This is a genomic window from Pseudarthrobacter sp. CCNWLW217, from assembly GCF_037203985.1.
Lineage (GTDB): Bacteria > Actinomycetota > Actinomycetes > Actinomycetales > Micrococcaceae > Arthrobacter.
This window is the reverse complement of the sequence record NZ_JBBCBT010000009.1, coordinates 111,628-166,846: the sequence shown is the minus strand read 5'-3', so window position 1 is coordinate 166,846 and position 55,219 is coordinate 111,628. Positions and strand designations below refer to the sequence as shown.

The window sequence follows — 55,219 nt, the reverse complement described above, 5'->3', positions numbered from 1 at the left end:
GGTCCTGCGCGAGGGCTGGGACGACTCCGCAAAGTCCTACACTGTGGCCTACGACAGCCCTGACCTCGATGCTGCCGTCCTGCACATCGGGCTCTCCGGCATGCTGGACGTCAGGGACCAGCGCTTCCTGGACACCGTCACGGCGGTGGAACGCGAACTCCGCGTCGGGCCCACCGTCTTCCGGTACAGGTACGACGACGGCCTGCCGGGTTTGGAGGGCGGGTTCCACATCTGCACTACCTGGCTCATCGAGGCTTACGTTGCTGTGGGCAGGATCGAGGAGGCCTGGGACCTTTTCGACCAGCTGGTGAACCTGTTTGGGCCCACCGGATTGCTGCCGGAAGAGTACGATCCCGGTACGGAGACCCACCTCGGAAACCACCCGCAGGCTTACTCGCACCTGGGCTTCATCCGCTGCGCCCGGCTGCTGGACCAGCATCAGGCAGGCGCCCGGGTTCCGTAGCACCTCCGTTCCGTGGGGCCGGCGCGGGGCTAGGAGGCGCGCAGCTAGCGGGCTGCGGAAAAGATCTTTGGCGCAGGCCGCGTGCCCGTAGCCAGGTCCGCGAGGATCCGCCCCACTACGGGCGTGAACTTGAAGCCGTGCCCGGAGAAGCCGGCGCCGATGACTACGGGCCCGATCCGGTCAAGGACGAAGTCCTCATCCGGGGTGGTGGTGTACGTGCAGCTGATGGCTTCGAGGGAATCGGCGTCCACGCCGGGCAGCCAGGTCCGGGCGTAGTCCTGCAGGGCCGCGAGCTGGACGGGTTCGGGCAGGAAATTCCGCCGGTCCGGATCCACCTCCGGGCCAACACCGTGCCAGCCCGCCTTGATGCCCTCGCCTGGCGTCTGCATTCCGTAGACGGGCGAATACCACTGTTTGTAGGCCGGGCCGCTTCCGGGCACGTGGTTGAACCCGGGCCACACCGCGCCCTCATCGGCTACGCGGAAATGCGCCGGCTGTTCCTGCGTGACCCTGAGCCGGGGCATCCGCAGCTTTCCGCTTCCGGCGGCTCCGGCCAGGAGCTTCTCCGTCCAGCCTCCCGCCGTCACCACGGCTTGGGCAGCGGTCACCACTTCGATGCCTCCTGACGAGCCGGGGCCGGACTCCAAGGTGAGCCGGACGCCGTCGTCCATGATTTCCAGCCCGACCACCTTGGTGTGGTGCCGGATGTCAGCTCCGCGGGCAGCGGCGAGCCGCTGGAAGGCGGGGAGCGCTGCCTCCGGGTTCAGCTGGCCGCCGTCGGGCATGTAGAGGACCTGCTGGTCGAACCGGATGCCGCGCCACCGTCCGGCCGCCTCCTCGGGACTGAGGAACTCGGCGTGGATACCCGCCTGGGTGAGTGCTGCCTGCACTTGGGGGAGCAGAGGATCAGGGCCGTGGTTGACGATGCCTGTGCGGGTGAGGAGTTTTTCGCCGGTTTCCTGCTCCAGCTCGTCCCAAAGCGCCAGGCCTTCAGCGAGCATGGCCACATAGTCCGGCCGGTAGTAGCCGGGGTTCAGGTTGCGCGTGGTGCCGTGCGAAGCGCCGATGCGGTGACCAGGCCCGAACTGTTCCAGCAGCGTGACCTGCCGGCCGCGGCGGGCCAACGCCCAGGCGGCGGCCGAGCCCATGGCTCCTCCGCCGATCACCACGGTATCCAGGATTCTTCCCATCTGTTCCTCCTCAGGTTCGGGTCAGGCCAGCAGCAGCGCTACGCCGATCATGGCAGGCACGGCCACCACCGTTGTCAGCCGCCACCAGCAGGCCCAGCCCCGGAAACCCACAATCGTCGGATTCCTCAGGATCATCACCACGAATCCCAGCGGCGTGAAGATGGCCAGCTGGAAGATCAGCAGGGGCGCCGCGAACACTTCCTGCCCGCGAGTACGCCTAACAAGGATTGACTCCTAAGGCGCAGCGCCAGTCCGGGCTAAATCTCACGCTCCTGGTTACAGGACAGCGTTATTGAGGGCGAAAGGGGGGCGCATCAGTCCCGGGGTGTGGCCCTCGGCGGGGTCGTTTCCGATTTGGACAATCTGGTTGTCCTGATCCACATGGACAACCTTCGGGTTGTAGGCTTTCGCTTCTTCCGTGGTCATCTGGGCGTAGGTGATGAGGATGACGATGTCGTTCTCATGCATCAGGTGCGCGGCCGCCCCGTTGATGCCAATGACCCCTGAGCCGCGTTCGCCGGCGATGGTATAGGTCTCCAGGCGTGCGCCGTTGGTGACGTCCACAATGGCAACAAGCTCGCCGGGCAGGATGTCGGCAGCGTCCAACAGGTCCAGGTCAACGGTGACCGAACCTACATAGTGCAGGTCAGCGTGCGTGACGGTGGCCCGATGGATTTTGGACTTGAACATTGTGCGATTCATAACCCGATCAGTCTAGCGTCGGGGTGCGGATCGCGCAGTGACGCAGGAAACACTGGCGACCGGGGCGTCATGGAGCCCCGCCCGTGGCGGGAATATGCCCGGAAACCCTTTAGTCGCCGTCGTGATTCCGCACCGACTCCGCGGTAATGGCCAGTGTCTCGCGGGCTGCGAGGATGGCGGGACGCTTGGCGCTGGAGCGGCGCACCGAGGTGAAGATGGTGCGGTGCGGGTTACCGGGCAGGTCCAGCAGCTGGGCTGTGGTGCCCCGGCCGGTCCAGACAAGGTCCGGCATGAGGGCAACGGCATTCCCGGACTCGATGAGCCGGATCTGGGCCTGAAGGTCGGCGGTCTCATAGCGAACATCGGGCTCGAAGCCGGCACTGCGGCACGCCTGCTCAGCCCAGTGCCGCGATGCCGCGCCGCGCGGCTCCATCACCCAGGCGAGTCCCGCCGTGTCCTCTATCGAGCTGATCCGGGGCCGGCCCGGGGCCTCGGGTGGGACGGCGAGCCGGATCGCATCGGTGGTTAGCTTGATGCGGTCCAGCTCCGTGTATCGTGGTGCGGCGTGGCCTGGATACTGCTCGGCGATCACCAGGTCGAAATCCCGGGCCCACGTCTCGTGCAATGCCGTTTCGGGCTCCCGCTGGATCATTTCGATCCGTACCTCCGGGTACGCGGTGGACATCCTTGAGAGGGTTTCCGGCATCAGCGCCAGAGCCGCGGACTGGAACACGGCGATGCGGACAGTGCCGGTGACGGTTGTGAGGGAGGCTGCCAGGTCCGCTTCGGCCTGCTCCAGCGTCTCGAGGAGCTGCGCCGTGTGGGCCACCAGGACTTCGGCCTGTGGTGTGAGCTGGACGCGGCGGCCGGTCTTGCGGAGCAGTTCGACCCCGGCTTCCTTTTCCAGCAAAGCCAGCTGCTGGGAGACCGACGACGGGCTGTACTGAAGCGCCTCGGCCACCTCGGCCAACGTGCCCCTGATCTTCAATTCGCGGAGCAGCCTGAGGCGGCGGACATCGAGCATGGGAGATTCCTTGTTGAATCTAATGAATACTGATTAGAAGTAGTCACTTTATCTAACGCAACCACGCTTGCATACTGTTGTAGCTGAGTTACCCCCGTCACAGCTGGCACTTTAGGCGCCGCGATGGGGCCGCACCCCCAACCCAGGAGTTCCTGATGAGCACCAGAGATATGACCCAGTCGGTCATGAGGCGCAAGCCCCTCGACGACATTGAAGAAGAAAACAAACACAGCGGCCTGTTCAAGTCCCTCGGGCTCTGGCAGCTCACGGCCATCGGCGTCGGCGGCATTATCGGCGTCGGTATTTTCTCGCTTGCCGGCTTGGTTGCGGCAGGCAGTGAAGAAAACCCGGGTGTGGGGCCTGCGGTTCTTATCTCGTTCCTTATCGCCGGTCTGGCGTCCGCGGCGGCAGCCCTGTCCTACGCGGAATTCGCCGGCATGATCCCGCGGGCCGGGTCGGCCTACACCTACGGCTATGTTGCGCTGGGCGAGGTGATCGGCTGGTTCATCGGCTGGGACCTGCTGCTCGAATACATCGCGATCGTCGCAGTCGTTGCCATCGGCATTTCCGGGTACCTGGAAGCCTTCCTGTCCGGCATTGGCATCCATCTGCCTGTCTGGATGACCTCGACGGCGGATGAGGGCAAGGGCGGCATCATCAACATCCCGGCCATCCTGGTCTGCCTCCTCGTCACCTGGATCCTGTCCCGCGGTACCAAGGCCTTTGGCCGGTTTGAACTCGTGGCGGTCGCCATCAAGGTCGTCCTGATTCTCTTCATCATTGGCTTGGGCATCTTCTACATCGACACCAACAACTACAACCCGTTTATGCCCAGCGGATTCGGCCCGGTCCTTGCCGGCTCAGCTACCGTGTTCTTCGCGGTCTTCGGATACGACGCCATGAGCACCGCGGCGGAAGAGGCCAAGGACGGCAAGAAGCACATGCCCAAGGCCATCGTCCTGTCCCTGATCATCGCCATGCTGCTCTACGTCGCGGCCACCCTGGTCCTGACTGGAATGCAGAACTACAAGGACATCGATCCCGCTGCTGGCTTTGCCTCTGCCTTCACCAGCGTGGGCCTGCCCGTCATCGCCACCATCATTTCTGTCTTCGCGGTCCTGTCCATCCTTACCGTGATGCTGACGTTCCTCCTGGGTGTCACCCGCGTTTGGTTCTCCATGAGCCGCGACGGCCTGCTCCCCGGCTGGTTCGCCGGGACGGACAAGCACGGAACCCCGCAGCGGGTCACCTGGATCGCTGGAATCTCCTCGGCCCTGCTGGCGGGCGTATTCCCGATCAAGGCGGTCGCCGACCTCACCAACATCGGCATCCTGGCCGCTTTCGTCGTGGTTTGCCTGGCAGTGATCGTCTTCCGTTACAAGAAGCCTGACGCACCCCGTACGTTCCGCCTGCCCCTGATGCCCTTCATCCCGGCATTCGGTGTCCTCGCCTCCACCCTGCTCATCTGGCAGCTGCCGGCTGACACCAAATGGCGGTTCCTCGTCTGGCTGGTCATCGGCCTGGCCATCTACTTCTTCTACGGGAAGAAGCACTCGCTGATGAACCCCAACAGCCCGCGCCACCAGGAACTCGAGGAGCTCCACCGCCCCGTCGGCTAACCACCGGGCCACCATCCCCCGTTGCTCTATCACCTAGGGTCCCCAAGCACATGTTTTGGGAGCCAATGGTGATAGAGCAACGTGTGTTTAAGGGCTAAAAAAGAGTTGGCTTTACTAATCGGTATTGCTTAGAAAACATCGCTTTATCTTATGTGACTGCGGGCTCATACTGATGAAGAAGACCAGTTCAGAACCCAAAGAAAGAACGAGTACCAGCCATGACCAACATTGCTATGGAGCCCGGCGTGAACCCCGGATCCGCGCCCCGCACAGCTGACGTTGACGTGCCCCAGGCGCGTGCCCTCGCGGCCGAAACCATCGGGCTGGTGCGCCGCTGGCTGACGGAAGCTTCGAAGGTTCCCGTGGATGCCTCGGCCCAGCAGCTCGCCGGTGTCCTCAAGGATCCCAACGGCCTGGAGTTCACCGTTGGTTTCGTCGATGGCGTGGTCCGGCCCGAAGACCTCGCCGTCGCCGCCCGCAATCTCGCAGCCCTCGCACCCAAGGTCCCGTCCTTCCTGCCCTGGTACATGCGCCGCGCTGTCCAGCTCGGCGGCGCCATGGCCCCGGTCCTGCCGCAGGTTGTCATCCCCATTGCCCGGCGCGTGCTCCGCGAAATGGTGGGCCACCTGATCGTTGACGCCACCGATGCCAAGCTGGGCCCGGCCATTGCCAAGATCCGCAGGGACGGGATCAAGCTCAACGTCAACCTCCTGGGCGAAGCCGTCCTGGGTGAGCACGAAGCCTCCCGCCGGCTCGAGGGAACCCACACTCTCCTGGCCCGCCCGGACGTGGACTACGTCTCCATCAAGGTCTCCTCCACCGTGGCACCGCACTCGCCGTGGGCATTCGATGAGGCTGTGGAGCACGTTGTCGAAAAACTCACCCCGCTCTTCAGCCGTGCCGCCTCCTTCCCCAAGGCCAAGTTCATCAACCTGGACATGGAGGAGTACAAGGACCTGGACATGACCATTGCGGTCTTCACCAGGATCCTGGACAAGCCGGAGTTCAAGAACCTCGAGGCCGGTATCGTGCTCCAGGCCTACCTCCCGGACGCGCTTTCGGCCATGATCCGCCTCCAGGACTGGGCCGCCGAGCGCCGCGCCAACGGCGGCGCCGCCATCAAGGTCCGCGTGGTCAAGGGCGCCAACCTGCCCATGGAACAGGTGGAATCCTCGCTGCATGACTGGCCGCTGGCCACCTGGAGCACCAAGCAGGATTCGGACACCAATTACAAGCGCGTCATCAACTACTCGCTGCACCCGGACCGGATCAACAACGTCCGGATCGGCGTGGCCGGCCACAACCTGTTCGACATCGCCTTTGCCTGGCTGCTCGCCAAGCAGCGCGGCGTGGAATCGGGGATTGAGTTCGAGATGCTGCTGGGCATGGCGCAGGGCCAGGCCGAAGCGGTCAAGCAGGACGTCGGTTCGCTCCTGCTCTACACCCCCGTGGTGCACCCGGCCGAGTTCGACGTTGCCATTGCTTACCTGATCCGCCGCCTCGAAGAGGGCGCCAGCCAGGACAACTTCATGTCCGCTGTCTTCGAGCTGAGTGAAAACGAAGTGCTCTTCGAGCGCGAGAAGCAGCGCTTCCTCGCCTCCCTGGACAAGCTCGACGACGCCATCCCGCCAGCCAGCCGGCAGCAGAACCGCAGCCTGCCGCCGCAGCCCCTGCCGCACGATTCATTCAAGGACACCCCGGACACGGACCCGTCACTGCCGGCCAACCGTGACTGGGGCCGGGCCATCCTGCAGCGCGTCCCGTCTTCCACCCTGGGCAATGCCGCTGTAGAGGCCGCCACCATTACGGACGCGGACACCCTCAACAAGGTCATCGGCACCGCCGTCGAAAAGGGCAAGGCCTGGGGCGCCCTCTCCGGCGACGAGCGGGCCGAGATCCTCCACCGCGCCGGCGACGTACTCGAGGCCCGCCGCGCCGACCTGCTTGAGGTCATGGCGTCCGAAACGGGCAAGACCATCGATCAGGGCGACCCCGAGGTCAGCGAAGCCGTGGACTTTGCCCACTACTACGCCGAGTCCGCGCGCAAGCTGGAAAAGGTCGACGGCGCCACGTTCGTTCCAGCCAAGCTCACCGTCGTCACTCCGCCGTGGAACTTCCCGGTGGCCATCCCGGCAGGCTCCACCCTTGCGGCACTCGCCGCCGGCTCCGCCGTCGTCATCAAGCCTGCCAAGCAGGCCCGCCGCAGCGGTGCCGTGATGATCGAAGCCCTGTGGGAAGCAGGCGTCCCCAAGGATGTGCTGACCATGGTCCAGCTCGGCGAGCGTGAGCTCGGCCAGCAGCTGATCTCGCACCCTGCCGTGGACCGGGTGATCCTCACCGGCGGCTATGAGACCGCCGAGCTGTTCCGTTCCTTCCGCAAGGACCTGCCGCTCCTGGCCGAGACGAGCGGCAAGAACGCCATCATCGTCACCCCCAGCGCGGACCTGGACCTGGCCGCCAAGGACGTTGCGTACTCAGCGTTCGGCCACGCAGGCCAGAAGTGCTCCGCAGCGTCACTGGTGATCCTGGTGGGCTCGGTGGCCAAGTCCAAGCGGTTCCACAACCAGCTGATCGACGCCGTCACCTCCCTGAAGGTTGGTTACCCGGAAGATCCCACCAGCCAGATGGGTCCGATCATCGAGCCCGCCAATGGCAAGCTCCTCAACGCCCTTACCACCCTGGGCGATGGCGAAACCTGGGCGGTGGAGCCGAAGAAGCTGGACGGCACGGGCCGGCTGTGGAGCCCGGGAGTTCGCCACGGTGTCCGGCGCGGATCCTACTTCCACCTCACCGAATTCTTCGGCCCGGTCCTCGGCGTAATGACAGCTGAGACGCTGGAGGAAGCCATCTCCATGCAGAACCAGATCGAGTACGGCCTCACCGCCGGGCTGCACTCTCTCAACCCCGACGAGCTCGGGATTTGGCTGGACTCCATCCAGGCCGGAAACCTGTACGTCAACCGCGGCATCACCGGTGCCATCGTGCAGCGCCAGCCGTTCGGCGGCTGGAAGAAGTCCGCTGTGGGAGCGGGCACGAAGGCTGGCGGACCGAACTACCTTGTCGGCCTCGGTGACTGGGTCAGCGCCGAAGCCTCCTCCACGGCAGCTGTCACCAACGCCGCTGTCCGCCGGATCAGGAACGCGGCAGCCGGTGCCCTGCAGCCTGCCGAGCTTGAGGCGCTTGAGCGTTCCCTGGCCTCCGACGCCCAGGCCTGGACCGATGAGTTCGGCACCGCCAAGGACGTTTCCGGCCTGAGCGCGGAGCGGAACATCTTCCGCTATCGTGCGCTGCCGGTCACCGTACGGCTCTCCGAAGGTGCGCCGCTGGCGGACCTGGCGCGGACTGTGGCGGCCGGCGTCCTGGCAAACTCGGCACTGACTGTGTCCACCGCCGTCGAACTTCCGGTTCAGCTCCGCTCGGTACTCACCGGCCTTGATATCACCGTCACAGTGGAGTCCGACGCCGGCTGGCTGGCAACAGCTAGCCGCCTCGCGGCTGCGGGCAAGCTGTCCGGTGCACGGATCCGCCTGATCGGCGGTGACGCCACCGCCCTGGCGGAAGCCACCAACGGACGTCCAGACCTGGCGATCTACCCCCACCCGGTCACGGAGGCCGGACGGGTTGAGCTGCTGCCGTTCCTGCACGAGCAGGCTATCAGCATCACGGCCCACCGTTTCGGCACGCCGAACCATCTCTCGGATGCCCTGATCTGACGCCGAAGACCCCTGCGCAAGCGAACGGCCCGGCGGCCACCTTCGGGTGGCCGCCGGGCCGTTTTGTTCTAGTAGTAGTGGTATCGGCCGCGCCCAGCGCGCCGTGGGAGCAAGTTAGCCCAGGTACCAGCCCGGGGGAGCCCACGATGCAGGAACGCTGTGAGCGGAGAAATCCTCGCAACGGGTGCAGGTGTAGGCGACTTCGCCCAGGGTCCTGACCACCCCGTCACGCCGGTAAACCGGAGGAATGTACGACTCAAGATAGATGAATTCGTCGGTTCCGCACTTATCACAGGTGGGCTTTCCGACGTATTCGGACTCCGTGGTGGCCATCCCGCCACCGAAATGGGAATGGTGGGTGACCAGTGGCCGGGTGGTATGCGGATGCGGATGCGCTGAGTGGAAATGGGAGTTACTGGCTGTCTTCATTGGCTGCCTATCCCGAGCGCGACCGGCCCATGGGTTGCAGGCGCGCGCTCGTTTTGTCAAAACCGGCCTCTGCTTGACCCATGGGAATCCAGCATAGGCGATGCGGGCTTCCGCATCAATGGTTTTGGCCAAGCCGGTGCCCCATGCAACGGGCCGCGGGGCGTGTCCGGAGACCCTTAGGCCGACTTCTTGAGGGTCCTGCCAACGATGGCTTGGGTCAGGGCGTCGATTACTTCGGCGTTGGCCAGCGGGTTGCGGATCAGGGTGAAATCGACGTCCCCGACCGGCGGGAGGTCGAAGCGCCGGGTGATGATTTTCAGGTCTTCCGGAACCAGCGACGACGGCATCACCGCGACGCCGATGCCGGCTCGGACCGCCGCCAGAACGCCGCTGATTTGCCGCGTGGTGCACGTGATACGCCAGGTCCGGCCATGGGATTCCAGGGCGTCGATGGCGAGTTTCCTGCTGAGGCTGGGGGAGGGGTAGGCGATCAGCGGTACCGGATTTCCGGGCTCCAGCGACGTCTGGTCCAACCCCACCCAGGAGAAGGAATCGTGCTGCACTACGGTGCCGTCCTTGGCTCCGGCCACCCACTTCACGAACACCAGGTCCAGCTGGCCGGCATTGAGCTTCCTGTAGAGCTGGTCGCTCTGCCCGACGGTGAGCTCGAGGTTGATCTGCGGATAGATCTGGCGAAATTCCCGCAGGATCCGGGGCAGCCCGGTAATGGCGAGGTCGTCCGCGGTGCCGAAGCGCAGCCGCCCGCGCATGGCGGAGCCGGAGAAGTAGCGCGAGGCGGCATCATGGGCGGACAGGATGGTGCGGGCGAACCCGGCCATGGCATCGCCGTTATCTGTCAGCCGGACATCGCGGGTGTCCCGCGTGACCAGGACCCGCTTGGCGGCCGCTTCAAGCTTGCGCACGTGCTGGCTGACGGTGGGCTGGGCTAACCCCAGCCGTTCAGCGGCCTTGGTGAAACTCAGTGTCTCCGCGACGGCGAGGAACGAGCGGAGCTGGGCGGGTTCGAACACGAAGGGCTCCTTGTGGGTCTCTGGTGCGTGGGCCGGGCGTGGCAGGTCCGAGCGGCTGTATTACGTTGCGCAATGCGAGTTATAGACGCAATAACCCTACATAATCATGGCCGGTCAGCCTAGCGTTAAGGGCATCCCAACCCGCCCGCTTACTTGAGGACACCCCTGTGGCACCCCCACCGCCATCGTCGGCAACCGTCAGCCAGCCCGTCATCGACTCCGCCAGTTCCGAAACCCAACCCATCGCCGTCGTCAGCGAACGGCTCCCCTGGAAACACACATTCATCTCCCTCAGGGTCCCCAACTTCCGCATCTTCGCCATCGGCCACTTTGTGGCGGTGATTGCGATCTGGATGCAGCGGATTGCCCAGGACTGGATGGTCCTGGAGCTGTCCGGTTCAGTGACCGCGGTGGGCATCACCGTGGCGTTGCAGTTTATGCCCTCGCTCATCCTGGGTCCATGGGGCGGCATGATGGCGGACCGGTTTGCCAAGCGGAAGATCCTCATTGTCTGTCAATGCCTGGCCGCGGTCCTGGCGACGGCTCTCGCTGTCCTCGCCCTCACTGGCGCAGTTCAGGTCTGGCACGTCTACGTCATTGCCCTGGTGCTGGGCCTGGTTACGGTGCTGGACCAGCCCGCGCGGCAGGTCTTCGTCAACGAACTGGTGGGGCCCAGGTACCTGCGCAATGCCATCAGCGTCAACTCCACCACGTTCCAGTTGGGCGGCCTGATCGGCCCGGCGCTCGCGGGCCTGATGCTGACCGCCGTCGGCGCCGGCTGGGCCTTCGCCGCAAATGCGCTGGCCTGCTGCTCCACGGTGGCCATGCTGCTGCTCCTACGGAAGGACCAGCTGTTCGTCAGCACCCCGGCGCCCAAGAAGAAGGGCATGCTGCGTGAAGGGCTGCGATACGCGCTGAGCAAACCCACCATTTACTGGCCGTGGCTGATGGCCGGGTTCATCGCCGTTTTCGCCATGAGCCTGCCGGTGCTGCTCGCAGCCTTTGCCGATCATGTGTTCGACGTCGGCGCCGGCGGCTACGGCCTGCTGAACGCCTTGGTCGCGCTGGGTGCCCTGTGCGGCGCCATCGCGTCAACCCGCCGCCGCCAGTTGCGGCTTCGCTCGGTGGTGTTTTGCGCCGGAATGTACGGCCTCATGCTGTGCCTGGCTGCGCTGGCGCCGTCGATGGTTTGGTTCAGCGTGGTGATGGTGTTGTCCGGCTTCTGGTGCCTGATGTTCCTGACCGGATCCAACCAGCTGGTCCAGGTCAGCTCGAACATGGGTATCCGCGGCCGCGTCATGAGCCTGTACATCATGGTGCTGATTGGCGGCCAGGCTATCGGCGGTCCCATGCTCGGCTGGATTGCCGAACACGCAGACCCGCACATAGCTCTGCTGGTGTCGGGCGGGGTACCGGCACTCGCCGCGTTGACCGTCGGGGTTGTCCTTGCCCGCAAGGGGGCGCTGAAACTTCGGGTAGACCTGAAGGACCGGCGCCACCCCGTGCGGATCGTCAGCCGTCCGGCGCCGGCCTAAGAAGCCAGCGGCGGCAGCCTGGTCCGCCTGCGGCTGCTAAAACCTGCCCGGGACCTAAGCAGGCAGGTGAGGGTACTCCGCCTGGCGCTGCTGGAACTCCAGGACGTCCTTGTTCAGGACCACGCCGTCGCGGATTTCGATGGCCCGGGAAATTGTTTCGTTCCCGTCCCACTCCTCCGGACCGCCGATGACCGTCTCCAGGAAAGGCAGCACGGCCTGGCTGATCTCCCAGCTGGACGAATTCCAGAGGTAGGAGGGGCTGTGGTCCACCGCGTAGTAGTTGATGTGGTTCCCGATGGTGAACATCGGTTCCGCGAACGTGGTGGACCGCGCCCAGCTGAAGCCCATGCCCTCGTCGCAGGACACGTCGACAATCAGGCTTCCAGGGCTGAACGCCTCCAGGTCCTCTGTTCGCAGGTAGGTGAGTGGATTATTGGGATCCTGCAGCGTGCAGTTAACTACGATGTCGCTCTCGGCCAGGAACGGAGCCAGCGGAACCCGGCCCCGCTCGGTGATGACCTGGCTCAGGAAGGGGGCCTCGTCGTCGTGATCAAACTGCACGATGTTGACCGAGTGGATCGGGGCGCCCACCGCGGCAACACCGCGGTTGGTCAGCACCTGGACGTCATGGATGCCGTGGGCATTCAGCGCGGTCACCGCGCCGCGGGCAGTGGCCCCAAAACCGATCACGACGGCGCTGAGGCGCCGTCCGTAATCGCCGGTTGAACCGGTCAGCGAAAGGGCGTGAAGGACTGAGCAGTATCCCGCGAGCTCATTGTTCTTATGGAACACGTGCAGGCCAAAGCCGCCGTCGCTGGCCCAGTGGTTCATTGCCTCAAAAGCGATCAGCGTGAGCTTCTTATCGATGGCCAGCTGGGTAATGGCGCGGTCCTGGACGCAGTGCGGCCAGCCCCAAAGGACCTGGCCATCGCGCAGCTCGGCCAGGTCCGCCGGCTGCGGCTTGGGCAGAAGTACGACGTCGGCCTCCGCCAGCAGCGCTTCCTTGGTGGCCATTTTCCCCACGAGGGTGGAGAGGTGGTCATCCGAGATGCCGAAGCGCTCGCCGTAGCCCTGCTCCAGGATCATGCGCTTGCGCACTTCGGGGTCAATCCGCTCGAAATGCAGGGGATGGATGGGGACGCGGCGCTCGTCGGGTTTCCGTGTGGATGCCAGGACGCCCAGGCTCAGCTGGGTTTTATGGCCACTCACTTCTTTTTGGCGGCCTTGCTGGACGTGATATCCAGGGAGCTGGCCGGCGCTGCGGCTGCCCGCTTGTCGGCACGCTTTTCCTTGATGGACTTGCCGGCTTTTTTGGATGCTGCTTGACGCGGGGACTTGTCAGCCATGTTTGCTCCTGTAGCGGAACCGAAGAGGTTCCTGACTTCTGACGATACACGGCAGCACCTAACGGGCCCCCGCGTGCGGACGGCAGGCAACACCCAGGCATCGGCCCGACAGGTTGCTCCGACAAGTGCTCCGACAGGTTGATCCGACAGGTTGATCCGACAGATTGCGCGGCGGTCATTGCGTCCGAGGGTTCCCAATGTGAAAATGACGCTCTGGGTACTGGGAAGGGCAGGCCCGCTTAGTCATCACGGGAACAGCACCATGGGAACCATCGAGATCCACAACACCGTCCTTATTCCCTGCAGCCGGCCGGAAGTTTACTCCTTCTGCGTCGACCCGCAGGCGCGCGCGGCAGTGCCTGGGCAGGAGGATCAAGTGCCGCGTTTCGAGGACCTGGTGACGGACCGGTCCTGGACCGAGACGCTGGAGAGCCGGACCGAAACGATTACGTGTTCCTATGTGGTGTATCCAGTGGCCGACAGCACGCGCATGACGGTCACCGCACACTACGATCCCAAGGGACTCGGGCGGGTATTTTCCGGAGCGAAGGAGGCCGCATACCGGAAACAGGAGGCCGCCCGGCTGGCTGCCCTCAAAAAGGCTTTGGAGCGCCAGGTGAGGCTGGGGACAAAAGGCTAGTCCCGGCGTCGTCCGCACCAAGTGTGCGGATCCCTGCAGAACTGTGCTGATCACGCTGTGGAGCGGCTGACGGGAATCGAACCCGCGTATCAAGCTTGGGAAGCTAGCGCTCTACCATTGAGCTACAGCCGCATGTGCCCCCGATTTGGGCGGGGCAGAACTTAGCTTAGCGCAGTTGGGCGGCCCCGCTGTCAACGACGCCCGCGATCCGGCCCGTGTCTGCAGGGGCACCCGGCGTCATCCAGTAACTCTTCAATAACGTACCCGTCCGTAGCTAGGTTCACGGCGAAACGTCTGACTACTCTGAACCGGATAGCTGCGGTGTCATGGGGGAGGCGGGCTATTGAAAGTCAGACGTCGAACAAAGGATTCCCATGGCCTTCGCAGAGCACGAGGTACTCATCCGTCGTGACGCGATGGCCGTTTACACTTTCTTGGTTGACGGGTTGAACCTTCCGCAGTGGCGGGACGGGATCCGCAGCATCGACCTCGCCACGGGGGCAGCCGGTACTAAGGGCGCCGTGTACCAGCAGACCCTGGCCGGCAGGTCCGGACGGCCCGTTGCCGGAGACTTCGAAATCACCCAGGCCCGGCCGGGTGCCGAAATACAATTCCAGGTCATCGCCGGACCAGCCAGGCCCTCCGGCGGCTATTACCTCAGCACTGAGCCGGACGGAACCAGGGTCAGGTTTGCCCTCGAGTTCCAGCCCAAGGGGATCAAAAGCCTCCTGAACACCATGGTCCAGCGGACCATGAAGGCCGAGGTGGCCCAGTTGGAGCGGCTCAAGCACGTCCTGGAACTCCAGCCGGCCACTTAGGCCGCGTTTCGGCGGCGGGTCCGTTCCGCCGTCGGGCATTCCAAGGCGTCACAGCCTGAAGCTTTCCCGCCCGCGGGCAGCAGTGGGCACCGCGCATGCGGTATTTTGGGAGGCGTGCTGATCTCTGACCGCGATATTCGTGCCGAAATAGACTCCCAACGGATTGTCCTTGAACCGTACGATGCGGTGATGGTCCAGCCGTCCTCGGTGGATGTACGCATTGACCGGTTTTTCCGGCTCTTCGACAACCACAAATACGCGCACATCGATCCCGCAGAAGAGCAGCCGGAGCTGACCCGCCTGGTGGAGGTCGAGGACGGTGAGCCGTTCATCCTGCACCCGGGGGAGTTCGTGCTCGGCTCCACGTACGAGACCGTGACCCTGCCGGATGACATTGCGGCACGCCTTGAAGGCAAGTCCTCACTGGGGCGCCTCGGCCTGCTCACCCACTCCACCGCCGGTTTCATCGACCCCGGATTCTCCGGGCATGTGACTCTGGAACTGTCCAACATGGCAACGCTGCCCATCAAGCTGTGGCCCGGCATGAAGATTGGCCAGCTGTGCTTCTTCCGGCTGACGTCCGCCGCGGAATTCCCGTATGGCTCCGGTGAGTACGGCAACCGGTACCAGGGCCAGCGTGGCCCGACCGCCAGCCGCAGCCACCTGAACTTCCACCGCACCCAGATTTAACCCCTCGGCGCGGAATTCGGGTCGGGCGGGACGGGCTGCGGGGAATTGGCGTCGGCGGCTAAGCCTGTGCGGGCACCCGGGCCGGGCGGCCAAAGGCCTTGACCGCCGGCTCCACGTAGCGGGCGGCCAGCGGCCCGATGATGGCCATGAGCAGGACGTAGGCGGTAGCCAGGGCGGCCAGTTCGTCAGGGACAACTCCGGAGGCAACGGCCAGGCCAGCGATAACAATGGAGAACTCGCCGCGGGCAATGAGGGCCGCACCCGCGCGGAAGCGTCCCGGGCGGGCGATTCCTGCCCGCTTGGCAGCCCAGATTCCGGTGACCATTTTCGTGACCGCGGTGATGATGGCCAGGACAAGGGCCCAGCCAAGGACCGGCGGAATGGATGTCGGATCAGTGTTCAGCCCGAAGGCCACAAAGAAAATCGCTGCAAACAGGTCGCGCAGCGGTTCAAGGATACGGGTGGCACTGTGGGCCGTGGCGCCCGATATAGCGATGCCGAGCATAAACGCCCCCACCGCCGCTGAGACCTGCATGGCGGATGCAACGCCGGCAACCAGCAACGCCGCCCCCAGCAGGTTCAGGAGGAATACCTCGGAGTTTTCGCTGTGGACGGCCTGGGACACCCGGTGGCCGTGCCGCAGGGCCACCATCAGGACTATGGTGACCACCGCCAGCGAAATCCCCACCGTGGTCAGCCCGCCGAGGAAACTGACCCCAGCCAGGGTGGCGGTGAGGATGGGCAGGTAGACGGCCATGGCGAGGTCTTCGAACACCAGGATCGACAGCACCACTGGGGTCTCGCGGTTACCGATCCGGCCGAGGTCCGTAATCACCTTGGCGGCGATCCCGGACGAGGAAATATACGTCACACCGCCCATCACCATCGCACCGACTGACCCCCAGCCCAGTAGCAGGGCCAGCGCGGCGCCTGGAACGAAATTCAGGACCAGGTCAAGGACACCGGCCTGCCAGGACCTGCGCAGACCGGTGAAAAGCTCGGCAGCCGTATATTCCAATCCGAGCATAAGCAGCAACAGGATGACGCCGATTTCACCCGAGAGGTGGGCGAATTCCTGGATGCCTTCGAGCTTCATCACCCCACCGGCGCCGAAGGCGAGACCGCCCACCAGGTACAGCGGGATGGGGGACATTCCGATCCGTCCGGCCAGCCTGGCCAACAGGCCAAGGCAGAACACAACGGCCCCCAGTTCAATGAGGGTCAGGGCCAGCGGGTCCATGTCGGCTATCCGTTGCGGAGGATCTCGGCGGCGTCGTCGAGGCCTTCTTGCGTACCGACGGCGACGAGCAGGTCACCCGAGTGAAGTACGACGTCGGGACCCGGCGACGGGAGCACCTCGCCTTCACGCATGATCGCCACGATGGAGACACCACAGCGCGTGCGGATGCACGCTTTGCCCATCGGCTGGTTCTGGAACGGGGAGTCCGGAGCGATGGAGAACTGCCTCGTGACGATGCCGGGGACATCCCTGTGCTCTTCCGTGAGCTTCATGGCCAGATGCTGTCCGCCCAGGAGGTTTCCCAGGGTGGCTGCTTCATCCCCGGTGAGGGGAATGGACGCCTGGCACGTGTCGGGATCATCCCAGGTGGAGACGATCAGCTCCGTCTGGCCTTCCCGCAGCTCCACGACGCCAATGCGGCGCCCTGAAGCAGTCATAAAATCCTTCCGCCGGCCAAGGCCGGGGAGGTCCGTCTCATCCACGTTCATAGCTCCAGCCTAATCCGCGGGCGGCTCTTTGGGGCGTGCGCCGCCCAAGTCGCGGCCGCGGGGGCCCAAGTTCGTCCGCGCGGGGTTAAAGGGCGCTGCCCTAGGCCGCGGGGACGACGGCGATGGGGGCCTTGTCCGGCGACTTGACCGGCAGCAGGACCAGCAGGCCGGCGAGCAGTACCACCATGATGCCCAGGATGCCCCAGCGCTGCGCCTCACCCGGTGCCACCAGGGGCGTGGCCAGCGCGATGCAGAGCGTGAACAGCGAAGGCGCCAGGAAACTGACGGCACGGCCGGTGGTGGCATACAGGCCAAAGAGCTCCCCGGACTCGCCGTGGGGTGCGAGCCTGGCAAGGTAGGCCCGCGAGGAGGACTGGGCCGGGCCGACGAAGAGGCAGAGGAACAGGCCAAAGATCCAGAAAGTGGTGCTGCCCGCCCACTGCATGCCAAAGAAGAAATAGTCTCCGTTGCCGAGCACCAGGATGGCGGTCCCGGCGATCAGCAGGCCCACCAGGGAACCGATGATGACGGCTTTTGGCCCCACCCGGTCATCCAGGAAGCCGCCAATGACGGCACCGACAGCCGCCACGACGTTGCCGAAGATGGCGAAGAAGATGACTTGGGAGAGTTCAAAGCCGAAGGTTCCGGCGGCGATGATCCCGCCGAAGGTAAACACCGCGGCCAGGCCGTCACGGAAGACCGCGCTGGCCAGCAGGAAATAGATGGTGTGCGGGCTGGTGGCGTAGATGGCCTTGATCCGGCGGACCAGCAGGTTGTAGGAGGCCAGGAAACCCAGGGACTTGGCCTGCCTGGGCCGCGGGAGTTCCGGAACGGCGAACAGGACCGGCAGCGCGAAGACGAAGAACCACAGGGCGGAGAACACGGCAACCAGGCGGATGTTGAGGCTGTCCTGGGTGGACGCCCCGAACCAGTCGAAGCTCGGCTGGACGAACAGTTGCAGGACAACAAGGAGGGCAACGATGCCGCCGAGGTAGCCGCTGGCCCAGCCGAAGCCGCTCACCTTTCCAATGTTCCTCGGGGTGGAGACCTGCGCGAGCATGGCGTTGTAGTTGACGCCGGCAAACTCGAAGAACACGTTTCCCAGTGCAATGAGGGACACGCCAAGCAACAGGAACTCCGGCCTCGGGAACACAAAGAAGCACAGTGCCGTCAGGATGGCGACGGCGGCCGTGTTGACTCCCAGCCACAGCTTCCGGCGTCCGCCTGCGTCCGAACGTTGCCCGGTCACCGGGGCGAGCACGGCGATGGCGAAGCCGGCTATGGCCAGCGCACCGCCCAGGACTGCCGAGGCCTGGTCCTCGCCGCCGAAGGCGTTGGAGGTCAGGTACACGGTGAAGACGAACGTGGTCATCACGGCATTGAAGGCGGCCGATCCCCAGTCCCAGGCGGCCCAGGCGAGGACGCGGCCCTTGCTGGTCGCCTTGTTTCCTGCTTCGAGTTCCGATGGCGGCTGCATGGCCTCAGGAGCGCTGGCGGTGTTCATAGGCTGAATCGTATCCGCCCGTGGCGAACAACCGGTGGACGATAACCCGGACAGCCGCCGAATCCTTCCACCCGGTCAACCCCGTGCGGCAGGAGTGCCTGTTGCACCTTGATAAACTGTGGGCACTGAAATCTTACGAATGACCGCCTGCTCTTACTTTTGACAATCGAATCCCTGACGTTGCGGAGATACCAGTGATCACAGTTCTTGCCGTGCACTTTGCGGTGGCTGCTGTGGCGCCATTTCTGTTCAGGGCCTGGGGGCGGAACGCGTTTTATGCGCTGGCTGCTGTCCCGGCGGCGTCATTCTTCTGGCTGTTGCTGCAGCACGGGGCCGTCTACTCGAACTCCGGCCCGGTTGACGAGGTATTCCCTTGGATTCCGGGCCTCAAGCTGGAGTTCGCCTTCCGGATGGACGCCCTTGCCTGGGTGATGTCGCTCCTGGTGCTGGGGGTCGGTGCCCTGGTGCTGGTCTACTGTGCGCGGTACTTCAAGAAAAAAGACCAGGACCTTGGTGGTTTCGGCGCCCAGCTCCTGGCCTTCGCCGGAGCCATGTTCGGCCTGGTGGTGGCGGACGACCTCCTCCTGCTGTTCATCTTCTGGGAACTCACCACCATCCTGTCCTACCTGCTGATTGGATTCGCCCGCACGCGGCTTGCCGCCCGCCGCTCCGCGCTGCAGGCACTGATGGTCACCACCGCCGGCGGTCTCGCCATGCTGGTGGGTCTGATCATGCTCGGCTACAGCGCGGGCACGTACCGGATCTCAGCAATCCTGGCGCAGTCTCCCGAGCTGGTAGCCGGGCCAACCGGCTCAGCGGTGGGTGCCGCCGTCGTCCTCATCCTGGTCGGTGCCATCACCAAATCCGCGCTGGTCCCCTTCCACTTCTGGCTTCCCGGTGCCATGGCTGCCCCCACGCCGGTCAGCGCCTACCTGCATGCCGCGGCGATGGTCAAAGCGGGCATCTACCTCGTGGCACGGCTGGCGCCCGGCTTCGCGGAAACCCCCTATTGGCAGCCGGTTGTCCTAGGGCTCGGGCTGGCCACCATGCTGGTGGGCGGGTACCGGGCGCTCCGCCAGACCGATATCAAGCTGATCCTTGCGTACGGCACCGTCAGCCAGCTGGGCTTCCTGACCATGGTGGTGGGCCTTGGCACCCCCGACGCCGCGCTGGCCGGACTTGCGATGCTGCTCGCTCACGGGCTGTTCAAGGCCACTCTGTTCCTGGTGGTAGGTATCATCGACCACCAGTCCGGGACCCGCGACGTCCGGAAGCTGTCCGGCGTCTTCACCTCGTCCCGGGCCCTCGGGATCGTGGCCGGCATCGGCGCCGCGTCCATGGCCGGCGTTCCGCTGCTCGCCGGGTTCGTGGCCAAGGAATCGGTCCTGGAAGCCTTCGTCCACCACGCGCAGAGCGGTCCGTGGGGCTTGGTGGTGCTCGCGGGCATCGTCCTGGGTTCCATCCTGACCTTCGCCTACAGCGCCCGTTTCATGTGGGGCGCCTTTGCCGCCAAGCCCGGAGTTGACCGGACCCCGTTCAAGGCCGTCCGGCCATCCTTCCTCGCCGCTCCTGCCCTTCTGAGCCTCCTGACCATCGTCTACGGCCTGTGGCCGGCACCGGTGGATGCGTGGATCCAGCCGTACGCCGCGCTGTTTGCCTCCACCGCGCCCGACGCCGGGACCCCAGCCGAGCAGGCAGGGCACCTTGCGCTGTGGCATGGCATGACCCCGGCCCTGGGTTTGACGGCTGTCACGTTCGCGCTGGGCCTGGCGATGTACTTTGGCCATACCCTGGTGGCGCGGGTGCAGGACCGCGTGCCGGGCTGGATCGACGCCGACCGCGCCTACCAGTACACCATCGGCGCGCTGGACGACACCGCTGTCTGGATCACCGGCCGCACCCAGCGTGGTTCGCTCTACTTCTACTTGGCGGTCATCCTTTCCGTGGCCTGCGTCCTGCCGCTCGTCGCCATGCTGGCCTCCAATAAGCCGCTCCCGGACAACCTCTATTTCATCGATCCCAATTCGCCGCTGCAGCTGGTGGCGGCCGCCGGCATCGTGATCGGCGCCCTCGCGGCCGTCAAGGCAAACAAGCGGTTCCTTGCGGTGTTGATGGTCTCGGTGACGGGCTACGGCATTGCCCTGATGTTCGCCCTGCAGGGTGCCCCGGACCTGGCACTCACCCAGATGCTGGTGGAAACCATCATTTTGGTGGCCTTTGTCCTTGCCATGCGCAGCCTGCCGGCAGAGCTCCGGGACCGCACCGGCGGCAAATACCGGGTGGTGCGCGTCATCATCGGGCTGGGCTTCGGCGTCACCATGATTTTTGCCGCCATCTACGCCATGGGCGCCCGGATTGCCACGCCCGTTTCGCTGGAATTCCCCCGCCTCGCCTACGAGGGCGGCGGTGGGCTGAACATCGTCAACGTGACCTTGGTGGACATCCGCGTCTGGGACACGTTTGGCGAAATTTCGGTCCTTGCCCTCGCCGCCACCGGTGTGGCCAGCCTGATCTTCGTCCGCGGCCGCGGAGACCGCATCCTGATGTCCGCCGATGTTGCCGAGGGCACCGTGGGCAGGCACCCCGGCGTCGATCCTGGCTCCCGTGACGCCGCCGCGCTGGCCATCAGCAGGAAGTTCGCCGCGTCCACCCGGGACGCCTGGATTGTGGCCGGCAGGACGCTGGCCCCGGAACGGCGTTCGATCATTTTCGAAGTGGTCACCAGGCTGATTTTCCACTCCATGATCATCTTCTCCCTGTACCTGCTGCTGGCGGGGCACAACCTGCCCGGCGGCGGTTTCGCCGGTGGACTCACCGCCGGCCTGGCGCTGACCATCCGCTACCTGGCCGGTGGCCGTTTTGAACTGCGGGAAGCCACCCCTATCAGCGCCGGGACCCTCCTGGGCATCGGACTTGCGACTGCTGCCGCCTCAGGCGTGGTGCCGCTCCTGCTAGGCGGCCAGGTCTTCCAGACGGCCATCATCGAACTGTGGCTGCCCGTTTTCGGCGACATCAAGTTCGTCACCTCCACTATCTTCGACATCGGCGTCTACATCGTGGTGGTGGGCCTGGTGCTGGACGTGCTGCGCAGCCTGGGGGCCGAGATCGATGAAAACGTCGAAACCCAAGCGACGGCCCCGGCCGAGGAACAGGAACCACTGGGCGTCCCTGCCGAAACCACAGCAAGGGGCCAGTCATGAGCGTCAACCTGACCCTCCTGGCCGTGATGGGGGCACTCTACGCCTGCGGGATCTACCTCCTCCTGGAACGCAGCCTGACCCGCGTCCTGCTGGGCCTGATGCTCCTCGCCAATGCCACGAATTTGCTGATCCTCGCCACTGGCGGGTATGCCGGCCTGGCGCCGTTCTACGCCAAGGACACGCCCGCGCAGGACTACAACGACCCCCTTCCGCAGGCGCTGATCCTTACGTCCATCGTCATCTCATTCGCGGTGACGGCTTTTATGTTGGGCATCATCTACCGCACCTGGGTCCTGGCCCGGCAGGATGAGATCCAGGACGACGTCGAGGACCTCCGCGTCGCCGAGACGCCCAGTTTCGACGCCGAGGACGACGCCGAGATCCCCATGGAGACCTCCGAGTTTCCCCTGACCATGGTCGGCGGCGACGGCCGTTCGGTGTCTGACCAGGCCTTGGCCCGGGCCGGCGGGGAATCGGCCGGGAGCACCATCGCGGCCGGTGCCAAGAGGATTGATGCCATCGACGCCGCGGCCGAAGAGCAGCCAGGCTCCCAAAACGTCACCCCAGGCCCCGAAGGAGGTGTGAAGTGAACATCGCAAGCTTTGCCCCGCTCGCCGTCGTACTTCCCATCCTTGGCGCCGCCCTGACCTTTGTGCTGATCCGGCACTCACGGGCGCAGCGGACCGTGAGCATCGCGCTGCTTTCCCTCACCCTCGCGCTCGAGTGCCTTCTCCTCGCCTCCGTCTGGGAAGGCGGTACCGCCGCGGTGAACATCGGCGGCTGGCTGCCGCCCTGGGGCATCGTGATGGTGGTGGACCAGTTCTCCTCCCTGATGCTGGTGGTTTCGTCGGCCGTGAGCCTCGCGGTGCTCGTGTACGCCACCGGGCAGGGCATGGCCGACGGCGACCACGACGCCCCCGTCTCGATCTTTCACCCGACCTACCTGATCCTGGTGGCCGGTGTGTCCAACGCCTTCCTGTCCGGTGACCTCTTCAACCTGTATGTGGGGTTCGAGATCCTGCTGACGGCAAGCTACGTCTTGATGACGCTGGGCGGCACCGGCCCCCGGATCCGTGCGGGCGTCACCTACGTGGTGGTGTCCGTGGTCTCCTCGGTGCTGTTCCTGATCTCCATCGCCATGGTTTACGGAGCCACCGGAACGGTGAACATGGCCGATCTCGCGATCAAGCTCGCAGACCTGGACCAAGGCACCAAAACCCTCCTGCACGTGATGCTGCTGGTGGCGTTCGGCATCAAGGCAGCCGTGTTCCCGCTGTCCTTCTGGCTGCCCGACTCATATCCCACCGCCCCGGCGCCGGTCACTGCAGTGTTCGCCGGCCTGCTCACCAAGGTGGGCGTCTACGCGATGGTCCGCACCGAGACGCTCCTGTTCCCCGGCGACTCGCTCAACACACCACTAATGGTGGCGGCGTTGCTCACCATGGTGGTGGGCATCCTTGGCGCCCTGGCGCAAAGCGACATCAAACGTCTGTTGTCCTTCACCCTGGTCAGCCACATCGGGTACATGGTGTTCGGCCTGGCAATGTCCTCAGTGGCCGGGCTGGGCGCGGCCGTGTTCTACGTGGCCCACCACATCACCATCCAGACCAGCCTCTTCCTGGTCACCGGCCTCATCGAACGCCGCGGCGGCAGCTCCTCCATTGACCGGCTGGCCGGGCTGGCCAAACTGTCGCCCCTGCTGGCACTGCTGTTCTTTATCCCGGCCATGAACCTGGCGGGGATACCGCCGTTCTCCGGATTCCTGGGGAAGGTGGGCCTCATGCAGGCCGGCATCGAGCTCGGCACGCCGTTGGCGTACACCCTGGTGATCGGAGGCGTGCTCACCAGCCTGCTGACCCTGCTGGCCGTCGCCAGGGTATGGAACCGCGCCTTCTGGCGCAAACCGTCCGACGCCGAGCACCCCGACCCCGTGCTTCTCGCCCCGCGCGAGACCTCCGATACCGGGCGCCGGGGAGGCCGCAACAACGTCACACTGCTGCCGCGCACCATGGTGGGCTCCACCTTCGGACTGGTGCTGCTGGGCGTCTCGCTCACGGTCTTTGCCGGTCCGCTGTTCAAGGTCTCGGACCAGGCCGCCGCTGACATGCTGGACAGGTCCTCCTACATCCAGGCTGTCCTGGGCGAAGAAACGGCGGTTCCCCTCATCCTGACCTCCGGAGGCGGCAAGTGAGCCGCCGGCGGATCTCCCTGCGCCAGGAGCTCCCGCTCCTGGTTTGGCTGGTCATCGTCTGGGGCGCGCTCTGGCAGGACTTCAGCCCGGGCAACCTCCTCTTCGGGGCCATCCTCGCTGTGGCCGTGGCCCGGATGTTCTACCTTCCCCCAGTGGAACTGAGCGGCCGCTTTAATGTCCTCCACGCAGTTCCCTTCGCGCTGATGTTCTTGGGGAAGGTGATGGCCGCGAGCTTCCAGGTGATGTACCTGGCGGCCGTCCGAGGCCCTTCGGTGCGGAACGCCGTCGTCGCCGTTCCGCTACGGAGCCATGAGGACCTGATGGTGACCGCCACCGGGCACGTCATCTCCCTGATTCCCGGATCCCTGGTGGTGGAGGTGGACCGCTCCACGTCCACGCTTTACCTCCACTGCCTGAACATCGGCACTCCGGAAGAGGTGGAGAGTCTCCGCCGGGAAGTCCGGGACATCGAAGCCGGGCTCATTCGGATCATGGGAAGCCAGGAAGAACTGGACGCAATCAGAGCGGAGGCTGCAGCATGATGGAGATCGTCCTGGCCGTCACGGCAGTCATCCTTTCGCTGGCGGCCGCCGGAGCCATCATCAGGATCGCGCGGGGGCCTTCGCTGCTGGACCGGGTGTTGGCCTCGGACGTGCTGCTGGCCATCCTCGGTGCGGCCTTATGCATCGACATGGCCGTGAACCGGCACCTGAACAACCTCATGCTGCTGGTGGCGTTGTCCATCATTGGGTTTATCGGCTCGGTGACCGTGGCCCGCTTCGTGGCAGACCGGCGGGAGCAGCCCCATGAGTCCTGAGCCCGCCGTGCTGGACATCGTCATTGACTCCGTGTCCGCCGTTTTCATGATCGTGGGCGCGCTGATGTCCTTGGCCGCCGCAGTGGGCCTGCTGCGGTTCCCTGATCTCCTGAGCCGGATGCACGCCGCCACCAAACCCCAGGTCCTGGGCCTGTTCCTGCTGCTGGCGTCCATCGGCCTGCAGTTGCGCACCGGGTGGGTGTGGCCGGTGCTGCTGGTGGCCTGGATCTTCCAGCTGCTGACCGTGCCCGTGTCTGCGCACATGGTGGGCCGGGCCGGTTACCGGACCAAGCACCTGCACCGCGAACTCCTCAGCTCCGACGAGCTCGAGGCCGTGGTGCAGAAAGCCGCCGCCAAAGCTTCCCGGGAGGATGCTTCCGACGGCGGCCGGCCGGACTGATCACAGCCCGGTTTTTCCTGCGCCTAGACGATGTCCTGGCTCTTGGCGAAGCGCGTGATGGCCCGCTGCGTGCCACGGTTGGCGAGGACCTGGATGATGGCGCTCACAGAGGCGGACACCAGCGCGAAGGTCAACGCGGTCCGCAGCGTGGTGGGGACATCGTCCTTGCCGCCCTTTGGTGGCTTCTTGCCGGTGGTCTTTTCCCAGATCGCGTCAACGGCCTTGGTGCCGGCGAACCCGGCAAGCAGGCTGATGCCCGTGCCCAGCAGCTTGATGAAGAAGTTCATTCCCGTGCTCCTTGCGTCGTGAATTCAGGACTTCTCCTAGCCTAGCGTCATCGTCCACCGTGACAGCCCCCTGCCGGGCCGCCTGAAGCCCCTCCGGCGGTTCGCTACGGACCCGGAACCAAGCCTTCCCACACCACGCTCCAGCTTGCCGGGAAGCCCGGGGCGTGCCGGTCCGGGCCGCCGTCCCACCCCGCCGCCATCAGGGCGACGGCGGCCAGGAGTCCGCCGTTTCCTGGCAGGTAGAGGGGAAGGGAATCTGTCTGCAGGTTGTGTCCGTTCGGCAGGACCGTGTTTTTCCCGGCCCCTTGCAGGAGGGCGTCGACGGCGGTTTCCGGGTCCTCCAGCCGTGCGGCGGTCATGGCCATCACGGGGTAGTCCCAGCCCCAGGTGCTGTCCCAGTCCCAGGTGGCCAGCACGTCGGCGAGCGTGGCGCGCATGATCTCCGGGTCGATCAGGCCTGTCTGCGGCAGCACGCCCAGTGCGCACAGCATGGACGGGTGGTCCGTGCGGATAGTGAAGGGTTCGACGTCGATCGCGGCGTAGACGCCGTTGACGGTCCGCGGGCGGACCATGCCGTCCGCAACGGCCTGCCAGTCCGGGCGGCCGGGAAGGCCGAGGCGTTCACGCCACGTGTTGGCGGTGCGGAGCGCCCATTGCCAGTACGCCAGCTCGAACGTGGGGTTGGTGACCGTCCCGCGGATGGCTTCATAACTTTCCTGGGCGGGGATCAGCGGAGGCCCAAGCTCAAAGCCACGTGCCGTGGGGTGCGCGAAGCTTGCCATGAACTCGGCGGTTTCGAACACGATCTCCGAAAATTCCTCCAGCAATTCCCGCGAGGGCACCGCCCGATACGCCAGCTCGGCCAGGTGGATGGGGTGCGGCTGCTGCCAGATCAGGAAGGTGCCGATCGGGCTGGGGCTTTCGCGCCCGTCCGGTCCCACCTGCTTGGGCCAGCGGACGCCGTCGTACCCTTGGGCCTTGGCCGTCTGCCGCGCGGACTCAAGGATGGTTCGGTACCAGCGGAGGCTGGGGAGCAGCAGTTCCGTGCGGTTCCAGTGGGCGAAATGCGCGGCGTGCCACCAGTGCATCTCCAGGTGGAAGCGTCCCCGCCAGGAGTTGCACACCAGCCCGGTCTCCTGTGGTGGCAGGGACCCGGCGCAGTTGATCGCCGTGAGGTACTGGGACAGGACGATCCTGCGCTCAAGTTCAGCCGCCCGCGGGTCGGGTGTGCCATGGAGTTCGACGGCGCCGCCGGACTGCCAGAACTTCGGCCAGTGGTCGCGGGAGGCCTGGGCGACGGCGGTTCCAGTCCCAGTCGAGGGTGCGCCGCCAGAGCTGCGCAGGATGCATTCGCCCTGCCCGGTGCTGGTGAACTGGACGGCCAGGTCAAGGACGTCCTGGCCGGCGTCGGCGCCAAGCAGCAGGTTATGGGCCCCCGACTGGTCCAGCCGGAGGTTCCTCCCGGACACCGTCACCTGGTACCCCGATCCGTCCAGGTCGCGGTCCACCGTCCAGTGCTGGAGGCCGTCCGCTCCGCCCGCTGGTTCCGCCAAGGTAGTGGTGTGGTCCGCGGGACGGTTCCAGTCCGCGGCGTCATGCCACGCCTCGGACCCATAGGGGAAGGCGAACGTGACCACCAGCCCGTGCTGGAGGGCCGCGGACTCCACGATCAGGCCGATCTGGTCCCGGTCCGGATGGCAGGCGGTGGTGACCTTGACGGGATGGCCCCGGAGGCTGAACGTGCTGGTGACCGTCCCGGTCCAGAGGTCCAGGGTCTGGACGGGGTCGACGACGTCTGCCGCGGTGAGCGGCCGTGGCGCCCCGGCCCGATCCGTCCACGCGAACCCGATCCGGCCCAGGTCCAGGCGGTGCGGGTTCGCCCGCAGCCAGGTCTCGGCGCGGGACGCCTTAGTCTCCCGGCCGTCCACGATATCGCCCACCATGTCCAGGTAAGGGACCGGGCCCCGCGCGGAATCGTACAGAACCGTGGAACTGGCCAGGCTGTACTCCTCGGCCGCGGGGACGGAGTGCCAGCCCCATTGGGACTGCGAGCCGAGCAGCGTGCCGGGCGGCCCTCCTACGGGGTACTCGGCCGGGAGGCTCTGGAGCCCGGTGAGGTCTACCGTGAAGCAGAACTCGCCGTTGCCCACGGAAACCGGACTCCGGGGATCAAGGCTCCGCTGCTCCACGTTATGCCTGCGGACCAGGGCTTGACGGTCGATGGTGTGCTGGCTGCTCAAATGCCCGCCCTCCTGAAGGCTGCCGGATCTGACGGCGGCTTCCACGGCTGCGCCAGTGAGAAAACGCTTTCCGGATCGACTTCATCCTCGTGTCGTCAGGGGGAGCGTGTCAACTTCGGGAGTGTCAGGAAGCCCGACCCTGGGCCGCGCTCATTCGGCCCGCATGGACCCCAGGATTTCGCGCAGGGCCTCCACCACGAGGTCGTGGTCCTGCTGCTGCGGCAGCCCGGAAACGGTGACAGTGGCTACCGCACCCACCCCGGCCACGTACACCGGGAAGGAGCCGCCGTGTGGTGCGTAGGTGGACTCGTCGAACCACCCGTGGTCCTCGATCCGCCCGCCGTGCAGCCTGCCGCGGAGTCCCACCAGCAATGACGGGATCTCATACCGGGCGGCGGTGCGCTGCTTGGCCCTGATCCAGTGCTCGTTGTCCGGCGTGGCACCATCCAAGGCCACGTGGAAGAGCACTTGCTCGCCCTTGGTGATGTCGATCGCGATGGGAAGCCGCCGCGTCTTCCCCAGCTCCACCAGGAGCAACCCCAGATTGAGGGAATCGTCCTTGGTGAAATGCGGAAACTGCAGCTCGGTGATCTCGGCCTCGATCCGGTCAATCAGGGCCTCGAGCAGGCCTGATGGCTGGGGCAGCCTTGAGTCGGGATTGAACGCAGTCACAGTCGGGTTGTTGGCAGTCATGGCCCACAATCTACCGCCCCAGCGGTGTAAACTGGACCACGCCCATCAGGGCAGAATATTCAAAGACCAGCTTTATTAACGACAGGGGAGCGCCGCCGTCGGGCATCACTGGCATTGCCAGGGAACCGCAGGTGGGCGCTGAGAGTGCGGGACAGCCGCAGACCCTCGAACCTGATCCGGTTAGTACCGGCGCAAGGGAGTCGAGTTCTCGAAGTGTGCGGTAACCGGTGGCAAGCCGACCGCCGGAACACTTTCCCCTCCTGTTCCTCAGGAGGATCACATGAGCACTGCAGCAATCAAAAAGACCGGCTACACCTGGCGCATCGTTGACATCGTGGTGGCCGCCCTCATCGCCATCGCCGGCGGCGTGATCTTCTGGGCGTGGTCCCAGGGCGCCGCCGCGGTTTCGCCGCCCATGAACGCCGTCTACCCGCCGCTGACCGGCCTCATCGCCGGCGGCTGGATGATCCCCGCCGTGCTGGGCATGCTGATCATCCGCAAGCCGGGCGCCGCGCTCTTCTGCGAAACGGTGGCCGCCATGGGTGAACTGATCATGGGCTCGCCGTACGGCGCCTCCGTGCTGTTTTCCGGCTTCGTCCAGGGCCTGGGTGCCGAGATCATCTTCGCCATCTTCGTCTACAAGAAGTTCAACCTGCCCGTCGCGCTGCTGGCCGGCGCTGCGGCCGGGCTGTTCTGCGGCCTGAACGACTCCTTCGCCCCCTGGGGCTGGAACATCGCCTACGCCGCCGGTGACAAGCTCGCGTACATCGTATTTACCGCCATCTCGGGCGCGATCATCGCCGGCGCGCTGTCCTGGATCGCCACGCGCGGCCTGGCCAGGACCGGTGTGCTGAGCTCCTTCGCGTCCCGCAAGGCTGCGTCGGAGCCCGTCTTCTCCTAATGCCCGCAGCCTACGACGACGGCACAGCCGCTGCGATGCGGCCCGCCGCCGTCACTGCCCGCGGTTGGGGGTGGCGGCACGCAGGCCGGTCCCGGCCTGCTGTCCACGCCCTGGACCTGGACATCAAGCCCGGGGAGCGTGTGCTCCTGCTGGGCCCGTCAGGGGCGGGCAAATCCACGCTGCTCCACGCTCTCGCGGGGGTGCTGGGGGATGTGAACGACGACGGCGAAGCAGGCGATTCCGACGAATCCGGTTCGCTGCGGATCGATGGCGCTTCCCCCCGTGAGCGGCGCGGCCGCGCCGGGCTGGTGCAGCAGGATCCCGAAACGCAGGTGGTCCTCTCCCGGCTCGGCGACGACGTCGCCTTCGGTGCCGAGAACCTCGCCGTGCCGCGCGATGCGATCTGGGCGCGCGTGCACGAGGCGCTTGACGACGTCGGGCTCTCCCACCTGCCGCTGGACCACCCGACGTCGGCCCTTTCCGGCGGGCAGAAGCAGCGCCTGGCGCTCGCCGGCATCCTGGCCATGCGGCCCGGGCTGATCCTCTTGGACGAGCCCACGGCCAACCTGGATCCCACCGGGGTCCTCGAGGTCCGCGACGCCGTGGGACGCTGCCTGGACAAGACCGGGGCCACGCTGGTTGTGGTGGAGCACCGCGTGTCCGTCTGGAAGGACCTCGTGGACCGGATCGTGGTGCTGCAGCCAGGCTCCGCAACCGATCCCGCAGTGCTGCTGGACGGGCCGCCGGACCAGGTCCTCGCCGAGGCGAGGGACATGCTGATTGCTGCCGGTGTGTGGGTCCCCGGCTTTGTTCCGGCCACGCGGAACCGGACTTCCGGCGGCTCCGGGGACCTGCTGCTGGCGGCCGAGGACCTTGCCGTTTCGCGGGAGCGGCCTCGCCGCCGCCGCTTCAAAGCGATCCCTCCGGTTCCGGTCCAGCAGGGCATCTCGGCGCAGGTGCGCGCCGGGCAGGCGCTCACCATCACAGGTCCGAACGGTGCGGGAAAATCCACGTTCGCGCTGACCCTGGCCGGCCTGCTGGCACCCGTAGGGGGAAACGTTTCGGCCACCGTGGACCTGAGTCAGGGCGCAGGCATCGACCCCTACAAATGGAAGGCCGACCAGCTGATCGCCCGCATCGGAACCGTCTTCCAGGAGCCAGAGCACCAGTTTGTCACCGGCAATGTCCTGGACGAGCTGATGTTCGGCCCCAGGCATCTTGGCCACGGCGAGGAACGGGTGGATGAGCTCCTCCAGCGGCTTCGGCTGACCGAACTCGTGGACGCCAACCCTTACACGCTCTCCGGCGGGGAGAAGCGCCGGCTGTCCGTGGCCACGGTGCTCGCCGCCCACCCGCAGGTGCTGGTCCTGGACGAGCCAACCTTCGGCCAGGACGCCAACACCTGGGCCGAGCTCGCGTCCTTCCTCTCCGAACTGCTCGACGCCGGCACCGCCGTGGTATCCGTAACACACGATGCCGAATTCAGCACGGCCCTGGGCGGCGCCGAGCTCCGGCTGGGCACCACCGAAGCGGTGGCCCCATGAGGCAGGAACTGACACTGCGGGGGAACCAAGCACTGCTGACCCGTGCCAATCCGCTGAGCAAGTTCGCCGCCGTCGTCTTCATGACCGTGGTGCTGGCGCTGTCCATCGACTGGGTCTCCGCCTCCGTGGCGCTCTTCTGCGAGCTGCTGCTCTTCCCGCTCGCAGGACTGACCCTGACGCTGCTGTGGCAGCGCGGCTGGCCGCTGATCCTGGCGGCCGCCGTGGGTGGCTGGAGCACCTCGATTTTGGCTCCGGACAGCGGAAGGATACTGCTCGACGTCGGCATCTGGTCCATGAGCGAAGGCTCCCTGGAGCTGGGGCTGGGCTTTATGCTCCGCGGCTTGGCGATCGCGTTGCCGGCCGTCCTCCTCATGAGCTGCACCGATCCCACCGACCTCGCCGATGCGCTGGCCCAGAAGGCCCGGCTGTCGCACCGGTTCGTGCTGGGGACGCTCGCGGCCATGCGGCTTGTTGGCCTGATGGCCGAGGAGTGGCAGACCATTGGGATGGCCCGGCGCGCCCGCGGCGTTGGCTCGCGCGGCAACCCGGCGCAACGGATGAAAGCCACCCTGGGCCAGAGTTTCGGCCTCCTGGTCCAGGCCATCCGCAGGGCGTCACGGCTCGCGGTCACCATGGAAGCGCGTGGCTTCGGCGGCGGGGACCGGACCTGGGCACGTGAATCCACCTACAGCAGGCTCGACGTGTGGGTCCTGGCAGGCGGGGCCCTGATGGCCACGGCGGCCGTGGCCGCCGCCGTGTTTGCCGGCACGTGGAGTTTTGTCGGCGGCTAGTCCTGGAGAGAACGTGTGGCGTTCATCGGGAAGTAGCCGCCGTCAGCGTGACGCTCAGATGCAGGAGTGGTTGTAGTCGAATTCCCCGGACACGAACTGGGTGAGTGCGACCTTGCCGCCGGCGGTGAGCGGGGCATCCGAGCAGATCGCCTTGGCCCCTGTTGCGGTGCGGGCACCTGCCAGCCAGCTGGGCAGGGTGTAAAGGCTGCTGGAGTTGCTGACAGTGCCTACGATCTGTCCCCACTGGTACCCGCTGGAGTAGATGCCGACGTCGGCGCCGATGCCGTGGAAGAAATCGGTCATGCCCTCGAGGACTGCGCGGTTCCAGTTCCTGTTGCCCGACCATGAGTTGCCGGTTTCGACGTCGAGCCACCATACATACTCCGAGGGCTTGCTGATGCCACGGAGGTACGCGTCGTCGTAGGCCTTGGCATAGCCGTACATGTAGGAGCAGGCTTCGGTAACCTCCGGATCGTCAGTGCTGTTCCTTGCGCAGTCACCGTACGGATTGTGGACCGGCTTTGCGGCGGGGTAGTCATTGTTGGTGGGCCACCACGAGCCTGTCAGTCCGGGATTGGCTGTATTGACGTAGAGCGCAACGGTTGGCTGGGCGGTGGGGTTTTCTGCGCGGTCCCCGTTGGCGTCGATGGCGTTCGCCCACTTCAACTGCTCCGCGAGGCAAGGGTTCGTTGCGTTGGCACGGCCGTTGTTGACCCCGACAATGGCGAAGGCCGCGCCCCTGGGGAGTTGTTTGTTGCACTGTGGCCAGGAGACGTCGTTGCCCAGCAGCGATGGGCTGCCTTCGCCGGGGGATTGCACTGCGGCAACCGGGGGCGCGAACAGCATGCCAAACACCAGGGCCAGGCCGATCGCCAGGGCGCAAGGCATCAGCCTCAGCGCACCCGTTGAGGTGGGTAACGTTCCCGGCACAGCTCTGTGCATGGGACCTCCGTCCTAGCCCGGCGGGCAGGTCTTTTCAGTCTCCTCTTTCCCAGCGACGCGGGTCAAGGGCGGCCGCGGGCAGCCAAGGCTATCGCATGAGGTGGGTACTTTACGATCCGGATCTCCCAACTCAGACTGCATGCGTGGCAAAATAGCTCATTTATGATATTTTTTTCATATGACTCAGGAAACTGCTGAACACGTTGCCGCAACGCTCCGGGAGGCCCGCAGCCAGAAAGGCTGGACCCAGGGACAGCTGGCCGCCGAGCTTGGAACCAGCCAAAGTGCCGTCGCACGGATGGAACAGGGGAAACAGAACCTGAGCCTGAAAATGATCCAGCGGCTGGAGGCCATTTTCGGTCTCAGCATTGTCAAAGTGGGCACATCCCAGATGACGCATCTGCGGGTCGAGGGTGCCCGCACGCTGTCCGGGTCGGTGGACGTGAACAGCAGCAAGAACGCCGGCGTCGCGCTGCTCTGTGCCAGCCTCATCAACCGCGGCACCACGGTCCTGCGCCGCCTGGCCCGGATTGAGGAAGTCAATCGAATCGTCGAGGTCCTGAGCAGCATAGGCGTCGAGTGCACCTGGCTCAACGACACCGACCTCCAGCTCCGCCGCCCCGCCGCACTGGACCTGGCGGCCATGGATGTGGAAGCGGCACGCCGCACGCGGAGCGTCATTATGCTGCTCGGTCCGCTCCTGGACGAGGCCGGGGAATACCGCCTTCCCTACGCTGGCGGCTGTGATCTGGGCACCCGCACAGTGGAGCCGCACATGCAGGCGCTGCGCCAGTTTGGGCTTTCGGTGGAGGCCACCGCTGGTTTCTACGCGGTCCAGGCGCCGGAAGAGGACACCCTCGACCGCTCCTTCGTGCTGACTGAGCGCGGTGACACGGTCACCGAGAACGCGATCATGGCAGCGGCCCACCGCCGCGGCACTACCGTGATCCGGAACGCAAGCCCCAACTACATGGTCCAGGATCTCTGTTTCTACCTGCAGATGCTGGGAGTGAGCATCGACGGCGTGGGCACCACCACCTTGAAGATCACCGGGCAGCCGCACATCGACGTCGACATTGAATATTTCCCATCCGAGGATCCCATCGAGGCGATGAGCCTGATCACGGCCGGCATCGTCACCAACTCGGAGGTGACCATCCGCCGCGTCCCCATCGAGTTCATGGAAATTGAGCTGGCAACGCTGGGGCAGATGGGCCAGAAGCTGGAGGTTTCCGGAGAGTACATGGCCCGCAATGGCCGAACCCGCCTGGTGGATGTCACCACCAAGCCGTCCGAGCTGCGGGCGCCCGAGGACAAAATCCACCCCATGCCGTTCCCCGGGCTGAACATCGATAACCTGCCGTTCTTTGCGGTGATCGCGGCCAACGCCGAGGGCCAAACCATGATCCACGACTGGGTTTACGAGAACCGGGCCATCTACCTCACGGAGCTGAACCGGTTGGGTGCCCAAGTGCAGCTCCTGGACCCGCACCGGATCTACGTCACGGGACCCACACGTTGGCGCGCGGCGGAGGTGGGCTGCCCGCCGGCACTCCGCCCGGCCGCTTGCCTGCTGCTGGCCATGCTGGCGGCCCGCGGCGTCTCCGAGCTGCGGAACATCTACGTGATCGAGCGCGGCTATGAGGACCTGGCCGAGCGGTTGAACACCATCGGGGCGAAAATCGAGTACTTCCAGGACTGATTGTGAACGATTCTGCTCCATCATTCGGGGCGCCTGTCCGTTAGCCTGCGGAATCCCGGGGTTGCGGGCCCGCGCAGACGAAATGATGGGGCAGGATCCGTCACCCGCGGGGACGCCCACGTTCCAGCACAGCGCGGATTTCCTTCAGGACCGTCTCCGGATTGTTCCAGATCTGCTCCGGAGCGTAGCTCAGGACAGAGTAGCCCTGGACCTGGGCGACGTTGGACCGGGACATATCCTTGCGCCAGGCCGCTCGTGAACTGTGGAACTGGAAGCCATTGATTTCGACAATCAGCCAACCGTCGATCAGGATGTCCACGCGCCCTACACCTGGTATCTGGACCTGCCTGCGGAACGCTAGCCCTGCCGATTCGAAAAGAAGTCTGGCACTGATCTCCGGTACCGACTCGGATAAGCCGTCTGCCTTCGCCAAACGCTTCCGCGCGGTTCCGAAATACTTGGCTGTCAGTTCGGATTCGAGGAGTGCGCGGTGAATCCCGTGCTGTTGCATGGCGGACTGCGCGATTGCCACAGCGTCGACTTCCGGGAGGCAGGTCAACGCGTGGATGACCGTGTCTTCAGGGCTGGCGATGGGCAGGCGCTGGTGTTGTTCGAAGCGGAGGCGGCCGTGCCTGGGGCGACACTTGCTGCGCCTGTGTCGGCTGGCCAGGTGCAGCCCGCCGGGCCTGTCTTTGAGCCATAGCCCGTAGTAGGACGCGCTCGAGGCGCAAGTCAGGAGCGAATCGTCGATGATTGCCTGCCTGAATTCGGGGTTCGCATCCGGTAGTGCCCAGACCCCTTTTCTGGGCTGGATGGCTCCGGCCGTTCCCAGGCTCCGCACGTCGCGGGCTGAGTACCCTTCCCGCCGCAGCGTGCCAACCCGCGCCACGCCGCCCAGGGATATCAAAAAGTCCAAAGGATCCATGGATCGAGCTAGCCACGGTTTTGCCCGCGCCTGGCCGGTAGAGCGTCGCTATGTGGACAACCCCAACTGTGGAGGAGCTGTCCCCCCGGGGATTTTGCACCATCATTCGCCGGGACCAGGACAACGCGCCTGGCCTTCAGGGCCCTCGTTGTCCCAAAGCAGGAATGATGGAGCAGAATGCGTCGAATAGTTCGCGCTTCGTCATGATCGGCCCCAACCCCGCCAAGCGTGCGGCGTTGAAGCAGAATAGAGGCATGCGAACATTCGGCGTCGAGGAAGAGCTCCTGATCGTTGATCCGGACACAGGGGCGCCCCTTGCTCTGGCGGATGCCCTGCTGTCCGGCCGGCGGCTTGCGGCCGACGACGCACCGGAGAATCCGCATGCGCTGGAGACCCAAGACAAGACCGTATACGACGACGACGAGCTGGGCCTGAGCGCCGAGCTCAAGCTTGAGCAGATCGAGACCCAGACGCGGCCGTGCCTCCAGTACTCCGAACTGCTGCCGCAGATCCGGGCGGGGCGGCTGCTGGCCGATCAGGCCGCGCTCAAGAATGGCGCCAGGGTTGCCGCGCTGGCCACGTCGCCGCTCGGCTCCACCACCCACACCACCCCGGACCCGCGGTATGCACGCATGCTGGAACGGTACGGCCTGACCGCGCAGGAGCAGCTGACGTGCGGCTTCCACGTCCATACGTTCATCGAATCACCCGATGAGGGCGTAGCCGTGCTGGACAGGATCCGGGACAAGCTGGCCGTCCTCACCGCCTTGAGTGCCAACTCGCCCTTCTGGAATGGGATGCCTACAGGATTTGAGAGCTACCGGACGCAGGCCTGGAACCGGTGGCCCACGTCCGGTCCCGCGGGCATTTACGGCACGTACTCCGCGTACCGGCGAGTGGTGACGCGCCTGTTGGACAGTGGCGTGATGCTGGACGAGGGCATGCTCTACTTTGATGCCCGCCTGTCCCGGAACCACCCCACTGTGGAGGTCCGCGTGGCCGACGTCTGCATGCGCGCGGAGGACGCCGCCCTGATCGCGGTATTGGTGCGGGCCATGGTTGAATCGGCCAGCAGGGAATGGCGCGACGGCGTCGAGCCGGCGCCGGTCCCCACCGTCCTTCTCCGGATGGCCGCGTGGCAGGCAAGCAGCAGCGGATTGGGTGGTGAACTGCTGGATTTCGGTACGTTCAGGCCTGCCCCCGCCGTCGATGTGGTGCGATCCCTGGTGGATTACCTCGCGCCGGTCCTCCAGGAACAAGGGGAGCTGTCCCTGGCCCGGCAGGGCGTTGAGGACATCATTGCCCGCGGTACCGGGTCGGCTGAACAGCGTAGGGTCTGGGACTCGGTGCTGGAAAAATCACCGCCCGACGACGGCGGGTTGGCTGCGGTAGTCTCCTACGCCGTGGGCATCACAATGCGCGGAACGTCCGGGCTGCCCGAGGTCGATGCTGCCCCCGAACTGCTAAGGGTGCGCCAGTCCTAGCCTCCCGGCGTCCGCTGTGTCCGCAACCGGGGCAGCGGGTTCTTCATAACGCATGAGCTGGGCGCCCACCGCGGCCTCCACCAGGTAGAAAACAAACGGCGGGATGTCCTTTGTCCCTGCCAGGATGGCGCCGAAGGCGGGAGCACTCGCCGCCGCCGTGATGCCGGTCCAGGGTTTCAACGGCGACAGCAGGAGGCCTGCACCCAAGGCGGCCAGCGCGCCGATGTGGAGGCCGGAGTAGGTCAGGAACGGCCAGCTGGGACCCCTCCGGTACGCGAACTTGTCCAAATCCGATGCCCGGTCCGCAAGGGCAACAACGAACAGGGGTGCGCCCGCGACGAGGGCGGCCGCTGCACCGGTGGCGAGGGTCTTCGCGGGGCCGGATCTGAGGGCCTGGGCGAATCGGACGAAGCCGATGGGCACCGCTGCGGTCCCTGCGGCGGCGAGGAACTGCCCGGCGATCCATGGCCCCCGGCTGCGCTGCAGCATGGCCAGCCGCGCTGCCGGGTCCTGGGTGGCGTGCACCATTCCCACGAAGGAAATGCCCACGCCCCAACAGCAGCTGGCCGCAACGATGACTGTTCCGGCCTTCTGATACGGCCTGTTGCCCCGCAGTGCCTGCTTCCCGTGCATGGCTGCCTCCCGGTCCGGCGGATGCGATGGCCCAGCTCAGCGCGTAGTGACCATGAAGCTACGCCGACGTGCCGCCGTGCGTAGTGACCATGAAGCTACGCCGACGTGCCGCCGTGGTCAACAGGGTTAAGGCCAGCGGGGCCCGCCATCATGCACCGATCGCCAGTCGCACGCCCAAGCCCAGCATCACGACGGCGATCAGGCCGTCGAGGACGCGCCAGGAGGACGGGCGAGCAAAGAACGGGCGCAGGACCCGGGCGCCGAACCCCAGCGCGCTGAACCACGCAATGCTGGCGACGATGGCACCGGCCCCAAACCACCAGCGCAGATCCTGGGCCTGCTGGTTGGCCACCGAACCGAGCAGCAGGACGGTATCCAGGTAGACGTGCGGGTTGAGCCAGGTCAGGGCCAGGACCGTGGAGATGGCCGCCCCGGCGCTGAGGGCCGGATGTTGTCCCGAAGCTGTGAGCGCGCCGGGGCGGATCGCCCTGCGGGCGGCCATGGCACCGTATCCCAGCAGGAAAATGGCGCCGGCGTAGCGCGCCACGTCCACTACTACCGGGTTAGCGTGAATGAGTGCCCCGATCCCGGCGATCCCAGCGGCGATGAGCAGCGCGTCGGAGACACTGCAGACCAGCACGACGGCGGCTACGTGCTCACCCCGGATGCCCTGCCGGAGGACAAACGCGTTTTGGCTGCCGATAGCCACGATGAGGGCAAGCCCGGTGCCGAAGCCGAGCACGATGGGGGCCAGAAGTGCAGTCAGATCCATGTCATCCAACGTACGGCGGACCATATGATTACTCCAGCTAAATATTTTTACGTCTCCTAAGGATTGCTAATGAGAACCTTTCAGCTGGAACAGCTCCGGACGTTTGCCGCGGTGGTGGAGGAAGGAACCCTGGAGGCCGCAGCCAGGACCCTGGTGGTCACGCCCTCGGCAGTTTCCCAGCGGCTCAAGGCAATGGAGGATACGGCCGGACAGATCCTATTCCAGCGGACCAATCCCGTGCGGCCCACCCAGGCAGGGGAAGCGGTCCTTCGGTTCGCCCGGCAGGTCCGTCAACTGGAGTGGGATGCGTCGCGGGAGCTCGGCGAGAGCAGCGACAGGCCGGGCACGCCCATTCCCCTGGTCGTGAACGCAGATTCGCTGTCCACGTGGTTCCTGCCCGCGCTCGCAGGCCTTCCACCGGAGCTCGGCGCATTCTTTGAAATCCACAGGGAAGACGAACAGCATTCCACGCAGCTACTGCGCGCCGGGACGGTGATGGCCGCTGTGACGGCCAGTCCGGACCCGGTGCAGGGCTGCAGCGTGGCACTGCTGGGAGCCTTGAGATACCGCGCGGTCGCCAGTCCCGGCTATGTCCGGCGATGGTGGCCGGACGGCCCTGACCTCAGGGCCGGCAGCCTTGCCCCGGTGATGGACTTTGACCGCAAGGACGACCTGCAGGACGGGTTCTTTCGCAACCTGACCGGAACGGAACTGAACGCACCGCGGCACTATGTGCCGACGTCGGCAGAGTTCGCGCAGGCAATCCGCCTGGGATTGGGGTGGGGGCTGTTGCCGGAGCAGCAGTGCCTGGCCGACATTCGGGGCGCCGCACTCATCGAACTGGCCCCGGCGCACCCTGTCGATGTGGCCTTGTATTGGCAGCGGTGGAAGATCGACTCCCCGGTGCTCAACCAGCTCTCCGACGCAGTCCGGGAGACGGCGTTCCGGCAACTCCGCCAACCCGGGGCCTGACCAGCCGCATCCGCCGTGCCCACAACAGCTGATGCATTGGGAAAGGTGCCATGCCATACTCAGGCCGTGACGTCGTCGTACTCGTTCCGTGCCGAATTGTGGCTCTACCCGGGAGAAGCCGGATGGCACTTCCTCACCCTCCCGGAGGTCATTGCCGACGACCTCCGCGAGGAAGCGGCTCCGCTCCGGAAGGGCTTCGGCTCGGTCAAAGTCACAGCCGAAATTTCCGGCCACACGTGGCAAACTTCGGTCTTCCCGGACGGCAAATCCGGCTCGTACCTGCTGCCGGTGAAGAAAGCGATCAGGACTGCGGCCCGCATCAGCGCAGGGGACACAGTAGCTGTTAACCTCGAAATCCAGCCCGGGTAGCAGGAACGTAGCGGGGGATCGACTGTTGGTGCCGGCCGAAGCAACCATCCAGACCTCCGACCCGGAAGTGGGACCCGGCCAGTACCTGAAGATCGAGACCACAGCGGTATACGCCGCCGGAGTCGCTTTGGGGGACCCCGGAGGAGGCGGTCGTTCGGTGGAGTGGCTGGACAAATCTTCGGACCAGCTTTATGTCCCAGCCGACCATGCCTCCGAATGGATCTGGAACCGCGAAGCCCGCATCCCAACGACGTTCTTCAGCGAGGAAGCTAAAGCAGAGGCCACCAAATACCAGCAATCCCAGTCTGAAAACCCCCACGGCGCGGGAGAACTGCTCCGGGCACCGGGAGGTAACTTCTACGGAGTACCGCGGCTGCTGTTCGCCGGCTTGCCCCTGGAGGAAGGCGTGAAGACTCTGCCCCGCGACCCCCAGGCACTCCTGGACACCATTCGACAGCGAGGCAAACAAGGCAGGCCGGAAGCCGAAACGCTGGAAAGCATCGCCGCCGCCCTGCAGACCGGAGTCGTCCCGGCGGACCTTCGCGCTGCACTGTACAAAGCGGCCGCGCTCATTCCCGGAGTCACCGTCGTAGACAAGGAGGCGAACCTTGATGGCAAGGTAGGCACAGCGATCGGGATCGAGCATCCGGACAGGGAAACGCGGACGGACATCATCATTGATCCCGACACAGGGCTGCTGATCGGAGAACGAGTGGTCACGCTGACACCTGGCGAGACCTTCCCAGCCGGAACAGCGACCGCTTGGACCTCGGTTGAGACCTCAGTGGTCAATTCCGCCCCGTAAGCAGGCGCCGATCAGATCTGCTTGAGCGCCTGTTCCAGGTCGCGGATGAGGTCGTCCGCGTCCTCAAGGCCCACGGACAGCCGCACCACGCCGTCGCTGAGCCCGATAGCGGCGCGGCCTTCGGGACCCATGGCACGGTGGGTGGTGGTGGCCGGGTGCGTGATGAGGGACTTGGCATCGCCCAGGTTGTTGGAGATGTCGATGATCCGCAGCGCGTCCAGCAGCGCAAAGGCGGCGTCCTTGCCGGAGCGGCCGTCCGTCGTCGCGAGCTCCAGGGTGAGCACGGTCCCGCCGGCCTTCATCTGCTTGGCCGCGAGCTCGTACTGCGGGTGCGATTTCAGCATGGGGTACTTGACCCAGCTGACGGCAGGCTGCTGTTCGAGCCATTCGGCCAGCCGCAGTGCCGTGGCTGAGGAATGGTTCACGCGCAGGGCCATGGTTTCCAAGCCCTTGGTAAGTACCCAGGCGTTGAAGGCCGACAGCGACGGGCCGGTGTGCCGCATGAGCTGCTTGACCGGCCCGTCGATGAATTCCTTGGTGCCCAGGATGGCGCCGCCCATGACTCGGCCCTGGCCGTCGATGTGCTTGGTGCCCGAGTACACAATCACGTCCGCGCCGAGCTGGCCGCAGCGCTGCAGCAGGGGTGTGGCAAAGACGTTGTCGACGACGACGGTAGCGCCGGCGGCGTGCGCCAGTTCGCTGACCGCGGCGATGTCCACGATTTCCTGCATCGGGTTGGACGGCGATTCGAAGAACACTGCCGTGGTGGGCTCCGACAGGGCCGCACGCCACTGCTCCAGGTCCGGTCCGTCGACGAACACCGTCTCAACACCCCAGCGGGGCAGGATCTCGTTCAGGATCACAAAGCAGGAGCCGAACAGTGAGCGGGCTGCCACTACGCGGTCGCCAGCGGCCAGCAGGGCACCCAGGGCGGTGAACACGGCGGACATTCCCGACGCCGTTGCGAAGCACGCCTCAGTGCCTTCGAGCAGGCGGAGCCGTTCCTGGAAGGTGGCCACGGACGGGTTGCCGTAGCGGGAGTAGACAAAGCGCTCGTCCTCGCCGGTGAAGGCGCGCTCCGCTGCGGCGGCGGACTCGTAGACGAATCCGGAGTTCAGGAACACCGGTTCGGTGGTCTCCTGGAAGTTGGTGCGGTCCAGCCCGCCGCGGACGGCCTGGGTGTCAGGGCTCCAGCCGGCGGCATCTTCGTTGAAGGTCACTTAGTTCTTTCCCAGGTTGGTTGGCAGGCCGCGGTTCTTCCAGCCGTTGACGGTGCGCTCGCCGTAGCGGTCCGGTTCGCCTTCGAAGCCCTCCAGGACGTTGTAGGAGGTGAAGCCGGCTTGGGTTGCGGCGATGGCAGCGGAGACGGAGCGCTGGCCTGAGCGGCAGATGAACAGGAGTTCGGTGCCGGTGTCCTCCGGCGCCTGCTGCCTCAGGTCGGTGAGGAACTCGGGGTTGGGGATGCCGCCGGGGAACGTCCACTGGATGAACAGGGGGTCGTTGTCGGTTGCCTTGGTGTCAGGGATGCCGATGTGCGCCCACTCACCCTCGGTGCGGACATCCACCAGGATGGCGCCCTGCTCCAGCTTGGTCCAGGCTTCCTGCGGGGTGAGGTCTCCGGCGTAGCTCACGCGTGGCCCTCGCCTTCGAACTCAAGGTCTTCCACAGCGGTGGCGACGGCGGCGTCCGCACTGGCGATGGCGGCCGGGAGGATGAGTGCCTGCGCCACAATCACCTGGCCGCCGTTGGACGTGGCAGCCGGGCTGCCGTGCAGGACATAGCCTTCGGCCAGGGCGGTGGAAATCCGCTCACAGAAATTACGGTCGTCCGGGCCTGTGATGAGCCGGTACGACAGTTTTTCTTCAGGGGCAGGTGCGTCAGACACGACGGATCTCCTTCTCTCACGCTTGCAACTCGAATGTCGATATGCCGAGTATTCACCTGAGGCACCCCGCCGCGAAAGGGAGGGTTGCCGACCGGCCAGTCAGGGCTTGGCGCCGGTTCTCATTACTCCTCAAAAACGTAACACTTGGCCCGCCTGGCCGCACCGCCGCCGTCGTCATGTTCCGTAACCAACACGTGCTTCCGCGGCCGTCACCCGGACGGGACAATCAGTCCATGGGGAAATCTGGGCGGGGACTGGCTGTATTCGCGCGTTTGAGGACTGCCGCTGCATTCCTCGTACTGGCCACGGTGGCCACGGGGTTGAGTGGTTGCCGGGACGTCTTCGCGCCGCCGCCCTGCATGCCGCCCGCGTACACAGTCACGCCGTCGGAAGCCAAACCCGGTGAGCAGGTTACGGTCAGCGCGCAGGACACCAACTGCGATGCGCGCTACGGGCAGAACGCGCAGGTCCAGGTGACGGTGCGGGACGCCTTTGGATCGCTGATGCTGGAGGAACTCGCACCCATGAGCGACGACGGCGCGTTTACTTTTGTGTTCACCGTCCCGCCGGGCGCGGCTCCCGGCAAGGCGGCAGTGGGGGCGCACCCGTACAACCTGGATTGGTGCGACGACACCGGGGTTAACAACCGGGCCGGCGCGGGGCCCAGGACGCTTGTTCTGGTCTCGTGTGCCGAGCGCCTGGTGCCGTTGCTAATACTGGCGGGTACCGGGGCCTGAGCAGCGGCGACGCCCGTGGGGACGGGCGTCAGGCCCTGAGGATGAGGGCCTCGCCCTGGCCGCCGCCGCCGCACAAGGCCACGACGCCGATGCCGCCGCCGCGCCGTTTCAACGCCAGGGCCTGGTGCAGGACCAGCCGTGCCCCCGAGGCGCCGACGGGGTGGCCCAGCGCGATCGCCCCGCCCTCGGCGTTGATCTTCTCCGCAGAAATGCCAAGGTCCTGGGCTGACTGGATGATCACCGAGGCGAACGCTTCGTTGATTTCCACCAAGTCCAGGTCCTCCACCGAAATCCCTTCTGCGCGGAGTGCTCTTTCGATGGCGCGGGACGGCTGGGAATGTAAAGAGCCGTCCGGCCCGGCCGTCTGCCCGTGGGCGGCGATCTCGGCAATCCAGGTGAGCCCCGCCCGTTCGGCGGCCGCCTTGCTGGCCACCACGACGGCGGCCGCGCCGTCGGAGAGGGGAGAGGCGGAACCTGCGGTGATGGTGGCTGAGTCGGCCGTGGAGAAGGCGGGCATAAGCGCCGCCAGGGCCTCCGCCGTCGTGCCCGGCCGGATCCCCTCATCGGCATCGACGGTGACGGCAGGGCCGCGGCGCTGCGGGATATACAGGGGAACGATCTCTTCGGCGAGCAGTCCCGCATTCCGCGCGGCTTCGGCCCTCTGGTGGGAGCGGGCGGCAACTTCGTCCTGCTCCCCGCGGCTGATGCCGCGCTCGGCATTGCCGGCATCGGTGGCGGCGCCCTGCAGGATTCCGGAGATGGGATCCTGGAGGGCGTCGTGGTTCAGGGAATCGACCAGCGGGGTATCGCCGATGGCCACGCCGGTACGCAGGCGGGGCAGCAGGTGCGGGGCGTTGGTCATGGATTCCTGGCCGGCGGCCACGACGAAATCAGCCTCCCCGGCGCGGATCATCCGTGCCGCGTCGATCACGGCGGTCAGCCCGGAGAGGCAGAGTTTGTTGATGGTGACCGTGGGGACATCCCAGCCGATGCCTGCCCCCAGGCTTGCCTGCCGGGCCGGTCCCTGGCCGGCTCCTGCCTGGATGACCTGCCCCACGATTACCGCATGTACCTGCCCCGGCGCCACACCTGCGCGTTCCAGCGCATGGCGGATCGCATGTGCGCCCAGTTCGCTGGAGGAGAGGGAAGACAGGCTGCCGCGGAAACGGCCGAAAGGGGTGCGGGCACCTCCGAGGATGACGGCAGTGCGGTCCTCGTGGGCCGGGAACGTGTTGGCCGTGGCGTCGTTGACCATGATGCTGCCTTTCGGTGGAGGCGAGGCCCGGGCCACGTCTATGCGCGCCCGCGGTGCATTTTCCTCAAGCATGTCACGGGCGGTGGCGGTGCGGGAATGGAACGCAGGAAGGGCCGGGTGGTCCCGGCCCTTCCAGTGCTGCCAGCCAGCCGGTCGCCTGCGCCCGCTTCTTCGGGACCGCAGGATCTAGGCGGGATGGACGTTGTCAGGTGGCTGTTTCGGCGGTGAGGCTGTTCACGTCGCAGCCTGGTGTGATGCCCTCGCCAGCACGGCGGCCATGAGCTCAGAGGTGGTTGCCAGGACGCGGGAGCCCCGGCACTGCGAGCAGCTGACGGCGGCCGCCAAAGTGTTCTTGCGTGCATCGAGAACCACCACCGAGTCCACCGCCAGGTAGGAATCGGTGTCACAGTCTGCGCACCACGGCCGCCCGCCCCGTGGCTGGAAAGAATCCCGTGGCAGGTAAGTGCAGAAGGGTTTCTCCATGGGCTTAGACCAGGCCGGGGTAACTCGTCAGTATGTAATCAGCTGCTGCCGGGCCCTTCATGCGCAGGCCGTTTTGGTCGGGGTTGATCCGGCGGGACATGGCAGCCCAGAAAGTGGTTTCGGCGCGGGGGGTCTGCTGGTTGAGGAAACACCAGCTGGTGTAAAGGCCATACAGGGGATCGCGGGCAAGGGTGACATCAGGTTCACCGACGCACGTTGTAGCTTCGCGGAGGAATTTGTCGAACTGCGAATGTGCCATGATCGGCTTCTCTTTCGCCAGGTGCAGTTGGTGCCGCCGTTCGGCTACAGCAGCGCGAACCTCAACGCCGTGCACGTGGGCATTCAGGGGTATTCGTGTGCCAGGACGGAGTCCGGACTGGCTAAGAGTTTGATTTGGCTGGCCTGTCCAGCCAGCAACGCGGTCCCTTGTCTGAAACCCGCGCCTACATTTTGCTCTACAACGTAGACTTTACGCGTAGACTACGTATTAGGCAAGCGTCTTTATTTTTACTATCCCAGCCGACGCTACAACGCACAGGATGGAATCCCATGCCCTCCCCGAAGAGTCCGGAGAATGAAATGGCGAGCCCCAAGCCGCGCCTGAGCAGGGAACTGGTGCTCTCCGCGGCCTTGGAACTCGTGGATTCCGAGGGCCTCGACTCGCTGACGATGCGCCGCTTGGGGCAGGTGCTGGAACGCGATCCAATGAGCCTCTACCGCTACGCAGAGAACCGCGCCGCCCTGCTGGACGGGGTGTCCGAGATGGTCCTCAATGAGCTCGCCATCTTCCCGGCCGATCCCGACTGGAAGGCGCAGCTGCGCCGCATTGCCCACGACCTGCGGCTCCTGGCACTCCGCCACCCAAACGTTATTCCCCTGCTGGTGACACGGCCGCTCTCCACGCCCCTGGGCCTGCGGCCGTTGGGTACCGTGCGGCCATTGGAGCAGATCCTGGGCTTGCTGATCGACGCCGGGTTCACGCCCACGGATGCCTTGCACGTGTACCGGGCGTACTACGGCTTCCTCTACGGCCACATCCTCAACGAGCTCCAGGAGTTCATCGTGGACCCGGAGGAAAACGAAGCCCTCCTACGGCTGGGGCTGCATCGCTTGCCGGCCAAGGACTTCCCCCGGCTCCGGGCATTGGCGCCGGTCTTGGCTGATTACGACGGCGAGGCGGAACTCGATCAGGGGATCACCATTCTGCTGTCCGGGCTGGAGACCCAACTTTCCCGGGCAATCGCCGCAACACCATGAGCTTGCGGCGCCAATGAACTCGGCAGCGCGCCGTCGTACTACTCGAATGAAGCGCGACGGCGGTCGGACAGCCTTGTGTTCCAGACGTCCGGTTTGTTGACCTTGAAACGGCGCCCGGTCAGGGCGCGCGGTGTGAGCCGTACGTAGTGGTTCTTCGCGCCAGGGTGCCAGGGCTCCAGGTTGAGGTTGTCCACGGCGGCCTTGTCTTCCGGGTCCTCGATCACTTCAATGTCGCCGCGGGCCACCACGCTCCAGGCTGTTTCTGTGTGCGGGTCATAACCATCACATTCCAGCGCTGCCGGCTTCTCCGTCAGCGCTGCCCAAAGCTTGGTAACTCCGGAGGTCCGGAACACGAGGCTCCGGCGGTCCAGCACGAAATTCACCGGAAAGATCTCAGGATGGTCGTCCACGATGACGGCGATCCGCCCCAGGGTCTCATCGGCCAGCAGTTCCCAGCACTCGTCGAACGTCAATTTGTCATCAGGCACTTCGGTGGAGGTCATGGACCACACCCTACGGCTCCTGCGGCCGGTCCAAAAGGGGGTTGTGCCCGCCCGGTTGGGAGCTGCGCCCCGCTTCCGGCAGCGGCCGGTTCCGCGGGCGCGGCGGGGGAACCTGCAAAAAGTCGAAGGCTCCCCGCCGCATCCGAGGGTTAGCGCGTTGAGGTGTCGATGACGAACCGGTAGCGCACGTCGGACGCCAGCACGCGTTCGTAGGCGTCGTTGATCTTGCTCGCCGGGATGACCTCGATCTCGGCGCCGAGGTTGTGTTCGGCGCAGAAGTCGAGCATTTCCTGGGTCTCGCGGATGCCGCCGATCGCTGATCCGGCGAAGGAGCGCCGTCCCAGGATCAGTGAGAAGACGTTGACCGGGAGCGGCTCGGCCGGAGCGCCCACGTTCACCAGGGCGCCGTCGAGGGTCAGCAGCTGCAGGTAGGCGCTGATGTCGATCGGTGCGCTGACGGTGTTGATGATCAGGTCGAACGTGTTGGCCAGGTCCGTGAACGTGGTTTCGTCGCTTGTGGCGTAGTAGTGGTCCGCGCCGAGCCTCAGCCCGTCCTCCTGCTTTTTCAGCGACTGGGAGAGCACCGTGACCTCCGCGCCCATGGCATGCGCGAGTTTGACGGCCATGTGGCCGAGGCCGCCAAGGCCGACGACGGCGACCTTCTTACCGGGGCCCGCGCCCCAGTGCCGCAGCGGGGAGTACGTAGTGATGCCCGCGCACAGCAGGGGAGCGGCGGCGTCGAGCTCGATCCCTTCCGGGATGGTGACCACGAAGTCCTCGGTCACCACCACGTGCGTGGAGTAGCCGCCCTGGGTGATGGTGCCGTCGCGGTCCACGGCGCCGTACGTGCCGGTCATGCCGTTGAGGCAGTACTGCTCCTCGCCCTTTTGGCAGTTGACGCATTCGCGGCAGGAGTTGACCATGCAGCCCACGCCCACCCGATCGCCCACGGCGTGCTTGGTGACGGCGGAACCGACCTCCGTGACGATGCCGGCGATTTCATGGCCGGGCGCCAGCGGGTACTGCTGGGGTCCCCAGTCGCCGCGGACGGTGTGGATATCTGAGTGGCAGATGCCGGCAAACTTGATCTCGATCAGGACGTCATGGGCGCCGACATCGCGGCGTTCGATGGTGGTGGGGATGAGGTCGCCCGTTGCGGACGGGGCAGCGTAAGCATTAGCGGTAAGCATTGTTCTCCGTAAGTTGGGTATGGGATCGCTTCGTTGGGTGGAAGATATCGCTACTTAATCAGCAAACCCTCTGGCGCAGCTGGGTGGAAGGCCCTGCTGGTACAGGTACTGGCAGAGCCTCCCACGGGAACACGGGGCAGCCCTCGCCTGAAAGTGTGCGCGGCCGTCCTGGCAGGCAGACAGGCACGCAGGCAGGCACGCAGGCAGGCCTATTGGATCCCGGCGAACAGCTCGCTCAGTTCGGCCGTCAGCTGCTTCTGGACGGCTGGCGTTCCAATTTCCTTGCCGTCAATGTGGTTCACGGGAGCAAGCAGCCGGATGCTGGAAATGAGCCAGACGGCATCGGCATCCAGGAGGTCCTGCGGCTCCAAGGGGCCGTAGCCAAGTTCCCACCCCGCGGCTTTGGCGGCGGTGAAGAGCGCACCCTGGGATGTCCCGGCAAGAATGCCGCTGTCCAGTTGCGGCGTGATGAGCCTCTTGATGGTGCGGCTGCCTGCGGCGCCGCCGTCGTCGGACGTTTCCACGTGCGCGAGCAGCACGGTGGAAGTGGGACCCTCCAGGACGCGTCCGTCGGAGGACGTGAAGATGACGTCGTCGGCGCCCAGTTTGTGGGCATGCCGCAACGCCGCCATGTTCACCGCGTAGGACAGGGTTTTGGCGCCCATCAGCAGCCATGGCGCGCGTTCGGCAACGCCACTGTCATAACCGCGGTCCAGCAGGATGACGTCGATTCCGGTTTCGCGCTGGCGGCGGCTGGCGGCGCCTACGGGGGACACCTGGACCCAGCATGTGGGAGTGGCGGCGCCCTCCACTCCGCGCGTCACCACCAGCTTCACCACGAGTTCGTCCTCCGCCGGTGAGGATGCGGGATGCTGGGTCCGGTGTTCCTCCACGGCTGTTCCGATGGCCGCGCGCCATTGGTCCTGGCCTGGAATCACCAGGTCCAGTGCCTCCGCCGAACCTTCCAGCCGGTTCAAATGCGCTTGGAGCTTCCGCACTGCTCCGCCCACGGCCAGCATGGTCTCGAAAACACCGTCACCGCGCGTTGCCCCCTGGTCAGTGGCCATCAGTTGGGGCTGTGAGGCGTCGGCCAGCCGGCCGGCAGGGAACTCGGAATCCAGGAAAACGAGCACCACGGAAGCAGGAGAAGTCATGGCTCCAGCTTAGTCCGGCTGCCCGCGGCTAAGCTGTGGTCATCGCCCTGGCCGGAACCCGTCCGGAGGGCGCACACAGTCCGGGGGTTCTGAAGTGTTGTGGCCGTTTTCCCTTGCCGGCACCGTGCCGGGTTGGCTGACCCTGCTGCTGGCCGCCGCCGACCTGGTGATCCGGGTGGCGGCCCTGGGCATCATCCCCGGCAACCGGCGTCCCACCACCGCCATGGCCTGGCTGCTTGTCATCTTCTTTGTCCCCTTCGTGGGACTGGTCCTGTTCCTACTGTTCGGCAACTTCAAGCTCTCCAGCCGCCGCCGCGAACAGCAGGAGACCGTCAACGCCAGGGTGCGTTCGGGCATCTCCGCGCTCGCCGACGTCGAAAGTGAATACCCGGGACCGGAATGGGTCACCTCCGCCGGAGAGCTGAACCGCAGGCTGGGCTCCCTTCCCATGGTGGACGGCAACTCGGTGGACCTCATTCCCGGCTATCCGGACTCGATCCTGGCCATGACCGAGGCGGTGAGCAAAGCCAAAAAGTTCATCAACGCCGAGTTCTACATCATGAGCACGGACCACATCACCGATGACCTGCTCACCGCGATGGAAGAAGCTGCTGAGCGGGGCGTTGAAGTCCGGGTGCTTTTCGACCACATCGGCACCCTGCGGATCAAGGGCTACCGCAAGCTGCTCAAACGGCTTCGGGCAGGAAAAATCCAGTGGAAGCGCATGCTCCCGCTGTTGCCCATCCACGGTCAGTGGCGCCGGCCGGACCTGCGCAACCACCGCAAGATCATGGTGATCGACGGCGAACTCGCCTTCACTGGCTCGCAGAACCTGATCGAGCCCTCCTACAACAACCCCAAGCACCGCAAGGCGGGCCGCGAATGGGTGGAGCTGATGGCCTGCCTGCGCGGTCCCATCGTCACCACGCTCAACGTGGTCTTTGCCACCGACTGGCTCAGCGAAACCGACGAGTCCCTGGAACACCAGCTGCAGCTTCCGGCCAACCCGGCTCCCGGAAACGTCACCGCACAGGTGGTTCCTAGCGGGCCGGGGTTCATCACCGAAAACAACCTGCGGCTGTTCACCACGCTGATCTACTCCGCCCAGCACCGGATCTCCATCTGCAGCCCCTACTTCGTGCCCGACGACTCGCTGCTTTACGCCATCACGACGGCGGCGCAGCGGGGCGTGGACGTGGAACTGTTCGTCTCCGAGAAGGGGGACCAGTTCCTGGTGCACCACGCGCAGCAGTCCTACTATGAGGCGTTGCTGGAAGCTGGAGTGAAGATCTACCTCTACAGGGCTCCTTTTGTGCTCCACGCCAAGCACTTCACGATCGACGACGAAGTGGCGGTCCTGGGCTCGAGCAACATGGACATGCGTTCGTTCTCGCTGAACATGGAAGTGTCCGTGATGCTCCTGGGCGCGGAAATCGTCAATGAGATGCGCGCGGTGGAGGACACCTACCGCGACATCTCCCATGAGCTCAGGCTCGAGGACTGGCTGAACCGGCCGCTCGCCGCCCGCTACATCGATAACGTCGCCAGGCTGACCGCAACTGTCCAGTAACCCCAGGTTCAGGAATCGGGGAAGTCGGCGCCCAGCGCGGACAGCACACCGAAGGCCTTAACCCGGATTTCGTCGTACTCCTCGTCCGGAACGGAGTCCGAGGTGATGGCACCGCCGACGCCGAGAGTCAGTTCCGCCGTTGCCGCATCACCGCTGCCGTCCCCGGCGGCGGAATTGATCACCAAGGTGCGGATGGCAACGGCCAGGTCCGTGGCGCCGTTCAGCGAAAAGTAGCCGATGGCCCCGGAATACAGGCCCCGCGGCCCCTGCTCCAACCGGTCGAGGATGGCCATGGTGCTGATCTTCGGGGCGCCGGTCATCGACCCCGCCGGGAAGCACGCCGCCACCGCTTCGGCCCGCGGCGATCCAGGCAGCAGCTGGGCGTCGATAGTGCTGACCATTTGGTGCACGGTGGCGTAGCTTTCGATCGCGCACAGCCTGCTGACCGTGACGGACCCGGGTTCGGCGAAGTGGCTGAGGTCGTTCCGCAGCAGGTCCACGATCATGATGTTCTCTGCCCGGTCCTTGAGTGAGGTTTCCAGGTCGCGGCGCAGCTGCGCGTCCCGCGCGGGATCTGATGCCCGGCGGCGGGTGCCCTTGATCGGCTCGGCCCGCATGCCGCCGTCGGAAGCTATCTTCAGGAACCGTTCCGGCGACGTGCTGGCCACGGTCAACCCGCCAAACCGCAAGTAGCTGGCGAAGGGGGCGGGGTTCCTGCGGCGCAGGGCCAGGTAGGTGGCCCAGGGCGCAGCCTCAGCCGCAGGCACCTGTGCCGTGAGCGTGGTGGTGAGGCAGACCTCGTAGGAGTTTCCTTCCCCGATCTCGTGCTGGGCGGCCGCAATTTTGTGTTTGTAGTCGAGTTCGGTGTCGCGGCTGCTGAACACCGGTGGACGGACGACGGCGTTGCTGCCGCCTGCGCGGTCCGTCATCCCGGCGTCGTCGCGGGCTGCTTCCGGCGCTGCTGCCGGAGCCGCCGTGGACACGGCGGCGCGTGCCGATGCGAGCCAGCTGCCTGCATCCGATGATTCGAGGGCGAGCAGCCAAACTGTGCCCTCGGCGTGGTCCAGGACAACAGCCCTTCCGGCGAAGATCAGGGCGGCATCCGGGGTTGGAGCGGCAACATCCGTGCCGCCCGTCTCGCGCTTGAGTTCGTAGCCCAGGCATCCCAGCCAGCCGAGCGCAAAGTCACCGGGATAATCGTCCGGGGTGCGGACCGCCCGGCGGCCCCAAACCGTGTCCAGCCAGCGGAAGAACGGGCCCGGCACGCGTGCGGTGGCGCTGCCTGCGGCGATGAGGCTCTCGCCTGACCGGTGCGTGACCACCTGGCCGAACATGCCGCCGTCGTCCGCCAGGATACTGAAGCGGCTGCGCTCCGCTGCCGGGGAAGGCCCAAACGGCGGGGCGGACGGGGCGTTCGAGGAGTCCAGCCATACCGCGTTGCGCGAGCTGCCGTACAAGTCCGCGAACAGCGCGGCCGCGTCTGGCCGGCAGTCCAGCCGTTCCGTGCGGAGCCTCAGGCCGCGCCTTGCGGACAGTTCGGGGATCAGCACGGTTGCCAGCGAGGGGAGGTAGGGCAGGAGCTGCAGGACATCGGTGGGCGCGGAGTCGTCTGCCTCGTTCAGGACGCGGATGTCTGCGTGGGCCGGGACGTCGTCGCCAGCAAGCCAGGCGTCTTCCTGGGCCGCCCACTGATCCCAGAACGGCTCGTACGTTCCTCCGTCACGGTCCAGCGCCCGGGTCCGGCGGACATCGTCCGGCGAATCAGCCCAGACAACGGCATCCAGCATGAGGCGGGCTTCGGCTGCCGCGGAGCCGACTCCCTCGATGATGACGATCTCGGCGGGCAGCGTGACACGGGTGTCGCCGTCGTAATGTTTTTCCCAGTCCCAGCTTGTCCACGTGGCGCGGTCGCCGCGGCTCAGGGGGGTGAGGACCGTGGAGACATAGCGCTCGATACCGGCTGCGAGGCCGTTCCAGCCGGGGTAGATGTCCTCCAGGTGGAAGAGCGAGACCTTGTGGTGGTTCCGGAGCCGCGCGGCCAGTTCGATGGCTAGTGTGGTTTTCCCTGCGCCGGATCGCCCGTCGACGGCGATGATCACAGGTGCGGGGGTCATGAAATAGAGCGTACCTGCTGCTCCTGCTGCCTGCTCCGGTCGCGGCTCCGGATGACGGACCGGACGTGCTCAATGATCCCCGGCAGGGCGGTCTGGATCTGGTGCCACACGACGTCGAAGTCAGCCTGGCCGCCGTACCAGGGGTCCTCGATGCCCTGGTCCAGCAGGTCTTTGCTGGCTACTTTCGGATCGAAGCTGCGCAGCATCCGCACTTTATCCATGGATTCCTGGTCCGGAGCGTTTTCGCGCAGCCAGGCGTAGTGGTCGATGTCCAGGGCGAGGATCAGGTCCCGTTCGCCGAACCAGCCCGCCTGCCACTCGCGGGCAATGTGCCGGTCGGAGGTGAGCTTCGTGGCTGCGAGCCGGCGGGCTGCCCTCGGATCGATGGGGCGCCCGGCCTCATAGCCTGTGGTCCCTGCAGAGTCCACCGTCACCTCGCCGTCAAGCCCGGACGCTTCAAGCGCCGCAGCCAGCATCAGCTCGGCCATGGGGGACCGGCAAATGTTCCCGGTGCAGACGGCAATGATCCGGTATGGGCTCGACGATGAGTTCATGGTGCTAAGCATGCGGGATACCGCCGCTCTTGGCTAGCCGGTTTTCGGCATGTTTCACGGATTCGTAAAGAGAATTGCATAAATGGTCACGATGCGGTTGCAGTGTGCTTCTTTTGAACCACAATCAAGCGGTTGGTCAGTGGATCAGGGCGAGGAGAATGCCCACGGCCACGAACAAAATGCCAAAGATCCGGTTGAGGATCTGCTGTCCGCGGGCGGTGTGGGTAAATCGCTGGAACGACTTGGCAGCAGTGGCGAAGAAGAACCACATGACGAGGATGTCAATGACTACGACGGTCGCCGTCAACACGAGATACTGCGGGAGCAGCGGCTGTTCGGGCCGGATGAACTGCGGCATGAATGCAAGGAAAAAGACGATGGCCTTGGGGTTCAGCAGGTTGACCCACAGACCGCGCCGGAACATGGACCCCGCGGGCTCGTTCCGGAGCGACTCGGCAGCCTCCTGGTCGGGTTGGGGTTTGCTCAGGAACTGGCGGATGCCCAGGTACACCAGGTAGGCCGCTCCGGCGTAGCGGATCACGTTGAAGGCGACGGGGGAACTCGCCACCAGGACGCCCACTCCGAGTGCAACCACCATCACGTGGATGACCAGGGCTGCCTGCTGGCCCAGGATCCCCCAGATGGAACGGCGGAACCCTGACGTCAGGGAGTTGCTCATGGTGTTGATCGCACCGGCTCCCGGTGTGAAGCTGACCAGGACGCCGGCACCCGCGAGGGCGAGCCAAAGGGAGAATTGCACCTCCCAAGTTTAGTGCCGGTTCAGCACAGGGCTGTCACGGGCTGTATTGGCGGCTCGTGGTGGCCGGAACAGGTTAAGCGCCGCATGCGGACAACGACAGCCCATGGTCCTACGCCCGGGCGATGACCTCGCCGTTCGGGATCAGGAACCAGCCGTCGTCGGTGGATCCCCAGCGGTGCCAGCCCGCCGAAATCCTGGCCAGGTCCGCGGCGTTGGCAAATCCATACTCCAACGCCTGTTCCGCGAACGCTGAATGCAGCACGCGCTCGCCCCAGACGCGGGCCTGCCACCTTCGCTGTTGACCGGTAGCGTAGAGCCAGTTGCTGCTGGTGGGCGCAACATCGGTGAAGCCGGCGGACTGTGCCCACGAAACCAGCCGGCGTCCGGCGTCGGGCTCGGCCCCGTTGCGGCGGGCGATGCGTTGGTACAGCTCCATCCATTCGTCCAGTTCCGGGAAGGCGGGGTACCAGCTCATGCCGTGGAAGTCGGCGTCGCGCACTGCCACGATCCCGCCCGGCTTGGCGACCCGGCGCATTTCGCGCAGGGCCTCCACGGGGTCGGTGAGGTGCTGCAGCACCTGGTGGGCGTGAACGACGTCGAACGTCTCGTCCTCGAAATCGAGGTCGTAGATGTTCCCGGCCAGGAACTCCACATTTGCCACCCCGCGTTCAGCGGCCAGCGCCGAAGCCTGGGTGATGATGTCCGGTGCCCGGTCCAGGCCAGTGACCTTTCCCGGTGCCACCAGGTCTGCGAAGTCGCAGGTGATGCTCCCGGGGCCGCAGCCGACGTCGAGTACTGAAGTTCCGGGGGTGAGGTGCGGAAGGACAAAGGCCGCTGAATTTTCCGCCGTCCTGGACGCATGGGCGCGGACCACCGACTCGTGGTGGCCGTGGGTGTACACGTCGTCTTCAGGCTGCTGCGCACTCATAACCAAACGCTACCGCCGCGGTAGCTCGAATGGGAGGAACCGCCCTCGTGCCTTCACCCAACTAAGTAGCAGCAGATGTCGTTTTGAGCCCTCATAACGACATCTGCTGCTACTCAGTTGGGCGAGGCGGGGGAGACTGGGCCGGGCCGCCGTTGGACGCTTCCTGGCGGGCTGCGATAGTGGCCTCCACCATCGCGGTCATAAAACGGGTCACGAGCTCCAGCTCTTCGGGCGAGAACTCGGCCATGGCTGTGCCCATGTGGCGCGAGAGCGGCATGAACATGGCTCCGCCGTCCTGGAACGCCTTGGGCGTCATGCGGAGCTGGACCTGCCGCCGGTCTGAGCCGAGCCGTTCCCGGACGACGTGTCCGGACTGGTCCAGCCGGTCGATCAGCGCGGTGGTTGCCGGTGAACTCAGGTTGAGTTCCTTGCGGAGAATGCCGGGGGTGACCACGGTGCCCTTGGCAGTGTGGCGCATGATGACGGCGAGGGCATTGAGGTCCGTGCGGTGCATGTCGTTCCGTCCGCCCGCCGTATCCACATAGCGGTTGGCCTCAAGGGTGAAGTCCTGAAGCAGGCGAACCAGTGACTGGGGGCCAGCATTTGTGGGGCGCTGGAATGCTTCGTCTGCCATGTTCCGCCTCCTTCGCTCGCCGCTTGATGCCCTGACGGATATTACTGCAGCGCAGCCCGATGAGCGGAGTCCGCCGGAGAACTGCTCCAGGGCCG

56 protein-coding genes, 1 tRNA gene and 2 riboswitches (1 of these 59 cut by a window edge) are annotated in these 55,219 nt (G+C 65.6%); of the genes, 24 read left to right on the top strand and 33 right to left on the bottom strand.

All coding sequences use genetic code 11. The features are described from left to right. A protein-coding gene (locus V9L18_RS12400; RefSeq protein ID WP_337347475.1) for a trehalase-like domain-containing protein crosses the window boundary here: on the top strand, nt 1–463 show its 3' portion. 2,177 nt of this gene lie to the left of the window's left edge; 463 of the gene's 2,640 nt are visible here — the last part of the coding sequence; its start codon lies beyond the left edge, outside the window; its stop codon occupies nt 461–463. 44 nt (nt 464–507) lie between these two features. On the opposite strand, the gene V9L18_RS12395 is transcribed toward V9L18_RS12400, so the two are convergent. The 4 genes from V9L18_RS12395 to V9L18_RS12380 all read right to left on the bottom strand — a co-directional run bounded on the left by V9L18_RS12395 (nt 508) and on the right by V9L18_RS12380 (nt 3,379). Further along, complete coding sequence (locus V9L18_RS12395) at nt 508–1,653, bottom strand: FAD-dependent oxidoreductase (RefSeq protein WP_337347474.1); 1,146 nt, start codon at nt 1,651–1,653, stop codon at nt 508–510. 21 nt (nt 1,654–1,674) lie between these two features. Next, complete coding sequence (locus V9L18_RS12390) at nt 1,675–1,851, bottom strand: hypothetical protein (RefSeq protein ID WP_337347473.1); 177 nt, start codon at nt 1,849–1,851, stop codon at nt 1,675–1,677. 78 nt (nt 1,852–1,929) lie between these two features. Beyond that, on the bottom strand, nt 1,930–2,355 hold the full coding sequence (gene panD, locus V9L18_RS12385; RefSeq protein ID WP_337347472.1) for an aspartate 1-decarboxylase: 426 nt from the start codon (nt 2,353–2,355) through the stop codon (nt 1,930–1,932). Between the two features lie 109 nt (nt 2,356–2,464). Then, nucleotides 2,465–3,379, bottom strand: coding sequence for a LysR substrate-binding domain-containing protein (locus V9L18_RS12380; protein ID WP_337347471.1), 915 nt, complete (start codon nt 3,377–3,379; stop codon nt 2,465–2,467). Nucleotides 3,380–3,534: 155 nt separating this feature from the next. Here V9L18_RS12380 and V9L18_RS12375 point away from each other — a divergent pair, with 155 nt between their 5' ends. Together V9L18_RS12375 and V9L18_RS12370 are read left to right on the top strand one after the other, a co-directional pair. Next, entirely contained in the window at nt 3,535–4,998 is a 1,464-nt protein-coding gene (locus tag V9L18_RS12375) for an amino acid permease (protein ID WP_337347470.1), read from the top strand. A 218-nt stretch (nt 4,999–5,216) separates the two neighbouring features. Next, nucleotides 5,217–8,711 (top strand): bifunctional proline dehydrogenase/L-glutamate gamma-semialdehyde dehydrogenase, encoded by a 3,495-nt coding sequence (locus V9L18_RS12370; RefSeq protein WP_337347469.1) that lies wholly within the window; start codon nt 5,217–5,219, stop codon nt 8,709–8,711. Between the two features lie 114 nt (nt 8,712–8,825). Here the strand turns inward: V9L18_RS12370 and V9L18_RS12365 are convergent, their stop codons facing one another. Together V9L18_RS12365 and V9L18_RS12360 are read right to left on the bottom strand one after the other, a co-directional pair. Continuing rightward, nucleotides 8,826–9,140, bottom strand: a complete 315-nt coding sequence (locus tag V9L18_RS12365) for a hypothetical protein (RefSeq protein WP_337347468.1) — start codon at nt 9,138–9,140, stop codon at nt 8,826–8,828. A gap of 176 nt (nt 9,141–9,316) precedes the next feature. Then, entirely contained in the window at nt 9,317–10,171 is an 855-nt protein-coding gene (locus tag V9L18_RS12360) for a LysR substrate-binding domain-containing protein (protein ID WP_337347467.1), read from the bottom strand. A gap of 167 nt (nt 10,172–10,338) precedes the next feature. Between V9L18_RS12360 and V9L18_RS12355 the strand changes: the two genes are divergently transcribed. Then, a complete protein-coding gene (locus V9L18_RS12355) occupies nt 10,339–11,706 on the top strand; it encodes an MFS transporter (RefSeq protein ID WP_337347466.1) in 1,368 nt (455 codons plus the stop codon). 54 nt (nt 11,707–11,760) lie between these two features. Here V9L18_RS12355 and V9L18_RS12350 read toward each other — a convergent pair whose 3' ends face one another. Together V9L18_RS12350 and V9L18_RS12345 are read right to left on the bottom strand one after the other, a co-directional pair. Beyond that, nucleotides 11,761–12,915 carry a N(5)-(carboxyethyl)ornithine synthase gene (locus V9L18_RS12350; protein ID WP_337347465.1) on the bottom strand — a complete coding sequence of 385 codons (1,155 nt, stop codon included), beginning with the start codon at nt 12,913–12,915 and terminating at the stop codon, nt 11,761–11,763. After that, complete coding sequence (locus V9L18_RS12345; protein WP_165478350.1) at nt 12,912–13,052, bottom strand: hypothetical protein; 141 nt, start codon at nt 13,050–13,052, stop codon at nt 12,912–12,914. Before V9L18_RS12345 ends, V9L18_RS12350 begins: the two co-directional genes overlap by 4 nt. Before the next feature lie 262 nt (nt 13,053–13,314). Here V9L18_RS12345 and V9L18_RS12340 point away from each other — a divergent pair, with 262 nt between their 5' ends. Further along, a complete protein-coding gene (locus V9L18_RS12340) occupies nt 13,315–13,692 on the top strand; it encodes a hypothetical protein (protein ID WP_337347464.1) in 378 nt (125 codons plus the stop codon). A gap of 58 nt (nt 13,693–13,750) precedes the next feature. Here V9L18_RS12340 and V9L18_RS12335 read toward each other — a convergent pair. Next, nucleotides 13,751–13,824, bottom strand: a tRNA-Gly gene (locus tag V9L18_RS12335). Between the two features lie 242 nt (nt 13,825–14,066). Between V9L18_RS12335 and V9L18_RS12330 the strand changes: the two genes are divergently transcribed. Beyond that, on the top strand, nt 14,067–14,510 hold the full coding sequence (locus V9L18_RS12330) for an SRPBCC family protein (RefSeq protein ID WP_337347463.1): 444 nt from the start codon (nt 14,067–14,069) through the stop codon (nt 14,508–14,510). 114 nt (nt 14,511–14,624) lie between these two features. Next, complete coding sequence (gene dcd, locus V9L18_RS12325) at nt 14,625–15,200, top strand: dCTP deaminase (protein ID WP_337347462.1); 576 nt, start codon at nt 14,625–14,627, stop codon at nt 15,198–15,200. Between the two features lie 58 nt (nt 15,201–15,258). On the opposite strand, the gene V9L18_RS12320 is transcribed toward dcd, so the two are convergent. From V9L18_RS12320 to V9L18_RS12310, 3 genes are all read right to left on the bottom strand, one after another. Beyond that, nucleotides 15,259–16,440: a cation:proton antiporter gene (locus V9L18_RS12320; RefSeq protein ID WP_337347461.1), complete on the bottom strand. Its 1,182-nt coding sequence runs from the start codon at nt 16,438–16,440 to the stop codon at nt 15,259–15,261. Between the two features lie 5 nt (nt 16,441–16,445). After that, nucleotides 16,446–16,928 (bottom strand): cation:proton antiporter regulatory subunit, encoded by a 483-nt coding sequence (locus V9L18_RS12315; RefSeq protein WP_337347460.1) that lies wholly within the window; start codon nt 16,926–16,928, stop codon nt 16,446–16,448. A gap of 100 nt (nt 16,929–17,028) precedes the next feature. Then, on the bottom strand, nt 17,029–18,432 hold the full coding sequence (locus V9L18_RS12310) for an MFS transporter (RefSeq protein WP_337347459.1): 1,404 nt from the start codon (nt 18,430–18,432) through the stop codon (nt 17,029–17,031). 194 nt (nt 18,433–18,626) lie between these two features. On the opposite strand from V9L18_RS12310, the gene V9L18_RS12305 reads away from it, so the two are divergent. Genes V9L18_RS12305 through mnhG form a run of 6 tightly spaced genes read left to right on the top strand, consistent with a single transcriptional unit; the run spans nt 18,627 to nt 25,040 of the window. Continuing rightward, entirely contained in the window at nt 18,627–21,632 is a 3,006-nt protein-coding gene (locus tag V9L18_RS12305) for a Na+/H+ antiporter subunit A (protein WP_337347458.1), read from the top strand. After that, a complete protein-coding gene (locus V9L18_RS12300; RefSeq protein WP_337347457.1) occupies nt 21,629–22,222 on the top strand; it encodes a Na(+)/H(+) antiporter subunit C in 594 nt (197 codons plus the stop codon). The genes V9L18_RS12305 and V9L18_RS12300 overlap by 4 nt, the downstream gene beginning before the upstream one ends. Next, nucleotides 22,219–23,823, top strand: a complete 1,605-nt coding sequence (locus tag V9L18_RS12295; protein WP_337347456.1) for a Na+/H+ antiporter subunit D — start codon at nt 22,219–22,221, stop codon at nt 23,821–23,823. Before V9L18_RS12300 ends, V9L18_RS12295 begins: the two co-directional genes overlap by 4 nt. Continuing rightward, a complete protein-coding gene (locus V9L18_RS12290; protein WP_337347455.1) occupies nt 23,820–24,365 on the top strand; it encodes a Na+/H+ antiporter subunit E in 546 nt (181 codons plus the stop codon). Before V9L18_RS12295 ends, V9L18_RS12290 begins: the two co-directional genes overlap by 4 nt. Beyond that, a complete protein-coding gene (locus V9L18_RS12285; protein WP_337347454.1) occupies nt 24,362–24,640 on the top strand; it encodes a monovalent cation/H+ antiporter complex subunit F in 279 nt (92 codons plus the stop codon). The genes V9L18_RS12290 and V9L18_RS12285 overlap by 4 nt, the downstream gene beginning before the upstream one ends. Next, nucleotides 24,630–25,040, top strand: coding sequence for a monovalent cation/H(+) antiporter subunit G (gene mnhG, locus V9L18_RS12280; RefSeq protein ID WP_337347453.1), 411 nt, complete (start codon nt 24,630–24,632; stop codon nt 25,038–25,040). Before V9L18_RS12285 ends, mnhG begins: the two co-directional genes overlap by 11 nt. A 23-nt stretch (nt 25,041–25,063) precedes the next feature. Here mnhG and V9L18_RS12275 read toward each other — a convergent pair whose 3' ends face one another. From V9L18_RS12275 to V9L18_RS12265, 3 genes are all read right to left on the bottom strand, one after another. Further along, entirely contained in the window at nt 25,064–25,327 is a 264-nt protein-coding gene (locus tag V9L18_RS12275; protein ID WP_337347452.1) for a DUF4235 domain-containing protein, read from the bottom strand. 104 nt (nt 25,328–25,431) lie between these two features. Beyond that, a complete protein-coding gene (locus V9L18_RS12270) occupies nt 25,432–27,567 on the bottom strand; it encodes a hypothetical protein (protein ID WP_337347451.1) in 2,136 nt (711 codons plus the stop codon). A 150-nt stretch (nt 27,568–27,717) separates the two neighbouring features. Beyond that, the gene (locus V9L18_RS12265) at nt 27,718–28,260 is read right to left on the bottom strand and encodes a heme-degrading domain-containing protein (RefSeq protein WP_337347450.1); all 543 of its coding nucleotides are present in this window, start codon (nt 28,258–28,260) and stop codon (nt 27,718–27,720) included. 73 nt (nt 28,261–28,333) lie between these two features. Continuing rightward, nucleotides 28,334–28,476: riboswitch (TPP riboswitch) on the top strand. 64 nt (nt 28,477–28,540) lie between these two features. Between V9L18_RS12265 and V9L18_RS12260 the strand changes: the two genes are divergently transcribed. Genes V9L18_RS12260 through V9L18_RS12250 form a run of 3 tightly spaced genes read left to right on the top strand, consistent with a single transcriptional unit; the run spans nt 28,541 to nt 31,496 of the window. Then, entirely contained in the window at nt 28,541–29,161 is a 621-nt protein-coding gene (locus tag V9L18_RS12260; protein ID WP_337347449.1) for an ECF transporter S component, read from the top strand. Beyond that, nucleotides 29,161–30,705, top strand: coding sequence for an ABC transporter ATP-binding protein (locus tag V9L18_RS12255; protein WP_337347448.1), 1,545 nt, complete (start codon nt 29,161–29,163; stop codon nt 30,703–30,705). Before V9L18_RS12260 ends, V9L18_RS12255 begins: the two co-directional genes overlap by 1 nt. Then, on the top strand, nt 30,702–31,496 hold the full coding sequence (locus tag V9L18_RS12250; protein WP_337347447.1) for an energy-coupling factor transporter transmembrane component T family protein: 795 nt from the start codon (nt 30,702–30,704) through the stop codon (nt 31,494–31,496). The genes V9L18_RS12255 and V9L18_RS12250 overlap by 4 nt, the downstream gene beginning before the upstream one ends. Before the next feature lie 54 nt (nt 31,497–31,550). Here the strand turns inward: V9L18_RS12250 and V9L18_RS12245 are convergent, their stop codons facing one another. Next, on the bottom strand, nt 31,551–32,438 hold the full coding sequence (locus V9L18_RS12245) for a hypothetical protein (RefSeq protein ID WP_443197949.1): 888 nt from the start codon (nt 32,436–32,438) through the stop codon (nt 31,551–31,553). Between the two features lie 178 nt (nt 32,439–32,616). Between V9L18_RS12245 and V9L18_RS12240 the strand changes: the two genes are divergently transcribed. Continuing rightward, nucleotides 32,617–34,140 carry a UDP-N-acetylglucosamine 1-carboxyvinyltransferase gene (locus V9L18_RS12240; RefSeq protein ID WP_337347446.1) on the top strand — a complete coding sequence of 508 codons (1,524 nt, stop codon included), beginning with the start codon at nt 32,617–32,619 and terminating at the stop codon, nt 34,138–34,140. Between the two features lie 100 nt (nt 34,141–34,240). On the opposite strand, the gene V9L18_RS12235 is transcribed toward V9L18_RS12240, so the two are convergent. Further along, nucleotides 34,241–35,056: an endonuclease domain-containing protein gene (locus V9L18_RS12235; RefSeq protein WP_337347445.1), complete on the bottom strand. Its 816-nt coding sequence runs from the start codon at nt 35,054–35,056 to the stop codon at nt 34,241–34,243. A 263-nt stretch (nt 35,057–35,319) separates the two neighbouring features. Here V9L18_RS12235 and V9L18_RS12230 point away from each other — a divergent pair, with 263 nt between their 5' ends. Next, the gene (locus V9L18_RS12230; RefSeq protein ID WP_337347444.1) at nt 35,320–36,549 is read left to right on the top strand and encodes a glutamate--cysteine ligase 2; all 1,230 of its coding nucleotides are present in this window, start codon (nt 35,320–35,322) and stop codon (nt 36,547–36,549) included. Here the strand turns inward: V9L18_RS12230 and V9L18_RS12225 are convergent. Together V9L18_RS12225 and V9L18_RS12220 are read right to left on the bottom strand one after the other, a co-directional pair. After that, the gene (locus V9L18_RS12225) at nt 36,529–37,182 is read right to left on the bottom strand and encodes a hypothetical protein (protein WP_337347443.1); all 654 of its coding nucleotides are present in this window, start codon (nt 37,180–37,182) and stop codon (nt 36,529–36,531) included. The genes V9L18_RS12230 and V9L18_RS12225 overlap by 21 nt on opposite strands. A 148-nt stretch (nt 37,183–37,330) precedes the next feature. After that, nucleotides 37,331–37,954, bottom strand: a complete 624-nt coding sequence (locus V9L18_RS12220) for a LysE/ArgO family amino acid transporter (RefSeq protein WP_337347442.1) — start codon at nt 37,952–37,954, stop codon at nt 37,331–37,333. 69 nt (nt 37,955–38,023) lie between these two features. Here V9L18_RS12220 and V9L18_RS12215 point away from each other — a divergent pair, with 69 nt between their 5' ends. The 3 genes from V9L18_RS12215 to V9L18_RS12205 all read left to right on the top strand — a co-directional run bounded on the left by V9L18_RS12215 (nt 38,024) and on the right by V9L18_RS12205 (nt 40,100). Then, complete coding sequence (locus tag V9L18_RS12215; protein ID WP_337347441.1) at nt 38,024–38,926, top strand: LysR family transcriptional regulator ArgP; 903 nt, start codon at nt 38,024–38,026, stop codon at nt 38,924–38,926. A gap of 66 nt (nt 38,927–38,992) precedes the next feature. Further along, a complete protein-coding gene (locus V9L18_RS12210; protein WP_337347440.1) occupies nt 38,993–39,295 on the top strand; it encodes a DUF1905 domain-containing protein in 303 nt (100 codons plus the stop codon). Nucleotides 39,296–39,323: 28 nt separating this feature from the next. Continuing rightward, nucleotides 39,324–40,100 (top strand): hypothetical protein, encoded by a 777-nt coding sequence (locus tag V9L18_RS12205; RefSeq protein ID WP_337347439.1) that lies wholly within the window; start codon nt 39,324–39,326, stop codon nt 40,098–40,100. An 11-nt stretch (nt 40,101–40,111) separates the two neighbouring features. Here the strand turns inward: V9L18_RS12205 and V9L18_RS12200 are convergent, their stop codons facing one another. The 3 genes from V9L18_RS12200 to V9L18_RS12190 are packed head-to-tail and all read right to left on the bottom strand — an operon-like array spanning nt 40,112 to nt 41,985. Beyond that, nucleotides 40,112–41,320 (bottom strand): O-succinylhomoserine sulfhydrylase, encoded by a 1,209-nt coding sequence (locus V9L18_RS12200; RefSeq protein ID WP_337347438.1) that lies wholly within the window; start codon nt 41,318–41,320, stop codon nt 40,112–40,114. Beyond that, nucleotides 41,321–41,731, bottom strand: a complete 411-nt coding sequence (locus tag V9L18_RS12195) for a rhodanese-like domain-containing protein (RefSeq protein WP_337347437.1) — start codon at nt 41,729–41,731, stop codon at nt 41,321–41,323. Continuing rightward, nucleotides 41,728–41,985: a DUF1737 domain-containing protein gene (locus V9L18_RS12190; protein WP_337347436.1), complete on the bottom strand. Its 258-nt coding sequence runs from the start codon at nt 41,983–41,985 to the stop codon at nt 41,728–41,730. Before V9L18_RS12190 ends, V9L18_RS12195 begins: the two co-directional genes overlap by 4 nt. Nucleotides 41,986–41,998: 13 nt before the next feature. Beyond that, nucleotides 41,999–42,112: riboswitch (SAM riboswitch) on the bottom strand. Between the two features lie 106 nt (nt 42,113–42,218). Between V9L18_RS12190 and V9L18_RS12185 the strand changes: the two genes are divergently transcribed. Then, the gene (locus tag V9L18_RS12185) at nt 42,219–42,722 is read left to right on the top strand and encodes a hypothetical protein (protein WP_337347435.1); all 504 of its coding nucleotides are present in this window, start codon (nt 42,219–42,221) and stop codon (nt 42,720–42,722) included. Between the two features lie 28 nt (nt 42,723–42,750). On the opposite strand, the gene V9L18_RS12180 is transcribed toward V9L18_RS12185, so the two are convergent. The 3 genes from V9L18_RS12180 to V9L18_RS12170 all read right to left on the bottom strand — a co-directional run bounded on the left by V9L18_RS12180 (nt 42,751) and on the right by V9L18_RS12170 (nt 44,719). Then, nucleotides 42,751–43,977, bottom strand: coding sequence for an acetyl-CoA C-acyltransferase (locus tag V9L18_RS12180; RefSeq protein WP_337347434.1), 1,227 nt, complete (start codon nt 43,975–43,977; stop codon nt 42,751–42,753). A 234-nt stretch (nt 43,978–44,211) separates the two neighbouring features. Further along, a complete protein-coding gene (locus tag V9L18_RS12175; protein WP_337347433.1) occupies nt 44,212–44,460 on the bottom strand; it encodes a hypothetical protein in 249 nt (82 codons plus the stop codon). A gap of 4 nt (nt 44,461–44,464) precedes the next feature. Next, nucleotides 44,465–44,719 carry a hypothetical protein gene (locus V9L18_RS12170; protein ID WP_337347432.1) on the bottom strand — a complete coding sequence of 85 codons (255 nt, stop codon included), beginning with the start codon at nt 44,717–44,719 and terminating at the stop codon, nt 44,465–44,467. Between the two features lie 290 nt (nt 44,720–45,009). Between V9L18_RS12170 and V9L18_RS12165 the strand changes: the two genes are divergently transcribed. After that, nucleotides 45,010–45,717 carry a TetR/AcrR family transcriptional regulator C-terminal domain-containing protein gene (locus tag V9L18_RS12165; RefSeq protein WP_337347431.1) on the top strand — a complete coding sequence of 236 codons (708 nt, stop codon included), beginning with the start codon at nt 45,010–45,012 and terminating at the stop codon, nt 45,715–45,717. A 38-nt stretch (nt 45,718–45,755) separates the two neighbouring features. Here the strand turns inward: V9L18_RS12165 and V9L18_RS12160 are convergent, their stop codons facing one another. The 3 genes from V9L18_RS12160 to V9L18_RS12150 form a co-directional block, all read right to left on the bottom strand. Continuing rightward, complete coding sequence (locus V9L18_RS12160; protein ID WP_337347430.1) at nt 45,756–46,220, bottom strand: pyridoxamine 5'-phosphate oxidase family protein; 465 nt, start codon at nt 46,218–46,220, stop codon at nt 45,756–45,758. A 149-nt stretch (nt 46,221–46,369) separates the two neighbouring features. Further along, a complete protein-coding gene (locus tag V9L18_RS12155; RefSeq protein ID WP_337347429.1) occupies nt 46,370–47,410 on the bottom strand; it encodes an NAD(P)-dependent alcohol dehydrogenase in 1,041 nt (346 codons plus the stop codon). Between the two features lie 209 nt (nt 47,411–47,619). Beyond that, nucleotides 47,620–48,564 (bottom strand): aminodeoxychorismate lyase, encoded by a 945-nt coding sequence (locus tag V9L18_RS12150; protein ID WP_337347428.1) that lies wholly within the window; start codon nt 48,562–48,564, stop codon nt 47,620–47,622. Between the two features lie 94 nt (nt 48,565–48,658). Between V9L18_RS12150 and cls the strand changes: the two genes are divergently transcribed. Then, the gene (gene cls, locus V9L18_RS12145) at nt 48,659–50,134 is read left to right on the top strand and encodes a cardiolipin synthase (RefSeq protein WP_376046801.1); all 1,476 of its coding nucleotides are present in this window, start codon (nt 48,659–48,661) and stop codon (nt 50,132–50,134) included. A gap of 8 nt (nt 50,135–50,142) precedes the next feature. Here cls and V9L18_RS12140 read toward each other — a convergent pair whose 3' ends face one another. The 5 genes from V9L18_RS12140 to V9L18_RS12120 form a co-directional block, all read right to left on the bottom strand. Further along, nucleotides 50,143–52,248: a chorismate-binding protein gene (locus V9L18_RS12140; RefSeq protein ID WP_337347427.1), complete on the bottom strand. Its 2,106-nt coding sequence runs from the start codon at nt 52,246–52,248 to the stop codon at nt 50,143–50,145. Continuing rightward, nucleotides 52,245–52,802 (bottom strand): low molecular weight protein-tyrosine-phosphatase, encoded by a 558-nt coding sequence (locus tag V9L18_RS12135; RefSeq protein ID WP_337347426.1) that lies wholly within the window; start codon nt 52,800–52,802, stop codon nt 52,245–52,247. Before V9L18_RS12135 ends, V9L18_RS12140 begins: the two co-directional genes overlap by 4 nt. A 136-nt stretch (nt 52,803–52,938) precedes the next feature. Then, nucleotides 52,939–53,562 (bottom strand): LysE family transporter, encoded by a 624-nt coding sequence (locus V9L18_RS12130; RefSeq protein ID WP_337347425.1) that lies wholly within the window; start codon nt 53,560–53,562, stop codon nt 52,939–52,941. 109 nt (nt 53,563–53,671) lie between these two features. After that, the gene (locus V9L18_RS12125) at nt 53,672–54,490 is read right to left on the bottom strand and encodes a methyltransferase domain-containing protein (protein ID WP_337347424.1); all 819 of its coding nucleotides are present in this window, start codon (nt 54,488–54,490) and stop codon (nt 53,672–53,674) included. Nucleotides 54,491–54,599: 109 nt separating this feature from the next. Further along, the gene (locus tag V9L18_RS12120; RefSeq protein WP_337347423.1) at nt 54,600–55,124 is read right to left on the bottom strand and encodes a MarR family winged helix-turn-helix transcriptional regulator; all 525 of its coding nucleotides are present in this window, start codon (nt 55,122–55,124) and stop codon (nt 54,600–54,602) included. Nucleotides 55,125–55,219 lie beyond the last annotated feature (95 nt).

Excerpts from the sequence above, each read along its gene's own strand:
- V9L18_RS12395 (WP_337347474.1), bottom strand. The coding sequence starts at position 1,653 with ATGGGAAGAATCCTGGATACCGTGGTGATCGGCGGAGGAGCCATGGGC.
- panD (WP_337347472.1), bottom strand. The coding sequence starts at position 2,355 with ATGAATCGCACAATGTTCAAGTCCAAAATCCATCGGGCCACCGTCACG.
- V9L18_RS12380 (WP_337347471.1), bottom strand. The coding sequence starts at position 3,379 with ATGCTCGATGTCCGCCGCCTCAGGCTGCTCCGCGAATTGAAGATCAGG.
- V9L18_RS12375 (WP_337347470.1), top strand. The coding sequence starts at position 3,535 with ATGAGCACCAGAGATATGACCCAGTCGGTCATGAGGCGCAAGCCCCTC.
- V9L18_RS12370 (WP_337347469.1), top strand. The coding sequence starts at position 5,217 with ATGACCAACATTGCTATGGAGCCCGGCGTGAACCCCGGATCCGCGCCC.
- V9L18_RS12365 (WP_337347468.1), bottom strand. The coding sequence starts at position 9,140 with ATGAAGACAGCCAGTAACTCCCATTTCCACTCAGCGCATCCGCATCCG.
- V9L18_RS12345 (WP_165478350.1), bottom strand. The coding sequence starts at position 13,052 with ATGGCTGACAAGTCCCCGCGTCAAGCAGCATCCAAAAAAGCCGGCAAG.
- V9L18_RS12340 (WP_337347464.1), top strand. The coding sequence starts at position 13,315 with ATGGGAACCATCGAGATCCACAACACCGTCCTTATTCCCTGCAGCCGG.
- V9L18_RS12330 (WP_337347463.1), top strand. The coding sequence starts at position 14,067 with ATGGCCTTCGCAGAGCACGAGGTACTCATCCGTCGTGACGCGATGGCC.
- V9L18_RS12320 (WP_337347461.1), bottom strand. The coding sequence starts at position 16,440 with ATGGACCCGCTGGCCCTGACCCTCATTGAACTGGGGGCCGTTGTGTTC.
- V9L18_RS12315 (WP_337347460.1), bottom strand. The coding sequence starts at position 16,928 with ATGAACGTGGATGAGACGGACCTCCCCGGCCTTGGCCGGCGGAAGGAT.
- V9L18_RS12310 (WP_337347459.1), bottom strand. The coding sequence starts at position 18,432 with ATGAACACCGCCAGCGCTCCTGAGGCCATGCAGCCGCCATCGGAACTC.
- V9L18_RS12300 (WP_337347457.1), top strand. The coding sequence starts at position 21,629 with ATGAGCGTCAACCTGACCCTCCTGGCCGTGATGGGGGCACTCTACGCC.
- V9L18_RS12285 (WP_337347454.1), top strand. The coding sequence starts at position 24,362 with ATGATGGAGATCGTCCTGGCCGTCACGGCAGTCATCCTTTCGCTGGCG.
- mnhG (WP_337347453.1), top strand. The coding sequence starts at position 24,630 with ATGAGTCCTGAGCCCGCCGTGCTGGACATCGTCATTGACTCCGTGTCC.
- V9L18_RS12275 (WP_337347452.1), bottom strand. The coding sequence starts at position 25,327 with ATGAACTTCTTCATCAAGCTGCTGGGCACGGGCATCAGCCTGCTTGCC.
- V9L18_RS12265 (WP_337347450.1), bottom strand. The coding sequence starts at position 28,260 with ATGACTGCCAACAACCCGACTGTGACTGCGTTCAATCCCGACTCAAGG.
- V9L18_RS12260 (WP_337347449.1), top strand. The coding sequence starts at position 28,541 with ATGAGCACTGCAGCAATCAAAAAGACCGGCTACACCTGGCGCATCGTT.
- V9L18_RS12255 (WP_337347448.1), top strand. The coding sequence starts at position 29,161 with ATGCCCGCAGCCTACGACGACGGCACAGCCGCTGCGATGCGGCCCGCC.
- V9L18_RS12250 (WP_337347447.1), top strand. The coding sequence starts at position 30,702 with ATGAGGCAGGAACTGACACTGCGGGGGAACCAAGCACTGCTGACCCGT.
- V9L18_RS12245 (WP_443197949.1), bottom strand. The coding sequence starts at position 32,438 with ATGCACAGAGCTGTGCCGGGAACGTTACCCACCTCAACGGGTGCGCTG.
- V9L18_RS12240 (WP_337347446.1), top strand. The coding sequence starts at position 32,617 with ATGACTCAGGAAACTGCTGAACACGTTGCCGCAACGCTCCGGGAGGCC.
- V9L18_RS12230 (WP_337347444.1), top strand. The coding sequence starts at position 35,320 with ATGCGAACATTCGGCGTCGAGGAAGAGCTCCTGATCGTTGATCCGGAC.
- V9L18_RS12225 (WP_337347443.1), bottom strand. The coding sequence starts at position 37,182 with ATGCACGGGAAGCAGGCACTGCGGGGCAACAGGCCGTATCAGAAGGCC.
- V9L18_RS12220 (WP_337347442.1), bottom strand. The coding sequence starts at position 37,954 with ATGGATCTGACTGCACTTCTGGCCCCCATCGTGCTCGGCTTCGGCACC.
- V9L18_RS12215 (WP_337347441.1), top strand. The coding sequence starts at position 38,024 with ATGAGAACCTTTCAGCTGGAACAGCTCCGGACGTTTGCCGCGGTGGTG.
- V9L18_RS12185 (WP_337347435.1), top strand. The coding sequence starts at position 42,219 with ATGGGGAAATCTGGGCGGGGACTGGCTGTATTCGCGCGTTTGAGGACT.
- V9L18_RS12180 (WP_337347434.1), bottom strand. The coding sequence starts at position 43,977 with ATGGTCAACGACGCCACGGCCAACACGTTCCCGGCCCACGAGGACCGC.
- V9L18_RS12175 (WP_337347433.1), bottom strand. The coding sequence starts at position 44,460 with ATGGAGAAACCCTTCTGCACTTACCTGCCACGGGATTCTTTCCAGCCA.
- V9L18_RS12170 (WP_337347432.1), bottom strand. The coding sequence starts at position 44,719 with ATGGCACATTCGCAGTTCGACAAATTCCTCCGCGAAGCTACAACGTGC.
- V9L18_RS12165 (WP_337347431.1), top strand. The coding sequence starts at position 45,010 with ATGCCCTCCCCGAAGAGTCCGGAGAATGAAATGGCGAGCCCCAAGCCG.
- V9L18_RS12160 (WP_337347430.1), bottom strand. The coding sequence starts at position 46,220 with ATGACCTCCACCGAAGTGCCTGATGACAAATTGACGTTCGACGAGTGC.
- V9L18_RS12155 (WP_337347429.1), bottom strand. The coding sequence starts at position 47,410 with ATGCTTACCGCTAATGCTTACGCTGCCCCGTCCGCAACGGGCGACCTC.
- V9L18_RS12150 (WP_337347428.1), bottom strand. The coding sequence starts at position 48,564 with ATGACTTCTCCTGCTTCCGTGGTGCTCGTTTTCCTGGATTCCGAGTTC.
- V9L18_RS12140 (WP_337347427.1), bottom strand. The coding sequence starts at position 52,248 with ATGACCCCCGCACCTGTGATCATCGCCGTCGACGGGCGATCCGGCGCA.
- V9L18_RS12135 (WP_337347426.1), bottom strand. The coding sequence starts at position 52,802 with ATGAACTCATCGTCGAGCCCATACCGGATCATTGCCGTCTGCACCGGG.
- V9L18_RS12125 (WP_337347424.1), bottom strand. The coding sequence starts at position 54,490 with ATGAGTGCGCAGCAGCCTGAAGACGACGTGTACACCCACGGCCACCAC.
- V9L18_RS12120 (WP_337347423.1), bottom strand. The coding sequence starts at position 55,124 with ATGGCAGACGAAGCATTCCAGCGCCCCACAAATGCTGGCCCCCAGTCA.